This window comes from Sandarakinorhabdus sp. (assembly GCF_040398665.1).
GTDB lineage: Bacteria > Pseudomonadota > Alphaproteobacteria > Sphingomonadales > Sphingomonadaceae > Sandarakinorhabdus.
In genome coordinates this window covers 114,631-166,045 of record NZ_JBBATQ010000001.1, presented here as the reverse complement: position 1 = coordinate 166,045, position 51,415 = coordinate 114,631, and the positions used below count along the sequence as shown (strand labels likewise).

The window sequence follows — 51,415 nt, the reverse complement described above, 5'->3', positions numbered from 1 at the left end:
TGCCAGCGCGAGCGGCGAACCGCGGGTTCCGATCTTGAAGCTCATGCGACGCTGATGGCGCGGGCATTGCCGATTGGCAAGACCGGCCCTAACTGAGACCGATGTCTGCACCGCTTGTTCTTGGGCCACTTGTTCTCGGAATCGAATCCAGTTGCGACGAAACCGCCGTGGCCCTGGTGCGCGCCGACCGCCGCATATTGGCACAGCGCATCGCCAGCCAGGATGAGGCGCACCGGCCGTTCGGCGGCGTGGTGCCGGAACTTGCGGCGCGCGCCCATGCCGATCGGTTGGCGCCGATGATCGAAGCCGTGTTGGCCGAAGCCGGCATCGCATTGAACGATGTGGATGCCATTGCCGGCACCGCCGGGCCGGGCCTGATCGGCGGCGTGATGGTCGGGCTGGTCACCGCCAAGGCGCTGGCTTACGCGGCCAACAAACCGCTGATTGCCGTCAATCATCTGGAGGGCCACGCCCTGTCGCCCCGGCTGGCCGAGGCCTCGCTGGCGTTTCCCTATCTGCTGCTGCTGGTGTCGGGCGGCCATTGCCAGTTGCTGGGGGTGGAAGGCGTCGGCCGTTATCGCCGGTTGGCCACCACCATCGATGATGCGGTGGGAGAGGCGTTCGACAAATCCGCCAAGGTCTTGGGCCTGGGCTTTCCCGGCGGGCCGGCGCTGGAGCGGACAGCGCGTGGCGGCAACCCGGCGCGCTTTGCCCTGCCGCGGCCGCTGGTCGGCAGCGTTGATCCGCATTTTTCCTTCGCCGGCCTGAAATCGGCGGTGCTGCGCGCCCGCGCCGGCATTGCCGAAGCGTCCACACAGGACATATCCGATCTGGCCGCGAGTTTTCAGCAGGCCGCCACCGATTGCCTGGTCGATCGCACGGCGCGGGCGATTCTCGCGTTTCCGCAGGCGACGGCGCTGGTGGTGGCCGGCGGCGTGGCGGCCAACCAGACGATCCGCGGCGCGCTGTCCACGCTGGCCGGCGCGCATGGCCTGCCGTTCGTCGCGCCGCCGCTGTGGCTGTGCACCGACAATGCGGCGATGATCGCCTGGGCCGGGCAGGAACGGCTGGCGCTGGGCGACATCGATGATCTCCACGCCCCCGCCCGCCCGCGCTGGCCGCTTGATCCGCACGCCGAAGCGGCGCGCGGCGCAGGGGTGAAGGCGTGACGACCTTTGCTGTGATCGGGGCGGGGGCCTGGGGGACGGCGCTGGCCAGCACGCTGGCCGGCAATGGCCCGGTGACATTGTGGGCACGCGAAGCCGAAGTGATCGACACGATCAACGAAGCCCGCGAAAACCGCCTGTTCCTGCCCGGCATCACCCTGCCGGCCGGCATCGCCGCCACCGCCAATCTCGCCGATCTGGCCACGTGCGACATGGCGCTGATCGTCGTGCCGGCACAGCATCTGCGTGGCGTGCTGGCCAGTGCCGCCATCCCGCCAGCCACACCGCTGGTGCTGTGCGCCAAGGGGATTGAGGCCGGCAGCCTCAAATTGATGGTGGAGGTGGCGCGTGATCTGGTGGCCAATCCGCTCGCCGTGCTGTCAGGCCCCAGCTTTGCCGCCGAAGTGGCGCGGGGCCTGCCCTGCGCCATCACGCTCGCCTGTGCGGACGCCGCCACGGGGGCGGCGTTGGTGGCGGCGATGGCCCGGCCGCAATTCCGGCTGTACCAATCCGACGATGTGGTCGGTGCCGAAATCGGCGGCGCGGTGAAGAATGTGCTCGCCATCGCCTGCGGGGTGGTGGAGGGCGCCGGCCTTGGCCTCAACGCGCGCGCCGCGATGATCGCGCGCGGCTTTGCCGAAATGACACGCTTCGGCGTGGCGCGCGGCGCGCGGGCCGAAACCCTGGCGGGCCTGTCGGGGCTGGGCGATCTCGTGCTCACCTGCTCATCGGAAAACAGCCGCAATTTCCGGTTGGGTGTTGGCTTGGGGCAAGGCCGCCCGCTCGCCGATCTGCTCGCCGGGCCGGCCGTGGCCGAAGGCGCGGCGACTGCGCCGGTGCTCGTCGAGGCCGCCAGCGCCGCTGGTGTCGAAATGCCGATTGCCGCCGCCGTCGCCGCGTTGCTCGCCGGCGCACCGGTGCGCGACACGATCAGCGCGTTGCTGGCGCGGCCATTGAAGGCCGAATAACGCTGCACTTGTAAACCCAAGCTGCATGGGTTATTCGGCTTGAAGGTTACAGTGCATCGGGCGCATGGCCTGCGCTTCATCATTTACACGCAGGATCATGAGCCAGCCCATGTGCACGTGCGCGGCGCAAACGGTGAAGCGCGCATCAATCTGCTGGATGGGCGCCTGATGACCAATTTCGGGCTGTCCGCACCCGATTTGCGGCGGGCGGTGGCGGAAGTCGCGCTCGAAAGACTGCGTTTGCTGGCGGAATGGGAGAGGATTCATGGCTGATGAGCTGACCGATACCGAAATTGCAGCCGCCACGGCCGCGGGACTGGCAGAGCTTGACGTGCTGCCGCGTGCCGCATCTGCCCGCTATGATGCCGGCAGTGGCCGCGTCATGGTGGAACTGGCCAATGGGTGCCTGTTCGCCTTTCCGGCGCGCCTGGTACAGGATCTGGCCGGGGCCAGTGATGCCGATCTGGCGGTGATTGACATCGGACCGCACGGCCTCGGCCTGTCCTGGCCTGCCATCGATGCGGATATCTGGCTGCCTGCACTGGTCAACGGCGTGTTTGGCACAAGGCGCTGGATGGCCGGCGAAATGGGGCGCAAGGGCGGTGCGGTCCGCTCTCCGGCCAAGACGGCCGCTGCGCGCAGCAACGGCAGCAAGGGCGGCAGACCACGCAAATCGGCTGCCTGACCGTTCAGAAATCCACCGCAATCCCGCCCTTTTCCCAATCGCCGTACCGCACCGGATCGGGGCCGCCGCGGCCGCCCACTTCCTTGTCGGTGGGCGGGGGCGGCGGGGGTATCGGGGGGGCGGCTGGCGGCTGGTCGGGCTGATCGGGGGCGGGTTGCTTGTCCATGCCGGGAGGTTGCCATTGCGGCCCGGCTGCTGGCAATGGGGTGAAGCGAAGCAGGGGTGTATGATGTTCGACAACAAGGTGATTGCCATCACCGGCGCCGGCAGCGGCATCGGCCGGGCATTGGCGCTCAATCTGGCAGAGCGCGGCGCGGTGCTGGCGCTGTCCGACAAGGACGCCGACGGCCTGGCGGAGACCAGGCGCCTGCTTGGCAATCGCCCGGCCAGCATCACCACGCTGGACGTAACCGATACCGCCGCATTGAACGGCTGGATTTCGGCGGCGGTGAGCGATTTCGGCAGGCTGGATGGCATCATCAACAATGCCGGCCTGTCGGTGGTCGCGCCCTTTGCCGATTGCCCGGCCGAAGATTTTGATCGGGTGATGGCGGTGAACTTCACCGGCGTGGTGGCCGGCTGCCGCGCCGCGCTGCCGCATGTGCGCAGCGCCGCTGCCAAGGATGGCGTCGGCTGGATCGTCAACATCTCGTCGGTGTTCGGCATGATGGGCTACCCCACGCAAAGCGCCTACAACGCCAGCAAGTTTGCGGTGCGCGGCCTCACCGAAGCCATGGCGCTGGAACTGGCCATCACCGATCCCAATGTGGCGGTGATCCGTGTCCACCCCGGCGGCATCAAGACCAATGTCGCCAGGAACAGCAAGCGCATCGCATTGCTGCCCGGCCAGGACCCGGACAGCGATTTCGCCGCCGAATTCGAAAAGGCGGCGCGCACCACGCCGGAACAGGCGGCGCAAACCATCGTCGATGGCATGGTGCGCCGCCGTACCCGCGTGCTGATCGGCCCGGATGCGCGGTTCATCGACTGGATGGTGCGGCTGTTCCCGGAATCGCATTTCCGCCGGATCGGCAATTTTCTCGGTGGCCGCCGGCGTTGATCGCTTCGCCGGGGGGCAGGGGTGGGCAATGGCCCGCACTTCGGGCAAGGGGCGGGCGATGAACAATCGCAATCCCCCACCCCTTGTCCCTGTCAACGGCCGTATCGATTCCGGCGTTCCGGCCCGTCGCACTGCGCTGCGCATGTGCCAGGCCGTGCTCGATCGTGGCCAAAGCTTTGATGCGGCCGCCAACATGGCCGACGATCTGCCGTTGCCGCAGGATCGCGCGCTGGCGCGGACGCTGGCGCTCACCGTGCTGCGCTGGCTGCCCGATCTTGATGCCCTGATCGACAGCGCCACGCCGCGCCCGCTGCCGCCCGATGCCCGTGCGCGCCACGCGCTGCGGGTCGCGCTGGCCGGCTGGCTGAAGCTGAACACCCCGCCGCATGCCGTGGTCGCCACCGCGCTGCCGCTGGTGGAAGGCGGCCCGCGCCGGTTGGTGCATGGTGTGCTGGGCAGCCTGATCCGCCGCCCGGCCACGCTGCCCGATCGGCCGCAGCTGCCCGCGCCATTCGATATACGATGGGCGCATGATTGGGGGGCGGAGATGGCCGACGCGGCCGCGGCCGCCATGGCCGAGGAGCCGGCGACCGATCTCACCCTGAAGGACGCCGGCCAGACCGCGCATTGGGCCGAAGCGCTGGGCGGCATCAGCCTCGCACCCGGCCATGTCCGCACGCCCTTGAAGGGCAGCGTCACCGGCTGGCCGGGCTTTGCCGAGGGCGCCTGGTGGGTGCAGGATTTTGCCGCCAGCCTGCCCGCCCGGCTGTTGCCGGCGCAGGCCGGGGATCGGGTGCTCGATCTGTGCGCCGCGCCCGGCGGCAAGACGTTGCAACTGGCGGCGCGCGGCTGCCTGGTCACCGCGCTCGACATGGCGGAACAGCGGCTGGACCGGGTGCGCGAGAATCTGGCGCGCACCGGCCTTGATGCCACGCTGGTCGTGGCCGATGCCCTGCGCTGGCAGCCGGAAACCCTGTTCGATCATATACTGATCGACGCGCCCTGTTCGGCCACCGGCATTTTCCGGCGCCACCCGGATGTGCTGCACCTGAAGGGCGATGCCGACATGGCGCCGATCACCCTGTTGCAGGCCGCGATGCTGCGCCGGGCGGTGCAATGGCTGAAACCCGGCGGCCGGCTGGTCTATGCCACCTGCAGCCTCGATCCGCGCGAAGGCGAACGCATTGCCGAGCGGGTGGTGGCCGGTGCGCCGCGCGACTTGATTACGGCCGATGAATTGCCGGCGGGGCTGATTCCCACCGCCGATGGCTGGGTGCGCACCTTGCCTGGCCAGGTCGTGGGCGGGCTCGATGGCTTTTTCATCGCCCGTTTCAGGCGCATATCAGATTAGACTGCTTTCCGACCAATTTGGATCATTGTCTTCGCCCCTTCGGGCGATCCATTCGGGGCGGCGTCCCTCGTCGGTTGCAATGCAAAGCGCACCGCGCCCGCCTCGCTCCCAGAGATTCCTTGGGCCCTGAACCAAATTCGCCGCCGCGCCGATAACCCGACTTGATCGGAAAATGTTCAATGAATTGGAAAGGGCGCCGCCGTTGCCCGGCGGCGCCCTTTCACAAAAGCTCCGTTGTTGGGGCTTACTTCAAATATTGCGCGATATATTTGTTCATTTCGAACATGGTGCACTCGTCCTTGCCAAAGATCGCCTTCAGCTTGTCGTCAGCAACAATGACGCGCTTGTCCGTCGGCTTCTGCAGGTCGTGCTTGCGGATATAGTCCCACATCTTTGCGACAACCTGGCCACGCGGCAGGGGTTCGCTGCCGACAACTGCAGCCAACGGGCCCTGCGGCGTCAAAGGCTTCATCAGCGCGTCGATCTTCTTGCCCGCGGGCTTGGCTTCTTTCGCCATGTCTATCCCCTTCACCGTTGCTGGCCGTTACTGCGGCCATGATATCAGTTGACCCTGATTCCGCTTTCTAAGCGGCCTTCCCCCTGCTGGTGCAAGCCCAAAAATCGCGCAGGACGCAGGTAGTGCTGCCAATACGCAACTTGCGTGACAAAGTTGCAACCATTTCGAACATTAAAAGCGCCGCAGCAGCCGAACCTGCCACCAGCGCGGCGGGTTGAGCGTCGCCAGCCCGGCAACCGCCCCATCGACCAGCGTGCGATCAAGGCAGTTGCGGCATTCCAGGCTGACCAGCCAGCCGCCGCCGGGGATGTCCAGTTGCAAGGCGCCCGCGACCTGCCAGCCGGCCGGTGCAAATCCACCGGGCGCGCCCGGCACGCTGCCGGCCGCCACCGCCATGGCGCTGCGATAGTCCAGGGTCAGCCGCGGCACCAGATTGGCGCCGGCGCCAACCAGCACCTGTGTCCAGGCGGCGGACAGGCTGGCGGTCACATCCGGCGTGAACAGCGGCCGTGACGGCACGCCGGCCGGCACCGTGCCCGATACGGCCTCGCGCCAACGGGCGCGCTGCACGGTCAAAGTGCCGGACACGTCAAGCTGGCGCAGCGGCCGTGCCTGCGCACTCACGTCGATACCGGCGTTGGTCAGGTCTTGCCGCTGCCCCCCCGCCATCGCCACGCCGACCGCCATGGCCAGCGGATCGATGCCGAGCAGCGGCGAGGCCAGCGCCCTGGTCCGCGCCGCAAAGCCACTGGCGGTCAATTGCAGTCGGCCTTCCCTGCCGATCCTGATGCCGGCTTCATGGTGCCAGCCGGTTTCGGCCGGCAAGGCCGCCAGCTCCGCAGTGCTGCGCGCCAGCAGATTCCAGCCGGGCAGTCGCGCCGTGCGGGCAGAGCGCGCAAAGATCAGCGCGTCGCCCTGTTGCCAGCCCAGCGCCAGTTCCGGCGTCCAGAACCGTTGCTGCTGTCGATCGGCGCCGGCGACACGCAGGCAAGGCGCACAACCGGCGCGGCGATCCTGCACGGTCAGGTCCAGCCGTTCATCGGTCCAGCGCACGCCGGCATCCAGGGTCAGCCGACCGCCGGCCAGCGCCAGATGCGCGGCGGCCGCGGCGTGGCGGACATCGCGGGTCTGGCCGATGGCGCGATCGGCCAGCACGATGCCGGCATCGGTATCGGCCTGATCCCGCGCCAGATCCTCGCTGCGCAATCCGGCAGCGAGTGTGACGGTGAGGGCACCCCGTTCAAACCCGGCCGACAGATCGACCTGCCGGCCGGCGGACGTGCCGTGCGCGATCAGGCCATAACCGCCGCTGGCCAGCCCGGTCGGCTGCGACATGGTGCCCGCGCGGCGGCCATCGCGCAGATCGAGGCCGAGCCGATCGATCTGCCGGGTCAGGCCGGCGCTGAGCCGCAGGGAGGCGCGCGGCGGCGTCCACGCCAGTTCGGCGGCCACCAAGGTCAGATCGGCGCGCTGGCCCAGCGCCTGGCCCGCCAGATCGGCGCTGATCGGCCCCCAGCCAGGGTCGGCTTGCGCGCCGCGGTCGGAACTGCGCCGGCCAGTGCTGGCAAAACGCCCGCCACAGCGGGTCGGCGCGATCGGATCACAGGCGAACGAGGGCAGGTTGCCGGCCGCGCTGCGTTGATAAAAGGCGTCGAGCCGCACGGCCAGATCGGCCGCCGGATCGAGATCGAGGCTGGCCAGCAGACCGCCGCGCTGGCCGCGATTCAGCCGTTCGCCGGTGCGATTATTCTGCAACCAGCCCAGATCATGGTGCAGCACGCCGCCGATGCCGAGGCGTGCGCCGCCCGCCAGCGGCAGATCGAGGCGGCCGAGCGCGCGCCGGCTGCCAAAGGCACCGGCCGCAACTTCGCCGGCCCCCGACAGCCGCGCCGCCGGCCGCCGCAACGTCAGCGCCGCCACCCCCGCAGCACCCGCCGGGCCAGCATCGAGCCCCGATGGCGGCGCCGCCAGCAACGCTTGCATGTCGGGCAGCGCCAGATCGATCGGCAATGGGCCGGGCAGCAGGATGCCGTTCACCGACACGCCCGGTCGCGCGCGGCCATGCTGCACCGCCAGCAACATGGTGCCATTGCCCGGCGCCGCGCTGGCGATCAGCCCCGGTGCACGGCGCAGACCGTCAGCAAGCGTTTCCAGGCTTTGTTGATCGCGGGTCTGCCCATCGGCCCACCACAGGCTGGACAGCGTGTCGGGCGCGGGCGGGCTCTGCTGTTCGGCTGATGGGGTCGGTTCAGGCCCCGGTTCCGGCGCACCCGTTTGTGCCATCGCCCCACCGGCGGCCACCAACAGGGCGGCCGGGCCGATCATGCCGAACATCCATCCGGACATCACCGGCCGGCGCGATCAGCGCGGACCGTCACGGCCGGTTGGTTGGCCACCCAGCGGGCCGCCGGCGGCACCGACGGCGCCGATGTTGCCGAACAATTCTTCGAAGAAGCCTTCGTTGCGGCCCAGGGTCGGCGTGATGTCGTTCACCGGGTTGATGTTGGCGATCTTTTCCATGCCGCGCCGTTCCACCTTGGATACATTGCCGTCGGCGTCGAAATTGATGATCAGGATCTGCTGTTCCAGCGTCTTGGGCGCGATGAAGGCATATTGGCCGGTGAGACGGCTGACATAATACCAGCTGCCCGTATCGAACTGCGCGGCGAAGGTCGGCCGGCCCAGCGTGCGGGAAACGGATTCGCGATTGTCCACCCCCGGCAGGATCGAGGTGAACAGCGTTTCATCGATCAGATAGCCTTGCGATGCCTTGATGCGCGAACAGCCGCTGGTGGCCAGCGCTGCGGCGATCAACAGAACAGAGGGGATCAGCGTCTTCATTCATGGCTCCACACCGATGGCCGGCCGTGCCCCCACTGCGACAAACCCGTGCCCATCGCCCAATATGCCAGCCGGGGCGATTATGCTAGGCGGTTTGGCCATGTCGCTTTTTGCCAGCCTGAAACGTCTTGTCGCCGGATCGCCGGAACCGGTGGACCAGCTTTATGATGCGGTCGTGCGCGCGGCGCGGCAGCCCGGCTGGTATGTCGAAGGCGCGGTGCCCGACACGATGGACGGGCGGTTCGATGCGCTGGTGCTGGTGCTGGCCTTGCTGATGCTGCGGCTGGAACAGGAAACCGCGGACAATCCCCGCCACCCGGCCGCGCGTCTGTCGGCCGATCTCGCCGATCGCTTCATCACCGACATGGAAGGCAATCTGCGTCAGGATGGCATCGGCGATCAGGCGGTGCCCAAGCATATGGGCCGCATGATGGCGGCGCTGGGCGGGCGGCTGGGCGCGTACCGCACCGCCGGCCTTGACGCCGGCGCCATGGCCGACGCGCTGCAGCGCAATCTGTATCGCGGCGCCGATGTGCCTGCGCCCGCGCTGGCGTGGACACTGGCCGAAGCCCGCCGGATCGCCGCGCAGCTCACCCAAAGCGACTTTGGCCGGCTCTGCGCCGGCACTCTTGACCTGAACCATTGAGTGACAGGATGACCGATACGCCCGAATTCAGCCACAGCCTGAAGCTGACCGACATTGGCGCCGCCACCAAGCGCCTGATGCTGGAAGCCGACGCGGCGCAGCGGGCGGCGCTGGCGGCGCGCTTTGGCCTGATCGACCTCGATGTGCTGAATGCCGCGCTGGAGGTGAAGCGCGATGCCGCCGGCATCGGCGTGACGGGCCAGGTGCATGGCCGGGGCAGCCAGCCGTGCGTGGCCAGCGGCGAACCGGTGCCGTTCCTGATCACCGAGTCCATCAATCTGCGGCTGGTGTTCGACGTGCCGGGCGGCGGCGAGATCGAGCTTGCCACCGCGGATCTGGATGTCGAACCGCTGATCGGCGATGTGGTGGACGTGGGCGAGATCGCCGCGCAGGCCTTTGCGCTCGGCCTCGATCCCTATCCGCGCAGCGCGGTGAAGGTGCCCGGCCTGATCAGCGAAGCGGAAGCGGTGATCGCGCGCAGCCCGTTTGCGGTGCTGAAAAAGAGCTGAGTTTCAAATATATCGTAGCGGTTTCAACGCCCTCCCCGTTGCGGGGAGGGCGAGAGACGAGCCGAAGGCGAGGCCCGTGGGGGTTGCGCCTGACGTCACCAAAGGCGGCAACCCCCACCCCGCTCGGCTGGCGCCGAGTCGCCCTCCCCGCAAGGGGGAGGGAGTTTCGGGCGCTTGTGCGGGATGCGATCGGAACGGGCCGATCAGAACGGTACGTCGTCGTCCAGATCATCGTCGAACGCGCCCGGCCGCTTGCCGGCGCCCGCAGAGCCGCCACCGCCGAAGCCGCCACCCGCTGGCGCGCCGCCGCCATAGCCGCCACCGCCATAATCATCGCTGCCCCGGCTGCTGCTGCCGCCGCCGCCCATGCCGCCGCCGCCATCACGGCCACCGATCAGCGACAGTTCGCCCTTGAACGGGCCGATGACGATTTCGGTGGTGTAGCGATCAGCGCCGTTCTGGTCCTGCCATTTGCGGGTGCTGATGCTGCCTTCGATATAGACCTCGCTGCCCTTGCGCAGATATTGCTGGGCGACCTTGCCGATATTCTCGTTGCGAATGACGATATTGTGCCATTCGGTCTTTTCCTTGCGCTCGCCGCTGGCCTTGTCGCGCCAGGTTTCGGATGTGGCCATGGTGAATTGCGTCACCGATCCGCCGTTGGCGAAGCTCTTGGTCTCCGGGTCCTTGCCCAGCCGTCCCACCAGAATCACCTTGTTCACGCCGGCCATTGTCGTCTCCTTGTCTTGGGCAAAGCCTAGCGCCGTGGCCGCAGCGAAGCAATGTGGTGGCCGCCAGGTTGGTTGTTCTGCCCTTGCATCTCCTGTGGATTTCGCGGCAGGTTCGCGGCGTGGCTTTGGCGGGAGTCCGCATGTCCGACACGATTGAGGCGGTTGGCGAAGCAGCCGGAGCCCTCGCCACCGCCGGCCTTGCCGCGCAGGCGCTGGATCATCCGTCACCGCCCCATGGCGCGCATCCGGCCACGTGCGCCAATTGCGGGGCGGCGCTGGCCGGCCCGTTTTGCGCCCAGTGCGGGCAGCGCGCCCATCTGCACCGCACGGTGGGCGCGGTGTTCCACGAATTCCTGCACGGCATCACCCATTTCGACGGCAAGGCCTGGAAGACACTGCCGATGCTGCTGTTCCGCCCTGGCAAGCTGACGCGCACCTACATCGAAGGCCACCGCGCCCGCTATATCGCGCCAGTGCCACTGTTCCTGCTGGTGGTGTTCACCATGTTCTTCGTGCTGTCGTTCGTGAAGCTGCCGACCGACGCGATGGAGATCAACGCCGCCGCCACGCCGGCCCAGCGCAGCGCGAAGATCAAGGTGGAGCTTTCCAGGATCGACGCCGAGATCGCCGCCGCCGCGGCAGCCGGAAAGCGCGACGCGTTGGCCCGGCTGAAAAGCACGCGCGCCGGGCTTGTTTCGGTGGCGAACGTGGCCGCCAAACCCGATGCGTCGGCCGGCGACCTGATGGAACGTGTCGGCGCGGAAATCGTCGCCGCCAACGAACGCGGCGAAGCGGTGGTCCGTTTTGGTGACCCCGAGATCGATGCGAAGGCAAAGGCCGCGTTGCAGAACCCGAAGCTGTTCCTCTACAAATTGCAAAGCAAGGCTTACAAGCTCAGCTTCCTGCTGGTGCCGTTGTCGATGCCGTGGCTGTGGCTGGCGTTTTTCTGGCGACGCGGCATTGGCATGTATGATCATGCGATCTTCGCGCTCTATTCGATCAGTTTCACCAGCCTGATGTTCGTGGTTGGCAGCCTGGCGCTCACCGCCGGCATCACCAGCGGCGCGTTCTGGTCGGTGCTGGCCTTGGCGCCGGCCGTGCACATGTTCGCGCAGTTGCGCGGCGCCTATGCGATCGGCTGGTTCGGCGCGGCGTGGCGCACACTCTACCTGTCGGTCGCCGCCATCCTCAGCCTTTCGGTCTATCTGGTCATCCTGATCCTGCTCGGCGTGCTGGATTGATCATTCGGCGCTGCCGGGCGCGGGCAGCAGATTGCCGGTCAGCTCGGCGGCGGTTGGCAGCATCGGCACCTGGGCCACGGGCACCAGTTCGGCCAGCTCGTCCAGCCCGGTGGCCGCCCCCATGTCCTTGAACCGGCGGGCTCTGGCCATCACCCTGGAATCGGCCTGGCCAACCAGCTTGTTCCAATTGCCGACCGCGCCTTCCAGCGATTTCTGCACCGCAGCAAAATTGCCGCCCATGATGCGCAGCGAATCATAAAGATCGCGGCCCAGCTTGGCGATCTCGGCCGCTTCCTTGGCCAGCCGCGCCTGATCGCGCAGCGCCCCCACCGTGCGCGCCACCGCCACCAGATTGACCGGCCCGGCCAGCACCACCTGCCGTTTGAAGAAATCGTTCATCAGCCCGCGATCCTGTTCCAGCGCGGCGCCCAGGAAATTCTCGCCCGGCACGAACAGCACGACAAATTCCACCGCGCCGCCAACCGCCTTGGCATAATCCTTCTTCGCCAGACCGTCGGCGTGGGTGCGCACCGCCCGCGCGTGGGCCGCCAGAAAGGTCTGCCGCGCGGCCAGATCGTCGCATTCCGCCGCGCTGACATAGGCATCGATCGAACATTTCACATCGATCACCAGCACACGGCCGCCGGGCAGGTTGATCTTGAAATCCGGCCGCTGCTTGCCGTCCTCGCCGTCCACCGACCATTGGGTTTCGAAATCGATGCCTTCCACAAGGCCAGCGGCTTCCAGCACATTGCGGCACTGTTCCTCGCCCCAGCGCCCGGCCACCTTGCCGGATGATCGCAGCGCGGTTTCCAGCTTGGCGGCGGCGCCGCTCACCCGTTCCTGGCCCTGCACGACATTGGCGATCTGCGCCTTCAGGCTGCCATAGGCTTCGGTGCGCGCCGCCTCCACTTCGCCAAGCCGGGTTTCATATTTGACCAGCGTGTCCTTCACCGGCGCGATCAATTCGGCGAGCTGGTTGCGATTGGCTTCGAGGCCGGCGCCGGCGGCCTCGCGCTGGCGCAGCATCAGTTGTTCGGCACTGTCGGCCAATTTGGCCTGCGCTGTTTCAAGCGCCTTGCCGGCCAGTGTCGCAAATGTTTCCTGCAAGCGCGCCAGTTCGGCGGCATGGGCACGCTCGCGCTCGGCCTGCCCGGCCTTCAGCCCGGCCAGTTCGCCGGCAAGCGCCTCGCGGGCCTGCTCGGCACCTTCCAGTGCGGCGACGCGCTTCTGCTGCATGTCGATCTCGACAGCGGCCCGGCCGATTTTCTCGCGCTGTTCGGCAGCATCATGGCGCAGCGCGGCCAGCGGCCGCTGGCCCAGCCACCAGCCGACAAACAGCGCCGCCAGCAGCGCGACAGCAGCAATCAGCAGTTCAGTCATGGCGCACCTGCGGTTTCGGAGAACGATTGCGGAACATAGCCGCCGCCACCGGCAAGCTCAAGCGCGGTCGGGAAGCCGCGCGATCACCAGCGCCACCACCACCAGCGCCGCGCCGGCCAGTTCCCATGGCCCCGGCACTTCGCCAAAGCGGATGGCGCCGACACCGGCGCTGATCGCCGGTTGCACCAGCAGCGACAGGCCGATCACCAGCGGCGGCAGATGCCGCACCGCATAGACGATCAGGCCCTGGCCGATCACCTGGCTGCCGATCGCCAGCCCCAGCACCGGCGTCCAATCCTGTGGCCAGAAAGCGCTGGCGCCGCCTCCAGCCGGGGACGAATCGAAGAACATGGCCAATGGCGCGAGGCAGACCGCGCCGGCAAAGGTCGCCAGCGCCAGCGCCGGCAGGGCGGCCACCACGCCGCGCACCTTTTCGATGGCCACCAGATAGATGGTGTAGAACAGGGCGGCGGCCAGGCACAGAAGATCGCCGGCCAGATGCTGCGGCGACAGTTCGGCGCTGCGCCCGAGCAGCAGCGCCATGCCGGCCGCCGCCACACCCAGCGCCAGGGCTTGCGGCCGGCCCAGACGTTGTCGCAGTGCCACCAGCCCATAGAGCGGCAACAGGAAGGTCGCGGCATTGGCCAGCAGGGTCGAATTGGCGAGCGTGGTGCGCATGATGCCCAGGTGCCACACCGCCAGATCGCCAGCGAAGGCGAAGCCGGCCAATCCGGCCAGCCACAGGCTGCCCGGGCCCGGCAAGGCCACGCTGCCTTTTCCGCCGACCACCCGCGCCAGGATCAGCAGCAGCGGTGCCGCCAGTGCCATCCGCCAGAAGGCCGAAGCCATCGGCCCGACATCGGCCAGCCGCACCAGCAGCGGCCCGAACGCCAGGCACGCCGATCCGGTGACCATTGCCGGGAATGCCCAGCGAGCCGGTGCGACAGAAGGGGCGGGCGGGATCACGCGGGCTCGCTTAGGCGCTTTGCCGGCGCGCGCAAAGGTTTGCGCGCGGCAGCGCATCCCGCTGTCCGAAAAAGACCGCATCGCAGTGCCGATTGCGCATGACCGATCCTGCGAGCCGCGAGAGGCCCATTCTGGCGAATGGCTCACGCCAGCCGGGCGGTTTTCTGGCCGGCGGGTGAGGGGCGTGCCGGGTCGCGCAACATTGACAGTTTCGGGCGTGGGCCGCATAAGACGACCAGATTTGTCCACTTTGCTTGAGGCTGCCTGAACCTCGTGATCCGACTCACCAATCTTGCCGATTATGCCGTCGTCGTGATGGCTGCGGCGGCGCGTGAGCCGGAGATGAAGTTTTCGGCAGCGCGGGTTGCGGAGCTGACCGGCATTCCGGCGCCGACCGTGGCGAAACTGATGGGCACGCTGGCGCGCGGCGGCCTGTTGAGCGCGTCGCGGGGCGTGGCCGGCGGCTTCATGCTGGCGCGGACAGCCGATGCCATCAGCGTTGCGGAAATTGTCGAAGCGGTCGATGGCCCGATCGCCCTGACCAGCTGCGCCGGCAATGATGTGCATGATTGCGCCATGGAAGGCCATTGCGCCATCCGGGGCCATTGGCCGCCGATCAACCGGGCGGTGCGCGGCGCGCTTGCCGCGGTGACACTGGCCCAACTTGTGCTGCCCCCCATTTCGGAGGCACCGGTGCCCGTCGCACCGCAGGCCGCGTTGGCCGACTGACCATCAAGAGTGTTCTGATCATGTCTGAAGATGCCACTGCCGACAGCCTCACCGCTGTCATCGATGCACCCGCACCGGTGCAGGATGCCCCTGTTCAAGACGCTGCTGCTCGCGCGGCGGTCGAGGATCTGGCGTCTTACAAATGGGGCTTCACCTCGGACGTCGAATCGGAAATGGCGCCCAAGGGCCTGAATGAAGACACGGTGCGCTATATCTCCGCCAAGAAGGGCGAGCCCGAATGGCTGCTCGATTGGCGGCTGAAGGCGTTCGCGCGCTGGCAGACGATGGAAAGCCCGGATTGGGCCAAGCTGAACATCGCGCCGATCGATTACCAGGACGCGTACTACTACGCCGCGCCCAAGGCCAAGCCGACCCTGGCGTCGCTTGATGAACTCGATCCCGAAATCCGCCGGGCCTATGAAAAGCTCGGCATTCCGATCGAGGAGCAGAAGATGCTGGCCGGCGTCGAAGGCGCACGCCGCATCGCGGTCGATGCGGTGTTCGACAGCGTGTCGGTCGCCACCACCTTCCGCGCCGAACTGGAAAAGGCCGGCGTCATCTTCCGTTCGATCAGCGAGGCGGTGAAGGAATTTCCCGATCTGGTGAAGACGTGGCTGGGCAGTGTGGTGCCGGTGCAGGACAATTATTTTGCCTGCCTGAACTGTGCGGTCTTTTCTGATGGCACGTTCGTGTACATCCCGCTGGGCGTGCGCTGCCCGATGGAGCTGAGCACCTATTTCCGCATCAACGCCGCCAACACCGGCCAGTTCGAACGCACTTTGATCATCGCCGACAAGGGCAGCTATGTCTCCTATCTGGAAGGCTGCACCGCGCCGATGCGCGATGAGAATCAGTTGCACGCTGCGGTGGTGGAACTGGTCGCGCTCGATGATGCCGAGATCAAGTACAGCACGGTGCAGAACTGGTATCCCGGCGATGCCGAGGGCAAGGGCGGCATCTATAATTTCGTCACCAAGCGCGCCAACTGCCTGGGGAAGAACAGCAAGGTGAGCTGGACGCAGGTCGAAACCGGCAGCGCCATCACCTGGAAATATCCGTCGTGCGTGCTGTCGGGCGAAAACAGCGTCGGCGAATTCTATTCGGTGGCGGTCACCAACAATTGCCAGCAGGCCGATACCGGCACCAAGATGATCCACCTTGGCAAGGGCTCGCGCTCCACGATTGTGTCCAAGGGCATCACCGCCGGGCGCAGCAATGGCACTTATCGCGGCCTGGTGCGCATCGCCGCCACGGCCGAAGGCGCGCGCAACCACACCCAGTGCGATTCGCTGCTGCTGGGCAGCAACTGTGGCGCCCACACCGTGCCCTATATCGAAGTGCGCAACCCGTCGGCGACGCTGGAGCATGAGGCGACCACGTCGAAGATCAGCGACGATCAGCTCTTCTATGCCCAGTCGCGCGGGCTCGATACCGAGGCGGCGGTCGGCCTGATCGTCAACGGCTTCTGCCGCGAGGTGTTGCAGCAACTGCCGATGGAATTCGCGGTCGAGGCGCAGAAATTGCTGGGCCTCAGCCTGGAAGGCAGCGTCGGATGAGGCTGGCGCTTGCCTGCATCCCGCTGCTGCTCGCCGCCTGCGATACGGCGGCGCCGCGTGTCGATCCCAAGGGCCAGATCCTGCGCGCCGAGCTTGACCGGATGACGCGGGCATATACCGCCTGCGTCGACAAGAATGTGGCTGCTGCCGACGTGTCGAATGACCCGGCTGGCAGCATTGCCATCGCAGCGGTGAAGGCCTGCAAGCCGCTGCGGGGTGCGCTGAAGTTGAAGGTCGCTTCGTTCGACCGCTTCGGCCATCCGCAGCACAGTGCCGACCAGGCCGACATCGTCGCCGAAGCCAGTGTCGGCGTGATCGAGAAAGATTTGCGCGAACAGGCGGTGGTCACCATCGTCAAGCGTCAGAATATGGACCGTTGAACATGCTCGTCATCGACAATCTCTGCGCCGAAATCGACGGCAAGCAAATCCTGAAGGGCCTGAGCCTGACGGTCGAGGCCGGCAGCGTGCACGCCATCATGGGGCCGAATGGCGCCGGCAAATCCACCCTGTCCTATGTGCTGGCCGGCCGTGATGGCTATGAGGTGACCGGCGGCAGCGTGACGTTCCGTGGCCAGGATCTGCTCAGCCTGGCCCCGCACGAACGCGCGACGGCCGGCATGTTCCTGGGCCTGCAATATCCGGTGGAAATCCCCGGCGTGTCCAACCTGCTGTTCCTGCGCACGGCCTTGAACGCGCAGCGCACATTGCGCGGCGAACCCGAAGCCTCGGGCGCCGAGTTCATGAAGCTGGCCAAGGCCGCCGCCGAACAACTCGGCCTGCCGTTCGACATGATGAAACGCGCCGTGAACCAGGGCTTTTCCGGCGGCGAGAAGAAGCGCAACGAAATGGTGCAGATGCACATCCTGCAGCCCTGGTTCGCGGTGCTGGATGAAACCGATTCGGGCCTCGACATCGATGCGCTGCGGGTGGTTTCGGATGGCATCAACGCCCTGCGCGGGCCGGACCGCGCCGCGCTGCTGATCACCCATTATCAGCGCCTGCTGGATTATGTCGTGCCCGATCAGATCCATGTGCTGATGGATGGCCGCATCGTGCAGTCGGGCGGCCCGGAACTGGCGCACAAGCTGGAGGCGGAAGGCTATTCCGCGATCGCGGCATGAGTGCCCTTCCGACCCGCAAGGATGAGGCCTGGCGCTACAGCGATCTCGTTGCGGTCGCCCGCCACTGGCCGGTTGCGGTCGAAACGATCGACGTGCCGGCCGGCGCGACGCACAGCGACATCATCCGCGCGGCGGACGAGGGCATTCGTCACCTGGCCATCACCATCGGCGCCGGCGGGGCCTGCCGGCTGACCATCCTCGACGCTGGCCGCAGCTATGGCCGCATCGCGATCGACGTGACGCTGCACGACGGCGCGGATTTCCAACTGGGCGCCATCCTGATCGGCCGCGGTGAACAGAAGATCGAACTGGTGACCACCGTCCGCCATATCGGCGTCGCGGCCACCAGCCGCCAGATCGTGCGCGCCGTGGCTGGCGGCACCGCGACCACCTCCTATCTGGGCCAGGTCGCCGTGGCGCGCACCGGGCAGAAGACCGACGCCAGCCAGTCGTTCAAGGCGCTGCTGCTCAATCGCGGCGCGACCGCCAATGCCAAGCCGGAGCTGGAAATCTTCGCCGACGATGTGAAATGCGCCCACGGCGCCACGGTCGGCGAGATTGATGCGGGCGCGCTCTTCTACCTGACCAGTCGCGGCGTGCCGCCGGTGCAAGCCCGCGCGCTGCTGACGCGGGCCTTCCTGTCCGATGCGCTCGATGGCCTCGATGAGGCCACCACCGAGGCGCTGGATGCCGAAATCACGGCTATTCTTGAGGCGTCATCATGACGGTCGCCCAAACGTCTTCCCTCCCGCTCGCGGGAGGGGTCGACTCGCCGCAGGCGAGCGGGGGTGGGTTCGCGCTGGCAAGCCCCACCCCCGGCCCCTCCCGCGAGCGGGCGGGGCGCAGCTTGCTCGATTTGAAAGCAGATTTCCCCGGCATGGTGGGTGACTGGGCCTATCTCGATACCGCCGCCACCGCGCAGAAGCCGCAGGTCGTGATCGATGCCATCGCGCGCTGCTATGGCCCGGATTATGCCACCGTGCATCGCGGTGTTTACGAACGCTCCGCCACCATGACGCTGCGCTTTGAAGCGGCGCGCGCCACCGTCGCCCGCTTCATCGGCGCGGCCACCGACGAGATCGTGTTCGTGCGCGGCGCCACCGAAGGCATCAATCTGGTCGCGCAAAGCTGGGGCCAGCGCCTGAACGCCGGCGATCGCATCCTGATTTCCGCGCTGGAACATCACAGCAATATCGTGCCCTGGCAGATGCTGCGGGATCGCACCGGGATCATCATCGATTTGGCGCCGCTCACCGCTGATGGCCGCATCGACGAAGCTGCGTTGATTGCCATGATCCGGCCGGAAACGCGGCTGGTCGCCATCGCGCATGTGTCGAATGTGCTCGGCGGCGTGGCCGATGTGCGCCGCCTTGCCGATGCCGCCCATGCCGCGGGGGCCTTGCTGCTGGTCGATGGCTGCCAGGCCGCGCCGCGGCTGGCGCTTGATGTGGCGGCGCTGGATTGCGATTTTTACGTGATGTCCGGCCACAAGCTTTATGGCCCGACGGGCATCGGCGTGTTGTGGGCGCGCGCCGAGATTCTGGATTCGATGCCGCCGTGGCAAGGCGGCGGCGCGATGATCGAAACCGTGACCTTCGAAGCCACCAGCTATGCGCCGCCGCCCGGCCGCTTCGAAGCCGGCACCCCGCATATCGAAGGCGTGATCGGCCTGGCCGCCGCCATCGATTATGTGACCGGCATCGGCATCGAGCGCATCCACGCCCATGAAGCCGCACTGGTCAAACAGGCGCGCGCGGCCTTGTCGGGCCTCAACTCCATCCACCTGCTCGGCCCGGAAGACAGCGCCGGCATCCTCAGCTTCACCATGGCGGGGGTGCATCCGCACGACATCGGCACCATATTGGATGACGCCGGCGTCGCCATTCGCGCCGGCCATCATTGTGCGCAACCGTTGATGGGCGTTCTGGGCGTGCCCGCCACCGCCCGCGCCAGTTTCGGCCTGTACAACAGTGCCGAAGATGTCGACCGGCTGGTTGCCGGCCTCACCCGCGTCACCCGCATCTTTGGGATCACGAAATGACCGAACGTCGCTTTGCCGTGGAAGAAGTCACCGAAGCCGCCCCCGTGCCCAAGGCGCCGCCGCTGCGGGCCGTTGCCGAGGCGGAGGCGGCCGCCGCACCGCGCCAGCCCGATTATCTCGACGGCTTCCTGAACCCGCAGCCCGAACCGGCCGAAGCCCCGGTTGGCGGTATCGTGGAAGACGTGGTCGCTGCACTGCGCCAGATCCACGATCCCGAAATCCCGGTGAACATCTATGATCTCGGCCTGATCTATGGCGTGGAGGTCGACAACGGCCATGCCGTGGTGACGATGACATTGACCACGCCGAGCTGCCCGGTTGCCGAATCGATGCCCGGCGAGGTCGAAATCCGCGTCTGTGCCGTGCCCGGCATCCAGAGCTGCGATGTGAACCTGGTGTGGGATCCGGCCTGGGATCCCGGCAAGATGACTGACGAAGCCAAGCTCGAAATGGGAATGTTGTGATGGAAACCACCACGCCCGAGCGCGTCAGCGCGACCACTGCTGCCATCCGCCGCCCACGCCCCGCCCCGGTGATCGTCACCGACGGCGCATCGGATCGCATCGCCGCCATCCTGGCCGGCGCGCCGGCCGATGCCATCGGTGTGCGCCTGTCCACCCCGCGCCGCGGCTGTTCGGGCCTGGCCTATGATCTGGCCTATATCACCGCCGCCAAGCCCGGCGACGAGCGCATCGACACGCCGGGCGGCACCTTGTTCATCGATGGCGCCAGCCTGATGTATCTGATCGGCAGCACCATGGACTGGCGCGAGGATGATTTCTCTGCCGGCTTCGTGTTCAACAACCCCAATGCCAAGGGGGCGTGCGGCTGCGGCGAGAGTTTCACCGTTTAGAATGCGTTGCTCTGATTCCCTCCCCCTTGCGGGGAGGGCGACTCAGCTCCAGCCGAGCGGGGTGGGGGAACCCCGCCTGTTGTCACCAAGGGCGCAACCCCCACCCCGCTCGCGCCAAGGGGCGCGAGTCGCCCTCCCCGCAAGGGGGAGGGAGTTGGGTGCTTCACAACAGTAGCGTACACTTTCCTGCCAAGCACATTGCCTGAGACGCCGGCCCGCGCCATGCTGTCCGCATGCGCACCCTTCTCCCGCTCCTCGCCCTGCTCGCAACCCCGGCCCTCGCCAAGCCCGATGCCGATACCCGCGCCTGGCTCGCCCGCACCGCGGAACTGAGCAGTGATGCGATGGAGGGCCGCGATGCCGGCAGCCCCGGCCATGCGCGCGGCATCGATCTGGTCGAAACCTGGTTCAAGGCCGCCCGGCTGCAACCCGCTGGCGAGAATGGCAGCTTCCGCCAGACGGTGCCGCTGCACGAAGTGCGGGTCACCAGCGCCGATATGCGCGTCGTCGCCCTGGATGGCAGCGCCGCGTCGTTGAAATTCCTGCACGATGTCACGCCGCGCCCGGCCACCGATCTGCCGGCCACCTTGTCCGGCGCGATGCGATTTGCCGGCTATTGCAGCAAGGCCGAAGCCGGCCCCGAACTGAGCGGCAAGATCGCCGTCTGCTACGGCACCCGCCGCTCTGGCCGCGCCGCAGCGGCGGAGCGGCTGGCAGCGGTGACAGCGGCGGGTGCCATCGCGCTGCTGACCATTGATGATGGGGCCTTCACCATCGAACCGCCACGCTGGCCGGATGCCTATGCGCGCAGCGTGGCGCATGAGGGCACGGCGCTGCCAACCGGCCTGCCGCAGTTCCGGGTGAATGGTGCGGCGCTCAGCCTGCTGATCGCCGGGTCGCAGCGGCTGGCCGCCGCCATCCTCACCGATGCCGGCCTGCACCGCGATCTGGAAAGCTTCGATATCCCCGGTCGCTTTGAAGCCAGGCTGACGACGGCGCAGCGCAGCTTCACCAGCCAGCAATTGATCGGCCTGCTGCCGGGCACCGATCCGGCCAGGGCGAGCGAATTTCTGCTGCTTGGCGCGCACATCGATGGCTATGGCTTTGGCGAGCCGGTCAATGGCGATGGGCTGTACAACGGCACGCTGGATGATGCCGGCTATGTCGCGCTGCTCAGCCAGTTGGCGACGCGGCGCAAGGGCAAGGGTTTTGCCCGGCCGCTGCTGTTCGCGGCGTGGACGGCGGAGGAAAAGGGCCTGCTCGGCGCGCGCTGGTGGCTGAAGCAGCCAACCGTGCCGAAGGCGCAGATCGCCGGCGTGATCAACCTCGATCAATTGCGCCCGCTGTTCCCGCTGAAGGCGCTGACCCTGCACGGTCTGGGCCAGAACACGCTGGCCGATACCGCCAAATCGGTGGCGGAAGGCCTGAAGATCGAAATCCGCCCCGATCGCGAACCCGAACGCAATCTGATCCGCCGCGTCGATTCATGGCCGTTCATGGAAGCCGGCATCCCGGCGGTGAACTTCATCTTCGCCTACAACCCGCGGACTGAAGAAGAACGCATCTACCGCGACTGGTACAACCGCCGTTACCACCGCCCGCAGGACGACATCAGCACGCCGATGGACTTGCAAGCCGCACAGGATTTCAACCTTTTCTATTACACGCTGGTGGAAACGGCCGCGAATGCGGCGGCGCGGCCGGTGATGAAGGCGGGCCAGTGATCGGCGCGTTCTGACGTCACTCGTTCAACCCGGCAGGCCGCCCGTCTGGCGCAGCGCTTCGCCGGTGGCCAGTGCCGCCGACAGGGCGAGGTTCATCGATCGCACGCCGCTGCGCATCGGCAGGCGCACGCGGGCGTCGCAGGCGGCGGCGATGTCGGTGGGGACGCCAGCGCTTTCCTTGCCGAACAGCAGGATATCGTCGGGCATGTATTGGAAATCATAGGCCGATTGGCTGGCCTTGGTGGTGAACAGGATCAGGCGGCTTGTGCCGATGCTGGCGCGGAACGCCGCGAAATCCCGGTGCCGCGCGATGCTGACATGATCGATATAATCCATCGCGACGCGGCGGACGCGGGCATCATCCCACACGAAGCCCAGCGGCTCGATCAGATCGACCGGCGTGCCGAGGCAGGCGCCCAGCCGCAGGACGGCGCCGACATTGCCGGCGATCTCCGGTTCGAACAGGGCGATGCGCATCAGCCGGCTTATTCCCCGGGACGGTAGCTCCGCTCCGTGTGGCCCTGCAACTGCGCGTCGGTGAAATAGACCGGGCGCAGATCATGCGTCGCATAACGCACCGCCTGATCGAGGAAATGCGGCGACGTCACCTCGCCGCGGAGGCCGCCGGCATGCACCGCCCGCGCCTCTGGCCCATCCTTGCCGAAGCGCACCACCGCCACGAACGAATTGCCCGAATCGCCATACCAGCGCTTCGTGCCTTCGCGCGGCCGGGCGGCAAAGCTCGGCAGGCTGCCCCAATTGCCGCTGGAAAAACCGACCGGCACCGAAGCCAGCCGATCATCATAGCTTTGCGCGATGTTTGCGGTCAGCCGCTGATAGCGGTTGATCTGCCCCCACGGCACATCCCAGCCGCCGAATTCGCGCGCCAGCCGATCGACCGCCGCGGTCAACCCTGCCAATTTCTCTGCCCCGCTGGTCTTCCCGGCCAGATAGGGCACGATCGCCACCTCTGCCGCCTTCGCGGCCGGGCCATGCACCTTCACCATTTCCGCGCCCCAGAAATTGGCCAGCGACGTCGCCACCGACGCCTCGCCGCTGCGATAATCCCAGGCCTTCAGCGCCGCCACCGGCGCCGCCAGCCGCGCCTTCAGGGCATCACCGGCCGGCAGGGCTTCCCACGCCGCCACCACAGCGGGCAGCGTATCGGCAAAGCCGGTGAGATAAGTGTCATAGGCGGTCGTCGTCAGGCTGGAGAGGTCAAACTTGCGATCCCCCGAAAGCAGGCGCAGCGCATTGGGTCCGCGCGGATTCTCTCCGGCACTGTCCATATAGGGCGCAAAATCAGCCTGTTTCTTGCTGTCCGGCCCCGCCGCCGTCCACGGCCAGTTGTTCACATTGAACACAAAGCCGCTCTTCGGGTTGGCCACGCTCGGCAACTGATCGAGGCTGTGCTCGCCCTGCCAGTCCGTTGCCGGGTCGCTGCCGTCCACCGGCTTCGTCCAGTCGAACTTCGGCGCGCGCACCGGCACGAACTGCGGATGGAGATAGGCGATCTCGCCCTTGTCGCTGGCAAACAGCGTCGCGTTCGAGCTGTTTGCGTGCCGCTCCGCCACCTTCAGATAGCTCGCCAGATCACTGGTCTTGGTGCGCAGGAAGCTCTGCTCCAGCGCCTTCACCGGCCGGTGCATCAACTGCACGGCAATCCACTTGCCATTTTCGCCGCGCACCACCGGGCCCTGGTGGGACCGCCAGGTGGTGAAGCTGCGCACCGCCCGGCTGCCATCGGCGGCGCGATACGGCACATCGATGCGCTTTTCGATCAGCGGCCGCCATTGGCTGCCGAACATATAGGCAAATTTGCCGCCGCGCTTTTCCACCGTCAGCGCATATTCATCGACATTGTCCACGCCCGACGTGGTGTGCATCCAGCCGACATGGCGGTTGAAGCCCTGATAGACGAAAAACTGCCCCCAGGTGCTGGCGCCATAGACATCAAGGCCCTGGCCGCTTTCCACCTTGGCTTCGGATCGGAAATAGAAGCTGGTGTGCGGATTGATCAGCAGCAGCGCATCGCCCGATGTGCTGCGCGTCGGCCCCAGTGCCATGCCGTTGGAACCGCCCGGCTCCTCCAGTTGACGCCCGGCCTCGATATCGGTCTGCGCCACCTTTTGCCCGGTGTAGAAGCCCTGCAACTGCGGCAGGCTGATGCTCTCGATATCGCCGCCGATGCTGCCTTCGGAAAAGCTCAGCGCCATCCACGGCTCGAAATGCGTGATCACCCGCGGTTTCACATCGGGGTGGGTGGCCAGATAATAGTTCAATCCATCCGCCCACGCCGCACTCACCGCCTTCAACCAGCCGGGCGCGGCGGCATATTGCGCCTTCAGTTCAGCGGGATCGATGAACAATTTCATGCGCAGATCGCGCCAGATCGCGGCTTCGCCCTCTGTTTCGGCCAGCCGGCCCTGCGCATTGATGAAATTCGTCTCCACCCGGTTGAAGTCATCCTCCGCCTGGGCATAGATCATGCCGAACACCGCATCGGCGTCGGTCTTGCCCTTGATGTGCGGGATGCCGAAATCATCGCGGGTGATGGTGACAGCGGCCTTGCGCTGCTCCCATCGGTCGGTTTCCGGCGAGGCCAGGGCCGGGGCAGCGAGGAATGTGGTGAGGAGGAGCGCGCGCAGGATCATGGCGCAACGCTACTCAGCCGATCCGTCTTCGGCAAGAGCGCAAGGCCGCCCGCGCTCACCAAGGCTGCGCCGGCCAGATACCAGCCGACCGCGCCGATGCCGTAACTGCTGGCCAGCGCCTGGCCGATGACCGGCGTGAGGCCGCCGCCGATGATGCCGCCCATGTTGAAGGCGACGCTGGCCCCGGTGTAGCGCACCCGCGCCGGGAACAGGCCGGGCAGGAAGGCGCCGAGCGGGCCGTAGACAAAGCCCATCACGAACAGCCCGAGCGCGAGGAAGGCGAACACGCCCACCGCACCGGCCTGCATCAGCGGCCCCATCGCGGCGCCGACGCCGATGCTGGCGATGCTGCCCCACAACAGCACCGCCCGTGCGCTGGTGCGATCGGACAGCCAGCCGGCCACCAAGATGCCGCCCGCCAGAAACAGGATGGCGCCCAGTTGCAGTTGCAGGAATTCGCCGCGGCTGTAGCCCAGCGCGGTGGTGCCATAGCCGAGCGCAAAGGCGGTGCAGATGTAGAAGATCGCAAAGCAGGTGACGGCCGCCGCGATGCCGCACAAGGTGGCGCGGCCGTGGTGGCGGATCAGCTCGGCCAGCGGCACATTTGGCGGCTTTTCATGCCGTGTCATCGCGGCGAAGGCCGGGGTTTCCAATATGTTCAGCCGCACCCACAGCCCGATGCCGACCAGCAGGATCGATCCGGCAAACGGCAGCCGCCAGCCCCATTCGCGAAAACTGCCGTCATCCAGCCACAGGCCCAGCGCGAGGAACAGGCCATTGGCGGCGATGAAGCCGACCGGCGCGCCCAATTGCGGGAACATGCCATAACGGCCGCGCCAACCCGGCGGGGCATTTTCCACCGCCAGCAGCGCCGCGCCGCCCCACTCGCCGCCCAAACCAAAGCCCTGGCCAAAGCGCAACAGGCACAACAGCACCGGCGCGGCCACGCCGATGACGGCATAGCCCGGCAGGAAGGTGATGGCGAAGGTCGAACCCCCCATCAGCACCAGCGAGGCGACCAACGTCGATTTGCGGCCCAGCCGGTCGCCATAATGGCCGAACACCAGCGCGCCGATCGGCCGGGCGACGAAGGCCACGGCAAAGCTGGCGAAGGACAGCAGCAGTTGCAGATCGGGGTTGTCGGACGGGAAGAACAGCGGCCCGAACACCAGCGCGGCGGCCGTGGCGTAGATGTAGAAATCATAGAATTCGACCGCGGTGCCGACCAGGCTGGCGGTGAGGATGCGGGCGGAGGAGGGCTGGTTCACCATGAGAAACGCGTCATCCTGAACTTGTTTCAGGATCCATGGGACGCGTGCCCCATAAAGCCGGCTTTGCGGGGCACGCGTCCCATGGATGTTGAAACAGGTTCAGCATGACTTGTGCCTTTTTGCGGCTGGCTCTCCCGCTCACAGCCACGGCGCTTTCGCATCCAGCGCCAGCATCGCTTCGGGCGTGTTGCGTTGGCTGACGATCGCCCACTGCGCGCCCTTCACCATCACTTCGGGCACCAGTGGCCGCGAGTTGTAGGTGCTGGCCATGGTGGCGCCATAGGCCCCCGCGGTCATGAAGGCGACCAGATCACCCGACCCGACATCCTCCATTTCGCGGTCGGTGGCGAAAGTGTCGCCGGTCTCGCAGATCGGGCCGACCACGGTGGCGACGGTGCGCGTCGCCTTGTGCCGTACCGCCAGAATGTCGTGCCAGGCATTGTACAGCGACGGCCGCAGCAGATCGTTCATCGCGGCATCGACCACGATGAAATGCCGCGACGCGCCTTCCTTGGTCAGGATCACTTCGGACACCAGCACACCGGCATTGCCGACGATCATGCGCCCCGGTTCAAACATCAGCCGCCACGGCCAGCCGGCGGTGGCGCGTGCCACCATTGTGGCATAATCGCCGGGGCTGGGCGGCGGCGGCAGATCACGATTGTAGGGCACACCCAGCCCGCCGCCGACATCGATGCGCTTGATGACATGGCCGGCCGCCTCCAGCGCGCGCGCCAGCTCGCCCAGCTTGCGGATCGTGTCTTCCACCGGGCCAAGATCGGTCAACTGGCTGCCGATATGCGCGGCCAGCCCGACAGGGCGCAGATTGGGATGCGCGGCGGCCTGGGCAAAGGCCGCCGGCAGCCGCTCCCACGGGATGCCGAACTTGGCATCGGCACCGCCGGTGGAGATTTTGGCGTTGGTCTTGGGATCGACCGCCGGGTTGATGCGGATGGCGATTTCCACGATCGCGTTCTGATTGGCCGCCACCTGCGCCAGCATGTCGATTTCGGCTTCGGATTCGACGTTGAACTGCAGGATGCCGGCCGCGATGCCGGCGGCCAGTTCGGCGCGGGTCTTGCCGACGCCGGAAAACACGATGCGCGATGCCGGAATGCCGGCGGCCAGCGCGCGCGCCAGTTCACCGCTCGACACGACATCGGCACCGGCACCCAGCCGCGCCACCGTCGCCAGCACCGCCAGATTGGGGTTGGATTTCACCGCAAACGCCACCAGCGGATCACCTGAACCAAGGCCGGCCACGGCATCGCGGAACACGGTGAAATGGCGTTCGATGGTGGCGCTGCTGTAGCAATAGAAGGGCGTGCCGACGTCGGCAGCCAGCACTTCAAGGCTGACATCCTCGGCATGCATCACGCCTTCACGAAATTGGAAATGGTCCATCTTCGGTCTTCAATCTTCGCGGGGGGGCGGCAGGTTGAACGGATCATTGCCGCGTTCGGGCAGGGCGCCCTGATTGTCATCCACCCGCTGCGGCACCGCCTGCGGATCGATCTTCAGCATTTCCTGCGGGGTGGCAGCGCGCACCTGGGTGGCGGCGCGTTGCGGGGCGGCGCGGCCAGCACGAGGCTCCAACGCGCCCTGCTTGCCGCAGGCCGCAAGCAGCAACAGTGCAGCGAAGGCAGCGCTGCGCCTCACAGACGCCCTCGGGCGGCGGCAATCGCGGCGCGCACATTCGCCGGCGCGGTGCCGCCGAAACTGGTGCGGCTGGCGACGCTGGCTTCGACGCTCAGCACGTCGCGCACGGCCGGCGTGATGCGGGCATCGATGGCGCGCAGCTCGGCATCGGTCAGGCCATTCAGATCGCTGCCCTTGGCTTCGGCCGCCTTCACGCATTTGCCGGTGATCTCGTGCGCTTCGCGGAACGGCACATTGGCGACGCGGACCAGCCAATCGGCGAGATCGGTGGCGGTGGAGAAACCGCTGTTGGCCGCCGCGCGCATCTTCGCCTTGTTGAAGGTCAGCGTCTGCACCATGCCGGTCATGCTGGCCAGGCACAGGCCAAGATCGTCGTGGGCGGCAAACACCGTCACCTTGTCGTCCTGCATGTCCTTGGAATAGGCCAATGGCAGGCCCTTCATCACCACGCTCAGGCGGGTGAAGGCGGCGAGGAACGCCCCCGATTTGGCGCGCACCAGCTCGGCGGCATCCGGGTTGCGCTTTTGCGGCATGATGCTGCTGCCGGTGGACCAGGCATCGGGCAGCGTCACGAAACCATAGGGCTGGCTGGCCCAGATGATGATTTCCTCGGCCAGGCGCGACAGGTGCAGGCCGGTCATGTGGGTCGCGGCCAGATATTCCAGCGCGAAATCCCGGTCCGACACTGAATCTAGGCTGTTGCGCGTCGGGCCGCTGAAGCCCAGCGCCTTTGCCGTCATCTGCCGATCAATCGGGAAGCTGGTGCCGGCCAGCGCCGCGGCGCCCAGCGGGCTTTCGTTCATGCGCACACCCGCATCAGCAAAGCGGCTGCGATCGCGGCCGAGCATTTCGACATAGGCGAGCAGATGGTGGCCCAGCGTCACCGGCTGCGCCACCTGCAAATGGGTGAAGCCGGGCATGATCGTATCGGCATGTTCGTCGGCGCGGGCGAGCAGCGCGGCGATCAGGCTTTTCAGCGCGGCATCGGCTTCGGCGCAGGCGGCCTTCACCCACAGGCGGAAATCCACCGCCACCTGATCGTTGCGGCTGCGCGCGGTGTGCAGCCGGCCCGCGGCGGGGCCGATGATCTCGCGCAGGCGGGTTTCGACATGGAGGTGGATATCCTCCAGCGCCAGATTCTCGACCAGCTTGCCGGCTTCATATTCGGCGGCGATCTGCTGAAGCCCCTTGTCGATGGCGGCGACATCGGCGGCGGAAACGATGCCCTGCTTGCCCAGCATCGCGACATGCGCGCGGCTGCCGGCGATATCCTGGCGCCACAGGCGCTTGTCCACGCCGATGGAGGCGTTGATTTCCTGCATGATCGCCGACGGGCCGGCGCCGAACCGGCCGCCCCACAGGCTGTTTGCCGCGCCGTCACCGCCTGCGGGCGGGGCCAGATCATTGCCATTGCTCATGGTCGCCGCCGATAGGCCATTGCCGCCAGCGCCGCAACCGGCGGCGACGGCGCCGCCCAGTGCGGCCAGTTTCAGTGTGTCGCGGCGCGAGATCGTCATGGCAGTTCCCCCCCTGATGCTGGTGCCGCTGCCAGTGCCACAGCCGCTTGCCGCCTGCCACTGCGCTGTTTATCGGAAACTTGGTGATGTGAAGGAACCGACGATGCGCAAGATGATGCTGATGGCCGCCATGTTGACGCTGGCGGCTTGCGACAAGGCCGAAACCCCCAAGGCTGAAGCGCCCGCGGCTGCCAAGCCCGCCGCCCCTGCGCAGGCCGCCATCAACACCATCGATCGCAGCCACGCCGGCGAACCCGGCCCGGCGGCAGTTGTTTGGGAAATGAAGGGCGGCGCCAAGCAGAGCCTGGCCGATCACAAGGGCATGAAGATGCTGGTCAATCTGTGGGCCACCTGGTGCGCACCGTGCATCGCCGAAATGCCGGCGCTCGACAAATTGGCCGGTGAAGTGCCGGTGATGGTGCTGCCGATTTCGCAGGACATGGAAGGCTGGCAGGCAGTCGACAAATTCTGGGGCAAGAAGTTCAAGAATATCGACAGTGGGCTGGATCAGCCGGGGAGTTTTGCGGAGGCGGTGAAGGCGCGCGGGCTGCCGGTGACGATCCTCTATGACGAGCAGGGCCGCGAGGTGTGGCGCGTGGCGGGGACGCTGGATTGGGAGTCGGCCGAGGTGCGCAAGGCCATCACCGGCTGAGGTCGCCTCACCAGGCGAAACGCGGCTTGCCTTTCACATTTTCATACACGGTCCGACCGCCGACGATGGTGGCCAACACGGCAATGCTGGCGATGCGGTCTGGTGCCACCTGCGCCGGATCATCGGCCAGCATCACGAAATCCGCCCGCTTGCCGGGTGTGATCGATCCGCGCTCAGCCTCTTCGAATTGCAGATAGGCGCTGCCCATGGTGAAGGCATGCAGCGCCTCGTCCGGGGTCAGCCGCTGGTCCGGCCCATAGATCTTGCCGTTGCTCGCCGCCTGCCTGGTGACCAGGCTCTGGATGCGCTCCAGCACCTTGGGCGGGCTCACCGGGTGGTCGGATGTGCCGCCGATGCACACGCCGGCGTTGATCGCGTGACGGTTGGGTTCGATCCAGTCAAAACGCTGGGCGCCGAACGCCTCCAGCTTGGCGCCGTGGTTGAGGATATAGGAGTGCGGCGCCAGGCACACATCCAGCGCCTTGGCGCGGGCGATAATGCCGGGGTTGGTGATGCTGGCATGTTCGATGCGCATCCGGGCGTCGCGGCGCGGCAACTCGGCCGCCACCGTACCAAACGCCGCCAGCACCCGGTCGATCTCGCGGTCGCCATTGGCGTGTACCGCCACCTGCAGGCCAGCGGACTGGGATTTGCGCACCAATGCCAGCAGCCCGGCCGGCTGCAACTTGGGCTCCAGCCCGAAATAATGCGGATCCGTGGCATAAGGTTCGTACAGCAGCGCCGTCTGGCCACTCAGCGAGTTGCCGGCAAAAATCTTGATGGTGCGCATGGTCAGCCCCGGCACTGCCCATTCCGGCTTGGCGCGATTGGCGATCAACCAATCGATCTGGTCGGCGGCCAGCATGGCATAGATCGTCACCGGCAGGCCTTCGCCCAGCAGCGTGCGATACAGCGCCGCCTTATCCGGTCCGATCCCGGCATCGGCAATGCCGGTCAGCCCGTAAGACAGGAAGTTGCGGAATTCCTGGCGATAGCCCTCGGTCTTCACGGCCTCTGGCGTGGAGCGTGATGAAGGCCCAAGCCCCATCACCCGGCCAAACGGCGATTGCGCCGCTTCCAGCACCCGGCCAGTGAAGGCGCCGCTGGCATGGCGTTCAAATTGGCCGCCGGCTGGGTCTGGCGTGGTGCGGGTCACGCCGGCCTCGGCAAAGGCGGCGCTGTTGGCCACCAGGCGGTGCCCGCTGCTATGCATGATGATCACCGGATGGTTCGGTGCTGCCGCGTCAAGCTCGGTCATGGTCGGATGGCCGCCCAGGATATCGTCGCCATAGCCCCGGCCCAGGATCAGCGCGCCGGCCGGCAACAGCGCGGCCTTTGCCTTGATCCGGGCAAAGAATTCTGCCTTGTTGTGAATCCCACCCTCGGCTGACACATCCAGCGTGCCATAGGGCGACATCTCGTCGATCGCTGGGCGCGGATGCATATGGGTATCAATGAAGCCGGGCAGTAGCGTGTGGCCCTCGGCATCGAAGCGCCGAGTCGCCGCGCCCTGCCATTGGGCCATCTCGGCGGTGGTGCCAACGGCAAGGATGCGGCCGTCGCGCACCGCCACCGCCTGCGCTGTCGGCTGCCTGGCATCCATGGTCTTGATCCGGGCATTGGTGATGATCAGATCGGCCGGCATAGGGGCAGGTTGAGCTGCTGCTGGTGCCGCCATCAGGATCGCCGCCAAGCCTATTACCAAACCGATCATCACCCGCCTCCAAGCCACTCTTGAGGACGCGTAGCAGCGCCGTCAGACGCTTTTGTGACGGTGGGATAGTGGCTGACCGCATGCGCGGCCGGCGGCTAAGCCGCCGAGTCCGCTGGGTGGGTTGAAGGAAAGGAAGGAAGAGCGTGGCTGAGCCACGCCGTCGGACGAGTCAAAAAGGGCGGCCTGTTGGGGCCGCCCTTTTCGCTCGCCGTCCGCATTTCGCCGGGTCTGCGCGCGGCACGCGCGCAGCCGGCTCAATGGTTCATCGCGTCAAAAAAGTCCTTGTTGTTCACCGAATCCTTCATCTTATCGAGCAGGAATTCGATCGCATCCGTCGAGCCCATCTGCATCAGAATCCGGCGCAGCACCCACATCTTGGCCAGCGTCGCCTTGTCCACCAGCAATTCTTCCTTGCGGGTGCCGCTCTTGCCGATGTCGATGGCCGGGAACACGCGTTTGTCGGCGATCTTGCGGTCGAGGACGATTTCGCTGTTGCCGGTGCCCTTGAACTCTTCGAAAATCACTTCATCCATGCGGCTGCCGGTGTCGATCAGCGCGGTGGAGATGATGGTGAGGCTGCCACCTTCCTCGATGTTGCGCGCCGCGCCGAAGAAGCGCTTCGGGCGCTGCAGGGCGTTGGCATCGACACCGCCGGTCAGCACCTTGCCGGAGCTTGGCACCACCGTGTTGTAGGCGCGGCCCAGGCGGGTGATATTGTCCAGCAGGATCACCACGTCTTGCTTGTGCTCGACCAGGCGCTTGGCCTTTTCGATCACCATTTCGGCTATCTGCACGTGGCGGGTGGCCGGTTCGTCGAAGGTGGAGGAGATCACCTCGCCCTTCACCGTGCGTTGCATGTCGGTGACTTCTTCCGGGCGCTCGTCGATCAGCAGCACGATCAGGAACACTTCGGGATGGTTCGCCGAGATGCTGCGGGCGATATTCTGCATCATCATCGTCTTGCCGACGCGCGGCGGCGCGACGATCAGGCAGCGCTGCCCCTTGCCCAGCGGCGAGACGATATCGATGACCCGGCCGGTCTTGTCCTTCACCGTGGGGTCGGAGATGTCGAGATTGAGCTTTTCATTGGGATACAGCGGGGTCAGATTGTCGAAATTCACCCGGTGGCGCACGGCTTCGGGATCATCGAAATTGATGTTGGTCACGCGAGTCAGCGCGAAATAGCGCTCGCCGTTCTGGGGCCCCTTGATCTCGCCTTCCACCGTGTCGCCGGTGCGCAGGCCGAAACGGCGCAGGATCTGCGGATTGACATAGATATCATCCGGCCCGGCGAGATAATTGGATTGTGCCGAGCGCAGGAAGCCGAAGCCATCGGGCATCACCTCGATGGTGCCGCTGCCCATCACTTCGGTGCCGGCTTCGGCGGCGGCCTTCAGGATGCCGAAAATGATATCCTGCTTGCGCATGGTGGAGGCGTTTTCGACGCCCATTTCTTCCGCCATGGCAACCAGTTCGGCCGGCGGAGTCTTCTTGAGTTCTTGCAGGTGCATATGTGCACTTCCCTTGGCACGGGCGCTTGGCGGCCGGCAGTGGTGATCAGGGTGGAAGGCCGTTGTCGCACACCAGGACGGGCGCGAGCCTTGCCATTGCCGTAGAGCGCGGCTGCGGCATCGTCAAGCAGGTGCGCGCCTCACCGCTTCTTCACGAACTCCGCGCGCAGCACCAGGCCCTTGATGCCATCATATTTGCAGTCAATTTCCTGCGGGTCGCCGGTCAGCCGGATCGATTTGATCAGCGTGCCGCGGCGCAACGTCTGGCCGGCGCCCTTGACGTCGAGATCCTTGATCAGCGTCACCTGATCGCCATCGGCCAGCAGATTGCCGACGGCATCGCGCACTTCGACCGTGTCGCTGGGCGCGGCGGCGGCCTTCGCGGCGCTGGCTGGCAGCCATTCGCCGCTGGCGTCGTCATAAACATAATCTTCGTCGCTGGTGGGCATCAGGCGATCCTTGGCGGCGGCCCGCTGGCGGTGTTAGCAGGGGTGCGCAACAATTTCGGAGCCGTGCAATGCCAGTGGAAGCCCTGGGCGCCTATGACAAGGACAATATCTTTGCCCGCATCCTGCGCGGCGAAATCCCGTGCAAGCGCGTGCATGAAACGCCCCACGCGCTGGCCTTTCACGACATCAACCCGCAGGCGCCGGTGCATGTGCTGGTGATCCCCAAGGGGCCTTATCGCAGCTGGGCGGATTTTTCCGCAGGCGCGAGCGAAGCGGAGATTGTCGGCTTTGTGCGGGCGGTGGGTGAAGTGGCGAAGCTGCTGGATCTGGAGGCGCCGGGCTATCGCCTGCTGGCCAATGCCGGGCTGGATGCGCATCAGGAGGTGCCGCATCTCCATGTGCATCTGTTCGGCGGGCGGCCGTTGGGGCCGATGCTGGTGCGGTAGCACTTCCCTCTCCCCTTGCGGGAGAGGGCGACCCGGCGCAGCCGAGCGGGGTGAGGGGGTGCTCGGGTGGCCGCGCGGGCAACCCCTCACCCCGGGCCGCCTTCGGCGTCTCTCGCCCTCTCCCGCAAGGGGAGAGGGGTCAGGTGTGCGCCTCACCCATGCGGCGGATGGCGGCGACTTTGCCGTGCAGCGGCGTCCAGTCGTCGCGATCGGCGATCGCGGCCCAAATGGTTTCGACCTCGTCGACCAACATGGTGCACGGCGCGTCGTCGGCCCAGTAATCGTGGGTGGGCGCATCGGTAGCGAAATCGGGGAGCAACTGGATCACGTCGGTAAAGGCGTCGTGCGCATAATGATGATCGGCCGGTGACGGCCCACGCCGCGCGCCGCCGCGCCAATCGAAGAAGAAAAGGTCCGGGTCCATCTGGGTCGCCACCAGCGCGGTCTGGATGGCATCTACCAGCGCCTCGTCGCGCTCCGCCCCCAGCCGCTGCACGCCCAGCCGGCCGAGCACCGCATCGTTCAACGCGGCGCGATAGCGTATCGGATAGGTTTCCAGCGGGCCCTTCAGTTCAGCGATTTCGGCGATCGGGCGCAGCGCATTGGCCAGTTGATAGACATTCCATTGCAGCGCCTCGGCTTGCCGGCCGAAGGCATAGAGGCCGCTGTGATCGAAATAGGCCGCGGTGAAGCCGGCGTCCCAGGCCGGGGCAAAGCGCCAGGGGCCGTAATCGAAACTTTCGCCGGTGATGTTGATATTGTCGGTGTTGAGCACGCCGTGGACGAAGCCGGCGGCCATATACTGCGCCGCCAGCCGCGCAGACCCCTGCACGGCATGATCGATCAGCGCCGCCACCGGGGTCGGGCCGCTGGCCTGTGGGGCCAGGTTGGCCAGGCAATAATCGACCAACCGCGTCAGCCCCTCGCGGTTCTGGTGAAAGGCCTGGCGCTGGAAACTGCCATAGCGGATGTGGCTGTGGTTCAGGCGCACCAGCACCGCTGCGCGGGTTGGCGAGGGTTCATCGTTGCGCATCAGACGCTCGCCGGTTTCGATCACGCTGAAGGTGCGGCTGGTGTTCACCCCCAGCGCTTCGAGCATTTCGGTGGCGAGGATTTCGCGCACCGCGCCCTTCAGCGTCAGGCGGCCATCGCCGGCGCGGCTCCAGGGCGTGGTGCCGCTGCCCTTGGTGCCCAGGTCCATCAGCCGGCCGGCATCATCGCGCATCTGTGCAAACAGGAAACCGCGGCCGTCGCCGAGATCGGGATTGTAGGTGCGGAACTGGTGGCCGTGATAGCGCAGCGCCAGCGGCTGCGGCAGGCTGCCGGGCAGGGGCGTGAAGCGGCCGAAATGCGCCAGCCACTGCCCGTCGCTGAGGCCCGCCAGGCCCACACTGGCGGCGGCGCGATCGTTGCGGAAACGCAGCATGGTTTGCGGGAAGGCCGCCGCTTCGACCGGATCGAAGAAATCGGCCCCAAGCGACAGGATGGCGGTTTCAGGCTGAACGTCGATCATGCCTGCAACTTATGGGCACAGCCGCGCGGTCAATCCACCACGTAATTGCAGGCGGCGCGGACGAACCGCACGGTTTCCCGCTCGATACGGTCGGCTTCTTCGGGAGTCGGTGCGCAAAGCCACAGATCGATGGCATCGCCGACGACATGGTGGGTGAAGCTGGCGGCGAGATCGACCTCCACGCCGGTGATCCCGCGTTTGGCCACGGCCGCCTGCATCTGCAGATTGATCCAGGCCACGGTGGCGGTCTTGGCGGCGTGGTAGAAGGGTTCGGCATCGGGATTGCTGGCCATGGCGGCTTTCGGGCCGGTGCAATCGGCGCAATCGCGATCCATGCCTTCCCACATCAGATTGTCGCGGCAGAATCGCAGCACGCGCGGGATGATGATGCCGGGTTCCAGATCTTCAAGGGCATAGCCGGCTTCCATCGCGGCGATCATCATTTCGCCGTGGCGGCGGCCAAGCTCTTCGAGAAGCGCCTTTTTCGAGCCGAAATGATAGAAGATGGAACCTTCCGACACGTCGGCTTCGCGGGCGATGTCGGCGGTGCCGGTGTTGGCAAAGCCCTGGCGCGAAAACAGCATATGGGCGGCAGCCAGCACGCGCGCCCTGGTTTCGCCGGGATCATAGCGCCGCGCCCGCATGTCGGGCGCGCGGGGTGCGGGGGCAGCCGCCGCGTTGCGGCCAGCCGAGCGGCCAGACGATGGACGTGATTCAAAAGCGCGCGTTGCCACGATCGTTGTTCTTCCTTACCCCCACGGTAATGGCTTCCTATAGCGCGGCAGTTGAGTCAGAGTCAAAACCATGGCGTCCGCTGTTGTCTCGTCTCGATTGATGCCGGCCGCCGGCTGGCAGCCCGGCCATGTCTGGTCGCCAGACAATGTGCGCCTGTGCTGGCATGATCATCTGGCACCAACCGTGCCGGATGGGCGCCCTGCTCTGCTGTGCCTGCCGGGCCTGACCCGCAATGCCAGCGATTTTGGCCATCTTGGCGACCGTTTGGGCGCCGATTGGCGCATCATCGCCGTCGATCTGCGCGGGCGCGGCGAATCGGGCTGGGCGCGTGATTCGCTGTCCTATGTCTCGCTCACCTATCTGCGCGATCTGTCGCTGCTGATCGAAGCGGCCGGGGTGCAGCGCTTCGTGGCGCTCGGCTCGTCGCTGGGCGGCCTGCTGGCGCTGCGGCTGACGACGGCGCACCGCGCGGCGATGGCCGGCGTGATCCTGAACGACATCGGCCCCACCATCGAGGCCGAGGGTCTGGCGCGGCTGCGCGCCAATGTCGGGCGCAGCGGCAACTGGCCGACGTGGGTGCACGCGGCGCGTGATCTGGGCGCGCGCAACGCCGCCGTCTACCCCGATTGGGGGCTGCATGACTGGCTGGCCTTTGCCAAGCGGCTGTGCCGGATCAGCGCGCAGGGGCGCATCATCCTCGATCATGATCCGCGCATCGCCGAACCGTTCCGTTTGCCGCATGGCGATGCCGGCGCCGATGATTGGGCGGCGTTCGACAGCCTGGCCGGGATGCCGGTGCTGTCGATCCGCGCCGAACGATCCGATGTGCTGTCGGCCGCGACGCAAAGCCAGATGGCGCGGCGGCTGCCGGGCCTGCGCTGTGTGACGGTGCCGGGCGTCGGCCACCCGCCGACGCTGGCCGAACCGGCCGTGGCGGCGGCGTTGAGCGCATTTCTGGATGGAATCGCATGAAACAGGGGAGATCGACATGATTCGCAAGGTTTGGAAACTCGCGCGCCGCCCGGTCGGGGATATCGCCGACAGCGATCTGGAACTGGTGAGCGAAACCCTGCCCGATCTGGCCGATGGGCAGATCCTGCTGGCGGTGATCTACATCAGCCTCGATCCCACCAACCGCATCTGGATGAGCGACATGGAGCAGTACATGCCCCCCGTCGCCATCGGGGCGCCAATGCGCGCCGGCGTGTGCGGGCGGGTGATCGCCAGCCGCAAACCGGGCATCGCGGAGGGCCAGATCATGGCCGGCCTGGGCGAATGGGCCGATCATATCGTGTCGGACGGCAGCTTCCTGTCGCCGCTGCCCGAACTGCCCGGTGTGCCGCTGGCCGCCACCTATGGCACGCTGGCGCTGGTCGGCCCCACGGCCTATTTCGGCCTGCTCGATATCGGCCAGCCCAAGCCGGGAGAGACGCTGGTGGTGTCAGCGGCGGCGGGCGGGGTCGGGCAGATCGTCGGCCAGATCGGCAAGATCAAGGGGTGCCGCGTGATCGGCATCGCGGGCGGCAAGGCCAAATGCGATTATGTGGTGAACGAACTCGGCTTCGATGCGGCCATTGATTACAAGGCCGAAGATGTCGGCGCAGCGCTGGACCGGCTGGCACCGGGCGGCATCGACATCAATTTCGAACAGGTCGGTGGGCCGATCATGGTCGAGGTGCTTCGCCGCATGAAATTGTTCGGCCGGGTGCCGCTGTGCGGCATGATCTCCACCTACAATGATGTGAACCCCACCGAAGAACCCGGTTTCTGGACGATGATCCTGATGCGCCGGCTGGCCATCCGCGGTTTCATCGTCACCGATTTCGCACCGCGTTTTGGCGAAAGCGGCGCGGCGCTGGCAGGGTGGATGCTGGGCGGGCAGTTGAAGACAAGGCAGGATATCAGGCCGGGCCTGGAAAACGCGGTTGGTGCAGTGCGCGAGCTTTATACCGGCGGCAATTTCGGCAAGCTGCTGATCGAGGTGAGCGCGCCTTGAGAAACGCCTTCCCGGTTGCGGGGGGGCGTTGTGCCGCCGCCGCCTACCCCGAAAACGGCAGCAGGGCCTCCAGCGCTGCCGCGGCGTCGCCCCGCAGCCGCGCCCGAAACGCGTCCTCCACGATGCACGCCTGCTGTTCCAGGCCGTAGCGGGTGAACGGCTTGCCCGGCACGATGGCATAGCGATAGCGCGCCCACGGTGGCCGGCGCAGCGCCAGATGCCCGCCCTGCTGGTACTGCCACGCATGCACCAGTTCATGGATGAAATGCGCCTGATACCCCGGTGAGGCGTCGGCATAATCTTCACGCCAGTTCGGCCCGTTCGGGTGGCACCAGATATGGCCATCGGGTGCCATCGTTACCCACCAGGGCTGCAGCGCCCACCATTTGGCGCGGCGCACCGTCACAAGCGCCGTATCCAGCGCCGTGCCGAACACGCTGGCGGCCAGCGCCATTTCACCGGCGGTCAGGGCGCGCACCTGCGGCACCGAGTCATCCTGATTGGCCATCATCGGGCACGTTAATCGCATCGCCGCCGTCTTGCAGCCCCGGATTTGCTTCCTATATCGCCCCCATAGGAATTGCTTGACGTGAACACGCCGGGGCACCGGCCACATTATCAACCAGGGACGATCCTGCCGCGCTGCCCATGTGGGGTGCATGGGGCCGGGCCCACGAACCAAGAAGGAAGCGCCGATCATGGCAAAGGTTATCGGGATCGATCTGGGCACCACCAACAGCTGTGTGGCCGTGATGGAAGGCTCCGCCCCGCGGGTCATCGAGAATGCCGAAGGCGCGCGCACCACGCCGAGCCAAGTGGCCTTCACCAAGGATGGGGAGCGTCTCGTCGGCCAGCCGGCCAAGCGCCAGGCGGTGACCAACCCGTCCAACACCGTGTTTGCCGTGAAGCGCCTGATCGGCCGCCGCTTCGATGATCCGTTGACCGCCAAGGATGCCGGCCTGGTGCCTTACGAGATCGCCCGCGGCACCAATGGCGATGCCTGGGTGCGTGCCGGCGGCGAGGATTACAGCCCGTCGCAGATTTCCGCCTTCATCCTGCAGAAGATGAAGGAAACCGCCGAGGCCTATCTCGGCGAAACCGTGACGCAGGCGGTGATCACCGTCCCGGCCTATTTCAACGATGCCCAGCGCCAGGCCACCAAGGATGCCGGCAAGATCGCCGGCCTCGAAGTGCTGCGCATCATCAACGAGCCGACCGCGGCCGCGCTGGCCTATGGCCTCGACAAGAAGAATGATGCCCGCACCGTGGCCGTCTATGATCTTGGTGGCGGCACCTTCGATATCTCCATCCTCGAACTGGGCGATGGCGTGTTTGAAGTGAAGTCAACGTCGGGCGACACCTTCCTGGGCGGCGAAGATTTCGACGCCAAGCTGGTGGAATTCCTGTCGGCCGATTTCAAGAAGGCCGAAGGCATCGATCTGACCAAGGACAAATTGGCCCTGCAGCGCCTGAAGGAAGCCGCGGAAAAGGCCAAGATCGAGCTGTCATCTTCGGCGGCGACCGAAGTCAACCTGCCGTTCATCACCGCCGATCAGAACGGCCCGAAGCATCTGGTGAAATCGATCACCCGCACCGATCTGGAAAAGCTGGTGCTCGATCTGATCGAGCGCACCCGCAAGCCGTGCCTGGATGCCATCAAGGAAGCCGGCGTGAAGCCGGGCGATCTGGATGAAGTGATCCTGGTCGGCGGCATGACCCGCATGCCGCGCGTACGCCAGTTCGTGAAGGACTTGTTCGGCAAGGAGCCCAACACCAGCGTCAACCCGGATGAAGTGGTCGCCATGGGCGCCGCCATCCAGGCCGGCGTGCTGCAGGGCGACGTGAAGGACGTGCTGCTGCTCGATGTCACCCCGCTGAGCCTCGGCATCGAGACGCTGGGCGGCGTGTTCACCCGCATGATCGATCGCAATACCACCATCCCGACCAAGAAGAGCCAGGTCTATTCGACGGCGGACGACAACCAGTCGGCGGTGACCATCCGCGTGTTCCAGGGCGAACGCGAAATGGCGGCGGACAACAAGATGCTGGGCCAGTTCGATCTGGTCGGTATCCCGTCCGCGCCGCGCGGCGTGCCGCAGATCGAAGTCACCTTCGACATCGACGCCAACGGGCTCGTGTCCGTCAATGCCAAGGACAAGGGCACCGGCAAGGAACAGCAGATCCGCATCCAGCCGTCGGGCGGCTTGTCCCCGGCGGATATCGACAAGATGGTGCGCGATGCCGAAGCCTTTGCCGATGAAGACAAGAAGCGCCGCGCCGCCGCCGAAGCCCGCAACCAGGCCGACAGCCTGGTGCATTCGACCGAGCGGCAGTTGGCCGAACATGGCGACAAGCTGGCCGCCGACGTGAAGACCAGCATCGAAACCGCCATTGCCGATGTGAAATCGGTGATGGATTCGGGCGATGCCGAGACGATCAACACCCGCGTGCAATCGCTGGGCCAGGTCGCCATGAAGCTGGGCGAAGCGATCTATCAGGCCGAACAGGCCGCCGCCGCCAGCCCTGCCGGGGATGCCCCCAAGGCCGACGATGTGGTCGACGCCGAGTTCACTGACGTGGACGAAGGCAAGAAGTAAATGCGATCCCTCCCCCTCGGGGGAGGGGTTGGTTACGCGCTTCGAGCGAGGCGCGCGAATGCAGCACAGTCTCCCCTCCCGCTCGCGGGAGGGGTTGGGGGTGGGATCGGGGATCGGGACGGGAAGTTGGTGCCGGGCGGCACGAGCCCACCCCCAGCCCCTCCCGCAAGCGGTAGGGGAGCCGTAAATGGCAACCGAAATCGATTTTTATGAGCTGCTCGAAGTGGCGCGCGGTGCCGACGAAGCGGCGCTGAAATCCGCCTATCGCCGGCTCGCCATGAAATATCACCCGGATCGCAATCCGGGCGATGCAGTGGCCGAGCAGCGATTCAAGGCGATCAGCGAAGCCTATGATGTGCTGAAGGACCCGCAGAAGCGGTCGGCCTATGACCGTTTCGGGCATGCCGCGTTCCGCCAGGGTGGCGGCGGTGGCGGCGGCGGCGCGCAGGATTTTGGCGGCTTTGCCGATATCTTCGAAAGCGTGTTCGGCGAATTCATGGGCGGCGGCGGCCAGCGTGGCGGCCGGCGCGGCGGGCCGGCGCGGGGTTCCGATCTGCGCTATGATCTGGAAATGACGCTGGAAGAGGCGTTCAACGGCCGCCAGGCGACGCTGACCATCGATGTTGCGGCCAGTTGCGAACCGTGCGGCGGCCAGGGCGCCAAGCCCGGCACATCGGCGCGCGCCTGCACCACCTGCGGAGGCAACGGCCGGGTCGCCATGCGCCAGGGGCTGTTCATGGTGGAGCGCACCTGCCCGGCCTGCCACGGCCAGGGCCAGATCATCGCCGATCCATGCGCCAGCTGCGGCGGTGCCGGCCGGGTGGAAAAGCAGAAAACGCTGAATGTGAACGTGCCCAAGGGTGTCGATGATGGCACCCGCATCCGGGTGGCGAACGAGGGCGAAGCCGGCGCGCGCGGCGGTCCGGCGGGCGATCTGTATATTTTCGTGCATCTGAGGGCGCATGATATCTTCAAGCGCGACGGCACCACCCTGTTCGCGATCGCGCCGCTGTCGATCACCACGGCGGCGCTGGGTGGCGACATCGATGTGCCGGCGCTGGATCGCGAAAAGACCGTGATCAAGGTGCCCGCCGGCACCCAGACCGGCAAGCAGTTCCGCGTGCGCGGCAAGGGCATGCCGGCCTTGAACAGCGGTGGCTATGGCGATCTGGTCATCCAGGTCGAGGTGGAAACCCCGGTGAAGCTGACCAAGCGCCAGCGCGAGCTGCTGGAAGAATTCCAGACGATCGAAACCAGCGAAGGCGGGCGCAACACGCCGAAAGCGCAAGGGTTTTTCGACAAGCTGAAAGACGCCTGGAACGAATTGACGGAGTAACCCCTCTCCCCCCAAGGCTTTCTGGGCGGGAGAGGGCGAGAGACGCCGTGGGCGGCCCGGGGTGAGGGGGTGCCCACGCGGCGACAATTGCAACCCCTCACCCCGCTCGGCTGCGCCGAGTCGCCCTCTCCCGCAGGGGGAGAGGGGTTACGCGCACCCCCCACTTGCGCTAATCGCCGGCCATGGACCCGACCCGCCTCCACAACCGCCGCATCCTCGTCACCGGCGCCGCCCGCGGGCTGGGCCTCGCCATTGCGCAGCGCTGCGTGGCCGAAGGCGCACAGGTCATGCTGGCCGATGTGCTGCCCGAAGGCGAGGCGCGGGCGGCCGAACTGGGCGCGGCGTTCGTGCATTGCGACGTCACCAACCGGGATGCGATCGCCGCCGCCATTGCGGCGACCGTCGCGCGCTTTGGCGGGCTGGACGGCCTGGTCAACAATGCCGGCATCGCGCCCAAGGGCGACATTTTCAGCGAAACGCCCGACCAGTTCGAACGCGTCATCACCACCAATCTGACCGCGGCCTTTCATGCCACCCAACTGGCGGTGCCGCACATGATCGCGGCCGGGGGCGGCGTCGTCGTCAACATGTCCAGCGTCAACGCGCTGCTCACCATCCCGGCGTTGCTGGCCTATAATGTCGCCAAGGGCGGGCTCAACCAGCTCACCCGCAACACCGCCGTCGCGCTGGCGCCCCACAACATCCGCGTGGTCGGCATCGGGCCGGGCACCATCCTGACCGAATTGGCGAAAAACGCCGTGATGGCCGATGCTGCGGCGCGTGACCAGATCCTGTCGCGCACGCCGTTGGGCCGCGCCGGGGAACCGGACGAGATCGCCGCCATCGCGGCCTTTCTGCTGAGTGACGAGGCCAGTTACATTACCGGCGAGACGCTCTATGCCGACGGCGGCCGGCTTGCCCTCAATTACACCGTGCCTGTTGGAGATGATTCGTGATCGATGCCGAATGGTGGGACTATGACGACGCCGAGGAGATGGCCGAAGCGGTCGCCGGCGACATTGCCTATATCATCGGCCAGGCGCTGGAAGCCCGTGGCCGCGCCATCGTCGCCTTCCCCGGCGGCAGCACGTCGGTGGCGGCGCTGAAGAAGCTTGCCGCCATGCCGATCGAATGGGCGGATGTGACGATCATCCCGACCGATGATCGGCTGGTGCCTGTCACCGATCCGCTGTCCAACGCCGGCATGCTGGCGAAGATCTTCCTGCCGAAAAAGGCGCGTGTTGTGCCGCTGACGGCGGGCGAGAAGGATCCGGTGATGGCCGGCCGCGCGGCGGATGAACGGCTCGCCGATCTTGAGTTCCCGCTGGACGTCGCCTGGCTCGGCGTCGGCGAAGATGGCCACACCGCATCGATCTTTCCCGGCCCGGATTTCGATGCCGCCATCGCTGGCCCCAAGGCGCGCCGCGCCATCGGCGTGCGCCCCGATCCGCTGCCGGCCGAAGCCCCGGTGGCGCGCGTCACGCTGACCGGGCCGACGTTGGCGACCGCGCGCGTCGTCACGCTGGTGCTCAGCGGCAAGGCCAAGCGCAAGACGGTGGAACAGGCGATCAAGCAAGGCGCCTCCAGCACGCTGCCGATCGGTCGCCTGCTCGCCGAACTGGACATGGACATCGATATCCACTGGTGCCCCTGAGCCATGCGCCGGCTGCTGCCGTTGCTGGCGCTGCTGTTGATCGGTGCAGCGCCGCCGCCGGCAATCAGCCTGCCGGTGGATGCGCCGATCCTGGCCAGCATCAACGGGCAGACGGTCGCCCTGTCGGTGGCCACCGGCGGTGTCGATCGCATCACGCTCAATCCTGACACGGTGGCGCGGCTGGGCATCAAGCCGGGCGGGCTGTTCGGCAAGGCGGATGTGAAGATCGGGCGGAGCCGGGTGCTGAGCGGGCGCAACGCCACCGGCAAGATTGCGCTGGCCGGCGTGCGCTTCAACCAGCGCGTGTTCTGGTTTTCAGGCGCTGCGTCCTTGCCGCAACAGGGCAGCATCGGGCCACAGGCGCTGCCGCAGGGCGTGGTGATCGTGCAATTGCAGCCCGGCACAAGCCCGGCCTTTGCCTTGCCGCTCTATGGCGAAATCAACAGCGGCAGCTATGGCGTCGTGCGGGGGCGGGGCTATGGCTTTGGCCTGTCGCTGGATGTGCGGGGGCGCACGCGGTTGCCGCTGGCGTCGGCTGCGGTCGGTGCCGATCTGGCAGCGGCCCTGGGCGGCCGGCTGGTCGGCGAGCCATGGCAGGAGGCGATTTTTCTCGGCATCCGCCGGCCGGTGCGGCGGCTCGTGCTCGATTCGCCGCTGGTCATCGGGCCGTTTCGTTTCACCGAGATTTCGGTGCGCGTGACGGACCGGCGCGACGGCACCGCGCAATTGGCGGATGGCCAGCAGGCGATCAGCGATGCCGACGATGATCCGGCCGAGATCGTCGTGCGCGCCGGCAGCGGCAAGCAGCGCCAGGCGATCTATGTGCTCACGCTGTCGCGCAACCAGCTTGAGGCGCAGGGCTGCACCAGCGTCATTTACGACAAGACTGGCGGGCAAATGCGCCTGGCCTGCTGAGGTCTTTTTTCTGTCATGCAGGGCGGCTAGGCGTAAGACATGATGCGATCAATCCTCCTGCCGATGGTGATGCTGCTGATGGCTGCCGCTCCGCCTCCCAAAGCCGTTGCAGTGCCGCCGCCGGGGCCGCCGATCATCATCGCGCATCGCGGCGCCAGTGCGGAACGGCCCGAACACACGCTGGCCGCCTATGAACGCGCCATCGAACAGGGCGCGGATTTCATCGAGCCCGATCTGGTGCCGACGAAGGACCATCAGTTGGTCGCCCGCCACGAGAACGAGATTTCCGGCACCACCGATGTGGCCAGCCGGCCGGAATTTGCCGCCCGCAAGGCGACGAAAACCATCGACGGCGAAACCATGACCGGCTGGTTCACCGAGGATTTCACCCTGGCCGAATTGAAGACGCTGCGGGCCAGGGAGCGCCTGCCGCAACTGCGCCCGGCCAACACGGCCTACGACGGCCAGTATGAAATCCCGACCTTCGCCGAAATCATCGCGCTGGCCAAGGCGGGCTCGGCCCGCACCGGGCGCACGATCGGCATCTATCCCGAAACCAAGCACCCCAGCTATTTCCGCACGCTGGGCCTGCCCATCGAGCCGGTGCTGCTGAAGCAATTGGCAGCAGCGGGCTGGACCACCGCGGCGGCGCCGGTGTTCATCCAGAGCTTTGAAATCGACAATCTCAAGGCCTTGCACACGCAGACCGGCGTCCGCCTGATCCAGTTGATGGCACCGGCCGGCATATCGGCGGATGGCCATGATTATGCCGCACTGGCAACGCCGGCGGGCTTGCAGGGCGTGGCCAGCTACGCCTTTGGCATCGGCCCGGAAAAGACGATGATCATCGCGCGCGATGCGGCCGGCAAACTGGCTGCGCCAACCAATCTGGTGGCGGACGCGCATGCCGCCGGCTTGCAGGTCCACCCCTGGACGTTCCGGCCGGAAAATTTCTTCGTGCCGGCCGATCTGAAGGCCGGCAACGATCCGCGCGGCCGCGGTGATGTCGAGGCGGAAATCCGGGTGTTTCTGGCCACCGGCATCGATGGCCTGTTCAGCGATTCGACCGCGGCGGCGGTCAGGGCGCTGGCTCCAGCGGCTCTGCCATCTGGGGCCAATCCAGCACGAAATTGATGTGCGCCGCCGCGATCGGCTTGTCGCGGCCCCCCCTGCCTTCAGACTCTTGCCACACCTGCGCCTGCACATTCACCACGCGGCGGCCCAGCCGGGTGATGCTGGCGGTGGCGCGGCTGGCCGTGGCGGCGCCCTCGCGCATGTAATCCACCGTCACCGTCACCGGCCGCACACGCGGCAGCGCTTCACCTTCGGGCTGGGCGGCGATCACGGTCAACAGCCCGGCCAGTTCGAGCAGGCCGGCAATCGCGCCGCCGTGCAGCCGGCCGGGGGAGCCGATCAGCGTCTCGTCGAACGGCATGATCAGATGCAGTTCTTCGCCAACGCGCTCGAACGACAGATCGAGCAGCGCCGCATAGGGCAGCATGTCGAGCCGGCCGGCGGGGCCCTTCAGGGCGGCAGCAAGGATCGGGCTGGTCATCCCTGCCACCCCGGTGCCAGTTTCGAGGCGGCAAACATGAAGGTGCCCGCGACATGCGCGATCGGATCGGCCGGGTCGCCATCATGGGCAAGGCCGCGCACGAAGGCGATCTGGCGCGTCATCCGGTAACATTCGCCGCGCGCCGTCACCGTGGCTTCGGCACGCGGGGACCGGACATAATCGGTGCGCAGATCGAGCGTGGCGTGCGGTTCGAACGCGCCGCGCGCCAGCATCGATGCCATGCCCACCGCCGTGTCCATCAGCGTGAAGATCGGGCCGGACGCCCATATGCCATGATCGGGATCGACCAGCAGTTGCGGCGCGAACGGCAATTGCAGCTCCACCCAGCGATCGCCAGCGGTGATGAAGCGCAGCCCCAGCCTTTTGTTGTGCGGCACCCGGCCGATGAACGGCCCCATGAACTGGCCGACCTGATCGGCGAAGCTGGTCATGCGCGCCGGCTTTCCGGGGCGCCGTCGGCGGCGCGCGCCAGCGCCTCGATGCGGCCGATCATGGAAGCAAGGCCTTGCGTGCGGTTCGACGAAAGATGCTTGGCGAGGCCCAGCCCGTCCAGCCGCGACTTGATCGCCGCCGCGTCAATCTCTGCGGGCCGGCGGCCATCGGCCAGCATCAGCACCAGTGCCACCAGGCCCTTGACGATGGCGGCATCGCTGTCGGCGGCAAAGCGCAGCACATCGCCATCGCGGCTGGGATGCAGCCACACCTGGCTGGCGCAGCCGCGCACCTTGGTGGCGTCGGTTTTCAGGGCCGGGTCCATCGCCGGCAGGGCCTGGCCCAGTGCGATGATCAGCCGGTAGCGGTCGTCCCAGTCGTCGAAGGCGTCGAACTCAGCCTCGACATCAGCAAAATCGGTGATGGCCATGGCCGCGGTTCTTGCGGCGCAAGACCGGGCCGGTCAACCCCGGGGCCGCATGGGCTCAGAGATCGACACCCGCCGCGATGGCTTCCAGTTTGCGGATTCGCTCCTTCAGGTCGGCCAGATCGATGCGCTGGCTGATCGCCGGCAGATCCTCGCCGGTGGTGCGCGGCCGGGCATCGAGTTCGCGGGTTTTCAGCTTCAGCCAGCCGGCCCAGCTCCAGGCGGCCAGGCTGCCCAGCATGGCAAGGCCGATCAGGGCCGCACCGGACAGGATCAGCAGATATTCGGCGGAAGGCACTGGCGGGGGCATCTGTGTCTCCTTTCCTTGGCTTCAGGTTCGAGCCGGGGGGTCATTTGTCCTTGAGCGAGTCGATTTCTTCGGCAAGTCGCTTGGCCGGATCAGTGGCGAGCCGCTCCAGCACGCGCAGCCGTTCGTTCAGTCGCGCGACCTCGGCCTGCAGCCGCAGATTTTCGGAACCATCGCCGGCACTGGCCTGCAACGTCTTGCGCTGGTCCTTCCGGCTCATGCGGCCAGAAAACACTCGGCCAATGGTGACGATCAGCACGATCATCACCACCATTTCAAACGGGTTCATTGCGGTATCCTTTGCTGGCCCGGCGGGGCCGGTGGGATCAGTTCAATTGCTTGGTGCGCAGTTCTTCGATTTCGGCGGCGAGCATCGTCGGCTTGTCGGTGGCGATGCGTTCCAGCACCGCCATGCGATCCTTGATGCTGCCCAGTTCGGCGCGCAGCTGGGCGTTTTCCTGGCTGATCAGCCGGATGCGTTCCATCGCTTCGCCGCCGCCGTTGGGATAGAGCGGCTTGCCCCAGCTGTTTTCCAGCGGATAGCCGTTCTTGATCTTCATCCAGGTGGTGACCACCCAGCCGATGACGCCGGCAACACCGACGGTGGCGATCACCGGGCCGAACTGGTTGGCGATGATCGCAAGATTTTCCGGATTCACGGCCATCGAACTCAGCCTTTCAGTTCAATTGTTTGGGCGTGTCGCGCAGCGCTTCGATCTGTGACGAGAGGCCCTCGTTGCGATCGGTGACGATGCGGTTGAGCACGGCGACACGTTCTTCCAGCGTGGCGACACGGCTGGCATATTGCGCGGCCTGTTCGGCGGTGGCCGACGCGGTGAGCTGCAGCTGCTTTTCCTTCAGATCGGCCCAGCGCCGGAAGCCGGTGAGCAGGATGCCGAAGATCGGGATGGAAACGCCCAGGATCGGGATCAGGGCAAAAATGGCGTTTTCGCTCATGGTGGGGTCCCTCAACGCAGATTTTCGATTTCGGCGGTCAGCCGGGCCGGGGCATCGGTGGCGATGCGTTCCAGCACCGACAGCCGTTCTTCCAGCCGGCCGATCTTGCCGCGCAGCAGATCATTTTCCTGGGCGAGCAACTGGTTCTGGCGGGCCAGCTCGGGGTTTTCCTTGTGCACCTTGCCGCCCCATTCGCCTTCCAGCGGATAACCGTGGCGGGCGCGGATCTGGGTGGTGATGATCCAGGCAACAAAGCTCATCGCGACGATGGCAAGGACGAATGTCGGGCCTCCGAATTCCATGGCGTATCTCCCCGGTGCGTGTGTTTCAGCGCAGCTTTTCGATTTCGTCAGCCAGTTGTCGGCTGTCACTGGTGACGTGGAACTCCAGATCACGCAGGCGGCGATCGGCATCGCGGAACTGGGCGTTCACATCGCGCAGGGTGCGCTTGGGCGCCACCCGCACATCGCGCCAGAATTCCACGCGCTCGGGGCTCTGGTCATACAAGGTGTTCGGCTTGGCATTGGCGATCCAGCCGATGGCCAGATAGGCCAGGATGGTCGATCCCCCGCCAACGATGGTGCCGACGGCAAAACCGATGCGGACGATGGTGACATCCCAGCCGAAATAATCGGCGATGCCGGCACAAACGCCCATGATCTTGCCATTGCGTTTGTCGAGATAGAATTGGGTGCGGCTGGCAGACATGATGGTCTTCCCTGTTGGCCAGGGCGCGGACGAGCGCGGTCCCGGCGGCCTGTGGTTCAGCGGATCGAATTGGCGATCAGCCCGATGAGCAGATAGATCAGCACCGGCGAGCCGACGCCGCACACCGCAGCGAGCACGAAGGCAATGCGGACCAGCGTGACATCCCAGCCGAAATAATCGGCGATGCCGGCGCACACGCCCATGATCTTGCCGGCGGACTTGTTGAGGAGAAATTGGCGGCTCATGTGGGCCTCCTTTCGGCCAGGTGATCGGTTGGAACCGGATCAGCGCAACTGCCGGCGTTGTTCCGACAGATCGGCGATGCGACTGTCTTTCCAGTTGGGGTTTTCCGCAGCGATGATGCGCTCCACGCTTTCGATGCGTTGATCGAGCCGGCGGGCGAGATCGTGCAGCTCATCGAGCAGCGCTTCATCCTGGCTGGAAATACCGGTCTGGCTTTTCCATTTCGTGACATAATGCATGATCAGCCAAGGCAGGCCGATGATCGGCGTGCCGACCGCGACGCACAGGGCAATGACTTCGGTGATTTCCATCGGATCAACCTTCCGTCTTGCCGATGCGCGCCTTCATGGCGGCCAGTTCGGCATCGACTTCATCGTTGGTCTGCAACGACGCGAATTCGTCGGCCAGGCTGCGCACATCGGCGGGGCCGCCCAGGCCCAGCGCATCGGCGCGGCCTTCGGCCATGTCGGCGCGGCGTTCGAGCACTTCGAAGCGGCTGAACGCCTCTTCGACGCGCGGCCCGCGGATCATCTCGCGCAGCTTGGAGCGCTGGGTGGCGCTTTCGATGCGGTTGAACAGCGCGTTCTGGCGTGACCGGGCTTCGCGCAGCTTGCTTTCCAGCTTGGCGATGTCGGCCTCGTTCAGGGCCAGCGTTTCATTGAGCAGATCGACCTCGGCCTGGGTGGTGTCGATGAAGGCCTTGGCCTTGTTCTTCTCCGTCAGCGCGGCCTTGGCGAGATCTTCGCGGTTCTTGGACAGCGCCAGCTCGGCCTTGTCCTGCCAATCCTGCACGGCCTGGCTCGCCTTGATCATCGCGCGCTTCATTTCCTTCTGATCGGCGATGGTGCGGGCGGCGGCGGCGCGAACTTCCACCAGGGTTTCCTCCATCTCCATGATGATCATGCGGATCATCTTGGCCGGGTCTTCAGCCCGGTCGAGCAGGTCGGTCACATTGGCTGCGATGATATCGCGGGTTCGCGAAAAAATGCCCATTGGTCTGATCTCCAGAAATTCGAACTTGGCGGCGCTCAAAGTGGCCGGGGCCGGTTCCGTTGCGAAGGGGCGGTGCGCTGGAAGAATCCCGGGAACTTGGGCCCCGACCATCGCCGCGTTCGTCACGCCACGATATCGCCGTTTGCAGCCGCCGTCACCATGGCCGGGCCAGTGGCGGCGCCGATGAAGGTGAAGCCGATCACGACAGTGGCCAGCAGGGCGATGAGGTTGCGGCCGAAGTTGGGGATATTGATGGTCATTTCTGGTCTCCTTGGCTTGGTTGTCGCGGCTTGTGCCGCTCATGCCAGATGTATTGCAGGGGTCGTGCCAAGTGGATTTCCCGCGACAAGTGCTTGATAAGATTGGCACTGACCTGTATGTTGGCAAATAGTTTCGCGCAGGATTTGCCAAGAGTTGGGAAAATATGCCAACTCTGTGGAATGGCTGCTCCTGCACAGATGATCGGTTCCTCGTTCAGCTTCCTCGATGCGGTCGAGAAGGCGTCGGCGGCGGCTGCGCTCAACCGTCCGGTGCTGGTGATCGGGGAGCGCGGCACCGGCAAGGAGCTGATCGCCGATCGTCTGCACCGCCTGTCCCCGCGCTGGTCGCAGACGCTGGTGTCCTTGAATTGCGCAGCGCTGCCGGAAAATCTGATCGATGCCGAATTGTTCGGTTACGAGGCCGGCGCCTTCACCGGCGCGCAGCGCGCGCGCGCCGGGCGCTTCGAGGATGCCGATGGCGGCACCTTGTTTCTGGACGAGATCGGCACGCTGTCCAGCCAGGCGCAGGAGCGGCTGTTGCGCGTGGTCGAATATGGCGAGCTGTCGCGGCTGGGATCGAACAAGCTGATCAGTGTCGATGTGCGGCTGGTCGGCGCCACCAACGAGGATCTGCCGGCGATGGTCGAGCAGGGCCGGTTCCGCGCCGATCTGCTCGACCGGCTGAGTTTTGAAGTCATCACCTTGCCGCCGCTTCGCGAACGCGCCGAGGATATCGACATCTTGGCCATGCATTTCGCGCGCCGCATGGCCGCTGAACTGGGCTGGCCGCGCTTTCCGGGCTT

Annotated in this window: 61 protein-coding genes (1 of these 61 cut by a window edge); 29 read left to right on the top strand and 32 right to left on the bottom strand. The window is 66.3% G+C overall.

What is annotated here, in order from left to right; genetic code table 11:
- Positions 1-101 precede the first annotated feature (101 nt).
- Genes tsaD through ABWP22_RS00760 form a run of 4 tightly spaced genes read left to right on the top strand, consistent with a single transcriptional unit; the run spans position 102 to position 2,819 of the window.
- Positions 102-1,169, top strand: a complete 1,068-nt coding sequence (gene tsaD / locus ABWP22_RS00775; protein WP_353198018.1) for a tRNA (adenosine(37)-N6)-threonylcarbamoyltransferase complex transferase subunit TsaD — start codon at positions 102-104, stop codon at positions 1,167-1,169.
- Positions 1,166-2,134, top strand: coding sequence for an NAD(P)H-dependent glycerol-3-phosphate dehydrogenase (locus ABWP22_RS00770; RefSeq protein WP_353198017.1), 969 nt, complete (start codon positions 1,166-1,168; stop codon positions 2,132-2,134). Before tsaD ends, ABWP22_RS00770 begins: the two co-directional genes overlap by 4 nt.
- Before the next feature lie 39 nt (positions 2,135-2,173).
- Positions 2,174-2,407: a DUF4160 domain-containing protein gene (locus tag ABWP22_RS00765; protein WP_353198016.1), complete on the top strand. Its 234-nt coding sequence runs from the start codon at positions 2,174-2,176 to the stop codon at positions 2,405-2,407.
- Positions 2,400-2,819, top strand: coding sequence for a DUF2442 domain-containing protein (locus ABWP22_RS00760; RefSeq protein WP_353198015.1), 420 nt, complete (start codon positions 2,400-2,402; stop codon positions 2,817-2,819). Before ABWP22_RS00765 ends, ABWP22_RS00760 begins: the two co-directional genes overlap by 8 nt.
- Positions 2,820-2,823: 4 nt before the next feature.
- Here the strand turns inward: ABWP22_RS00760 and ABWP22_RS00755 are convergent, their stop codons facing one another.
- Positions 2,824-2,985, bottom strand: coding sequence for a DUF1674 domain-containing protein (locus tag ABWP22_RS00755; protein WP_353198014.1), 162 nt, complete (start codon positions 2,983-2,985; stop codon positions 2,824-2,826).
- Between the two features lie 60 nt (positions 2,986-3,045).
- On the opposite strand from ABWP22_RS00755, the gene ABWP22_RS00750 reads away from it, so the two are divergent.
- Both ABWP22_RS00750 and ABWP22_RS00745 read left to right on the top strand, forming a co-directional pair.
- Entirely contained in the window at positions 3,046-3,879 is an 834-nt protein-coding gene (locus ABWP22_RS00750; protein WP_353198013.1) for an SDR family NAD(P)-dependent oxidoreductase, read from the top strand.
- 58 nt (positions 3,880-3,937) lie between these two features.
- Positions 3,938-5,230 carry an RsmB/NOP family class I SAM-dependent RNA methyltransferase gene (locus tag ABWP22_RS00745; protein WP_353198407.1) on the top strand — a complete coding sequence of 431 codons (1,293 nt, stop codon included), beginning with the start codon at positions 3,938-3,940 and terminating at the stop codon, positions 5,228-5,230.
- 244 nt (positions 5,231-5,474) lie between these two features.
- Here ABWP22_RS00745 and ABWP22_RS00740 read toward each other — a convergent pair whose 3' ends face one another.
- The 3 genes from ABWP22_RS00740 to ABWP22_RS00730 all read right to left on the bottom strand — a co-directional run bounded on the left by ABWP22_RS00740 (position 5,475) and on the right by ABWP22_RS00730 (position 8,588).
- Positions 5,475-5,747 carry an SWIB/MDM2 domain-containing protein gene (locus ABWP22_RS00740; protein ID WP_353198012.1) on the bottom strand — a complete coding sequence of 91 codons (273 nt, stop codon included), beginning with the start codon at positions 5,745-5,747 and terminating at the stop codon, positions 5,475-5,477.
- 171 nt (positions 5,748-5,918) lie between these two features.
- Positions 5,919-8,072: a TonB-dependent receptor domain-containing protein gene (locus ABWP22_RS00735; protein ID WP_353198011.1), complete on the bottom strand. Its 2,154-nt coding sequence runs from the start codon at positions 8,070-8,072 to the stop codon at positions 5,919-5,921.
- 36 nt (positions 8,073-8,108) lie between these two features.
- Entirely contained in the window at positions 8,109-8,588 is a 480-nt protein-coding gene (locus ABWP22_RS00730; RefSeq protein ID WP_353198010.1) for an outer membrane protein assembly factor BamE, read from the bottom strand.
- 100 nt (positions 8,589-8,688) lie between these two features.
- On the opposite strand from ABWP22_RS00730, the gene ABWP22_RS00725 reads away from it, so the two are divergent.
- Both ABWP22_RS00725 and ABWP22_RS00720 read left to right on the top strand, forming a co-directional pair.
- Entirely contained in the window at positions 8,689-9,234 is a 546-nt protein-coding gene (locus ABWP22_RS00725) for a ubiquinol-cytochrome C chaperone family protein (protein ID WP_353198009.1), read from the top strand.
- A gap of 8 nt (positions 9,235-9,242) precedes the next feature.
- The gene (locus ABWP22_RS00720) at positions 9,243-9,743 is read left to right on the top strand and encodes a YceD family protein (RefSeq protein ID WP_353198008.1); all 501 of its coding nucleotides are present in this window, start codon (positions 9,243-9,245) and stop codon (positions 9,741-9,743) included.
- 203 nt (positions 9,744-9,946) lie between these two features.
- Here ABWP22_RS00720 and ssb read toward each other — a convergent pair whose 3' ends face one another.
- Positions 9,947-10,474 (bottom strand): single-stranded DNA-binding protein, encoded by a 528-nt coding sequence (ssb, locus tag ABWP22_RS00715; protein WP_353198007.1) that lies wholly within the window; start codon positions 10,472-10,474, stop codon positions 9,947-9,949.
- Between the two features lie 140 nt (positions 10,475-10,614).
- Between ssb and ABWP22_RS00710 the strand changes: the two genes are divergently transcribed.
- Positions 10,615-11,715 (top strand): DUF3667 domain-containing protein, encoded by a 1,101-nt coding sequence (locus ABWP22_RS00710; RefSeq protein WP_353198006.1) that lies wholly within the window; start codon positions 10,615-10,617, stop codon positions 11,713-11,715.
- Here ABWP22_RS00710 and ABWP22_RS00705 read toward each other — a convergent pair whose 3' ends face one another.
- Entirely contained in the window at positions 11,716-13,098 is a 1,383-nt protein-coding gene (locus tag ABWP22_RS00705) for a DNA recombination protein RmuC (protein ID WP_353198005.1), read from the bottom strand.
- Positions 13,099-13,155: 57 nt separating this feature from the next.
- Positions 13,156-14,064 carry a DMT family transporter gene (locus ABWP22_RS00700; protein WP_353198004.1) on the bottom strand — a complete coding sequence of 303 codons (909 nt, stop codon included), beginning with the start codon at positions 14,062-14,064 and terminating at the stop codon, positions 13,156-13,158.
- Between the two features lie 273 nt (positions 14,065-14,337).
- Between ABWP22_RS00700 and ABWP22_RS00695 the strand changes: the two genes are divergently transcribed.
- The 9 genes from ABWP22_RS00695 to ABWP22_RS00655 all read left to right on the top strand — a co-directional run bounded on the left by ABWP22_RS00695 (position 14,338) and on the right by ABWP22_RS00655 (position 22,090).
- Positions 14,338-14,793, top strand: coding sequence for an SUF system Fe-S cluster assembly regulator (locus tag ABWP22_RS00695; RefSeq protein WP_353198003.1), 456 nt, complete (start codon positions 14,338-14,340; stop codon positions 14,791-14,793).
- A 20-nt stretch (positions 14,794-14,813) separates the two neighbouring features.
- A complete protein-coding gene (sufB, locus tag ABWP22_RS00690; RefSeq protein WP_353198002.1) occupies positions 14,814-16,349 on the top strand; it encodes a Fe-S cluster assembly protein SufB in 1,536 nt (511 codons plus the stop codon).
- Complete coding sequence (locus ABWP22_RS00685) at positions 16,346-16,729, top strand: hypothetical protein (protein WP_353198001.1); 384 nt, start codon at positions 16,346-16,348, stop codon at positions 16,727-16,729. The genes sufB and ABWP22_RS00685 overlap by 4 nt, the downstream gene beginning before the upstream one ends.
- A 2-nt stretch (positions 16,730-16,731) precedes the next feature.
- Positions 16,732-17,472 carry a Fe-S cluster assembly ATPase SufC gene (gene sufC / locus ABWP22_RS00680; RefSeq protein ID WP_353198000.1) on the top strand — a complete coding sequence of 247 codons (741 nt, stop codon included), beginning with the start codon at positions 16,732-16,734 and terminating at the stop codon, positions 17,470-17,472.
- The gene (locus ABWP22_RS00675) at positions 17,469-18,197 is read left to right on the top strand and encodes a SufD family Fe-S cluster assembly protein (protein WP_353197999.1); all 729 of its coding nucleotides are present in this window, start codon (positions 17,469-17,471) and stop codon (positions 18,195-18,197) included. The genes sufC and ABWP22_RS00675 overlap by 4 nt, the downstream gene beginning before the upstream one ends.
- Positions 18,198-18,349: 152 nt before the next feature.
- Positions 18,350-19,513: a cysteine desulfurase gene (locus ABWP22_RS00670; RefSeq protein ID WP_353198406.1), complete on the top strand. Its 1,164-nt coding sequence runs from the start codon at positions 18,350-18,352 to the stop codon at positions 19,511-19,513.
- A complete protein-coding gene (locus ABWP22_RS00665) occupies positions 19,510-19,977 on the top strand; it encodes an iron-sulfur cluster assembly protein (protein ID WP_353197998.1) in 468 nt (155 codons plus the stop codon). Before ABWP22_RS00670 ends, ABWP22_RS00665 begins: the two co-directional genes overlap by 4 nt.
- The gene (locus ABWP22_RS00660; RefSeq protein ID WP_353197997.1) at positions 19,977-20,366 is read left to right on the top strand and encodes a HesB/IscA family protein; all 390 of its coding nucleotides are present in this window, start codon (positions 19,977-19,979) and stop codon (positions 20,364-20,366) included. Before ABWP22_RS00665 ends, ABWP22_RS00660 begins: the two co-directional genes overlap by 1 nt.
- Before the next feature lie 233 nt (positions 20,367-20,599).
- Positions 20,600-22,090, top strand: a complete 1,491-nt coding sequence (locus ABWP22_RS00655; protein WP_353197996.1) for a M28 family peptidase — start codon at positions 20,600-20,602, stop codon at positions 22,088-22,090.
- 24 nt (positions 22,091-22,114) lie between these two features.
- Here ABWP22_RS00655 and ABWP22_RS00650 read toward each other — a convergent pair whose 3' ends face one another.
- The 6 genes from ABWP22_RS00650 to argH all read right to left on the bottom strand — a co-directional run bounded on the left by ABWP22_RS00650 (position 22,115) and on the right by argH (position 29,092).
- Positions 22,115-22,567 (bottom strand): tRNA (cytidine(34)-2'-O)-methyltransferase, encoded by a 453-nt coding sequence (locus tag ABWP22_RS00650; protein WP_353197995.1) that lies wholly within the window; start codon positions 22,565-22,567, stop codon positions 22,115-22,117.
- 8 nt (positions 22,568-22,575) lie between these two features.
- On the bottom strand, positions 22,576-24,744 hold the full coding sequence (locus ABWP22_RS00645) for a penicillin acylase family protein (protein WP_353197994.1): 2,169 nt from the start codon (positions 24,742-24,744) through the stop codon (positions 22,576-22,578).
- Positions 24,741-26,015 (bottom strand): MFS transporter, encoded by a 1,275-nt coding sequence (locus ABWP22_RS00640; RefSeq protein WP_353197993.1) that lies wholly within the window; start codon positions 26,013-26,015, stop codon positions 24,741-24,743. Before ABWP22_RS00640 ends, ABWP22_RS00645 begins: the two co-directional genes overlap by 4 nt.
- A gap of 138 nt (positions 26,016-26,153) precedes the next feature.
- On the bottom strand, positions 26,154-27,419 hold the full coding sequence (gene lysA / locus ABWP22_RS00635; RefSeq protein WP_353197992.1) for a diaminopimelate decarboxylase: 1,266 nt from the start codon (positions 27,417-27,419) through the stop codon (positions 26,154-26,156).
- A 9-nt stretch (positions 27,420-27,428) separates the two neighbouring features.
- The gene (locus tag ABWP22_RS00630) at positions 27,429-27,674 is read right to left on the bottom strand and encodes a hypothetical protein (RefSeq protein WP_353197991.1); all 246 of its coding nucleotides are present in this window, start codon (positions 27,672-27,674) and stop codon (positions 27,429-27,431) included.
- Complete coding sequence (argH, locus tag ABWP22_RS00625) at positions 27,671-29,092, bottom strand: argininosuccinate lyase (protein ID WP_353198405.1); 1,422 nt, start codon at positions 29,090-29,092, stop codon at positions 27,671-27,673. Before argH ends, ABWP22_RS00630 begins: the two co-directional genes overlap by 4 nt.
- Positions 29,093-29,189: 97 nt before the next feature.
- Here argH and ABWP22_RS00620 point away from each other — a divergent pair, with 97 nt between their 5' ends.
- The gene (locus ABWP22_RS00620) at positions 29,190-29,843 is read left to right on the top strand and encodes a TlpA family protein disulfide reductase (RefSeq protein WP_353197990.1); all 654 of its coding nucleotides are present in this window, start codon (positions 29,190-29,192) and stop codon (positions 29,841-29,843) included.
- A 7-nt stretch (positions 29,844-29,850) separates the two neighbouring features.
- Here ABWP22_RS00620 and ABWP22_RS00615 read toward each other — a convergent pair whose 3' ends face one another.
- The 3 genes from ABWP22_RS00615 to ABWP22_RS00605 all read right to left on the bottom strand — a co-directional run bounded on the left by ABWP22_RS00615 (position 29,851) and on the right by ABWP22_RS00605 (position 33,517).
- Positions 29,851-31,488, bottom strand: a complete 1,638-nt coding sequence (locus ABWP22_RS00615; RefSeq protein ID WP_353197989.1) for an amidohydrolase — start codon at positions 31,486-31,488, stop codon at positions 29,851-29,853.
- 323 nt (positions 31,489-31,811) lie between these two features.
- Positions 31,812-33,068 (bottom strand): transcription termination factor Rho, encoded by a 1,257-nt coding sequence (rho, locus tag ABWP22_RS00610; RefSeq protein ID WP_353197988.1) that lies wholly within the window; start codon positions 33,066-33,068, stop codon positions 31,812-31,814.
- A gap of 140 nt (positions 33,069-33,208) precedes the next feature.
- Entirely contained in the window at positions 33,209-33,517 is a 309-nt protein-coding gene (locus ABWP22_RS00605) for an alkylphosphonate utilization protein (protein ID WP_353197987.1), read from the bottom strand.
- 68 nt (positions 33,518-33,585) lie between these two features.
- Here ABWP22_RS00605 and ABWP22_RS00600 point away from each other — a divergent pair, with 68 nt between their 5' ends.
- Positions 33,586-33,963, top strand: a complete 378-nt coding sequence (locus ABWP22_RS00600) for a histidine triad nucleotide-binding protein (protein ID WP_353197986.1) — start codon at positions 33,586-33,588, stop codon at positions 33,961-33,963.
- 139 nt (positions 33,964-34,102) lie between these two features.
- On the opposite strand, the gene ABWP22_RS00595 is transcribed toward ABWP22_RS00600, so the two are convergent.
- Both ABWP22_RS00595 and ABWP22_RS00590 read right to left on the bottom strand, forming a co-directional pair.
- On the bottom strand, positions 34,103-35,476 hold the full coding sequence (locus tag ABWP22_RS00595; protein ID WP_353197985.1) for a protein adenylyltransferase SelO family protein: 1,374 nt from the start codon (positions 35,474-35,476) through the stop codon (positions 34,103-34,105).
- Positions 35,477-35,505: 29 nt separating this feature from the next.
- On the bottom strand, positions 35,506-36,210 hold the full coding sequence (locus tag ABWP22_RS00590) for a TetR/AcrR family transcriptional regulator (RefSeq protein WP_353197984.1): 705 nt from the start codon (positions 36,208-36,210) through the stop codon (positions 35,506-35,508).
- Between the two features lie 70 nt (positions 36,211-36,280).
- Between ABWP22_RS00590 and ABWP22_RS00585 the strand changes: the two genes are divergently transcribed.
- Positions 36,281-37,183, top strand: coding sequence for an alpha/beta fold hydrolase (locus tag ABWP22_RS00585; RefSeq protein WP_353197983.1), 903 nt, complete (start codon positions 36,281-36,283; stop codon positions 37,181-37,183).
- Positions 37,184-37,199: 16 nt separating this feature from the next.
- Positions 37,200-38,207 (top strand): NADP-dependent oxidoreductase, encoded by a 1,008-nt coding sequence (locus ABWP22_RS00580; protein WP_353197982.1) that lies wholly within the window; start codon positions 37,200-37,202, stop codon positions 38,205-38,207.
- A gap of 43 nt (positions 38,208-38,250) precedes the next feature.
- Here ABWP22_RS00580 and ABWP22_RS00575 read toward each other — a convergent pair whose 3' ends face one another.
- Positions 38,251-38,718, bottom strand: a complete 468-nt coding sequence (locus ABWP22_RS00575; RefSeq protein ID WP_353197981.1) for a vgr related protein — start codon at positions 38,716-38,718, stop codon at positions 38,251-38,253.
- A 187-nt stretch (positions 38,719-38,905) separates the two neighbouring features.
- On the opposite strand from ABWP22_RS00575, the gene dnaK reads away from it, so the two are divergent.
- From dnaK to ABWP22_RS00545, 6 genes are all read left to right on the top strand, one after another.
- On the top strand, positions 38,906-40,804 hold the full coding sequence (gene dnaK / locus ABWP22_RS00570; RefSeq protein ID WP_353197980.1) for a molecular chaperone DnaK: 1,899 nt from the start codon (positions 38,906-38,908) through the stop codon (positions 40,802-40,804).
- A gap of 187 nt (positions 40,805-40,991) precedes the next feature.
- Positions 40,992-42,140, top strand: coding sequence for a molecular chaperone DnaJ (gene dnaJ / locus ABWP22_RS00565; RefSeq protein WP_353197979.1), 1,149 nt, complete (start codon positions 40,992-40,994; stop codon positions 42,138-42,140).
- Between the two features lie 182 nt (positions 42,141-42,322).
- Positions 42,323-43,096: an SDR family NAD(P)-dependent oxidoreductase gene (locus ABWP22_RS00560; protein ID WP_353197978.1), complete on the top strand. Its 774-nt coding sequence runs from the start codon at positions 42,323-42,325 to the stop codon at positions 43,094-43,096.
- The gene (gene pgl / locus ABWP22_RS00555) at positions 43,093-43,794 is read left to right on the top strand and encodes a 6-phosphogluconolactonase (RefSeq protein ID WP_353197977.1); all 702 of its coding nucleotides are present in this window, start codon (positions 43,093-43,095) and stop codon (positions 43,792-43,794) included. Before ABWP22_RS00560 ends, pgl begins: the two co-directional genes overlap by 4 nt.
- Before the next feature lie 3 nt (positions 43,795-43,797).
- Entirely contained in the window at positions 43,798-44,709 is a 912-nt protein-coding gene (locus ABWP22_RS00550; RefSeq protein ID WP_353197976.1) for a hypothetical protein, read from the top strand.
- A gap of 39 nt (positions 44,710-44,748) precedes the next feature.
- Positions 44,749-45,843, top strand: a complete 1,095-nt coding sequence (locus tag ABWP22_RS00545) for a glycerophosphodiester phosphodiesterase (RefSeq protein WP_353197975.1) — start codon at positions 44,749-44,751, stop codon at positions 45,841-45,843.
- Here the strand turns inward: ABWP22_RS00545 and ABWP22_RS00540 are convergent.
- The 13 genes from ABWP22_RS00540 to ABWP22_RS00480 all read right to left on the bottom strand — a co-directional run bounded on the left by ABWP22_RS00540 (position 45,788) and on the right by ABWP22_RS00480 (position 50,612).
- Positions 45,788-46,264 (bottom strand): PaaI family thioesterase, encoded by a 477-nt coding sequence (locus ABWP22_RS00540; RefSeq protein WP_353197974.1) that lies wholly within the window; start codon positions 46,262-46,264, stop codon positions 45,788-45,790. The two genes, ABWP22_RS00545 and ABWP22_RS00540, sit on opposite strands and share 56 nt — an antisense overlap.
- A complete protein-coding gene (locus ABWP22_RS00535) occupies positions 46,261-46,716 on the bottom strand; it encodes a PaaI family thioesterase (protein ID WP_353197973.1) in 456 nt (151 codons plus the stop codon). Before ABWP22_RS00535 ends, ABWP22_RS00540 begins: the two co-directional genes overlap by 4 nt.
- On the bottom strand, positions 46,713-47,147 hold the full coding sequence (locus ABWP22_RS00530; protein WP_353197972.1) for a SufE family protein: 435 nt from the start codon (positions 47,145-47,147) through the stop codon (positions 46,713-46,715). Before ABWP22_RS00530 ends, ABWP22_RS00535 begins: the two co-directional genes overlap by 4 nt.
- A gap of 55 nt (positions 47,148-47,202) precedes the next feature.
- Complete coding sequence (locus ABWP22_RS00525) at positions 47,203-47,454, bottom strand: hypothetical protein (RefSeq protein ID WP_353197971.1); 252 nt, start codon at positions 47,452-47,454, stop codon at positions 47,203-47,205.
- Between the two features lie 40 nt (positions 47,455-47,494).
- Positions 47,495-47,740 (bottom strand): hypothetical protein, encoded by a 246-nt coding sequence (locus tag ABWP22_RS00520; RefSeq protein ID WP_353197970.1) that lies wholly within the window; start codon positions 47,738-47,740, stop codon positions 47,495-47,497.
- Positions 47,741-47,777: 37 nt separating this feature from the next.
- Entirely contained in the window at positions 47,778-48,116 is a 339-nt protein-coding gene (locus ABWP22_RS00515) for a hypothetical protein (RefSeq protein ID WP_353197969.1), read from the bottom strand.
- A 13-nt stretch (positions 48,117-48,129) separates the two neighbouring features.
- On the bottom strand, positions 48,130-48,408 hold the full coding sequence (locus ABWP22_RS00510) for a hypothetical protein (RefSeq protein ID WP_353197968.1): 279 nt from the start codon (positions 48,406-48,408) through the stop codon (positions 48,130-48,132).
- An 11-nt stretch (positions 48,409-48,419) separates the two neighbouring features.
- Entirely contained in the window at positions 48,420-48,710 is a 291-nt protein-coding gene (locus ABWP22_RS00505) for a hypothetical protein (protein WP_353197967.1), read from the bottom strand.
- Between the two features lie 25 nt (positions 48,711-48,735).
- Positions 48,736-49,116, bottom strand: a complete 381-nt coding sequence (pspC, locus tag ABWP22_RS00500; RefSeq protein WP_353197966.1) for an envelope stress response membrane protein PspC — start codon at positions 49,114-49,116, stop codon at positions 48,736-48,738.
- Between the two features lie 56 nt (positions 49,117-49,172).
- Positions 49,173-49,361 (bottom strand): PspC domain-containing protein, encoded by a 189-nt coding sequence (locus tag ABWP22_RS00495; RefSeq protein WP_353197965.1) that lies wholly within the window; start codon positions 49,359-49,361, stop codon positions 49,173-49,175.
- A 39-nt stretch (positions 49,362-49,400) separates the two neighbouring features.
- Positions 49,401-49,670: an envelope stress response membrane protein PspB gene (pspB, locus tag ABWP22_RS00490; protein ID WP_353197964.1), complete on the bottom strand. Its 270-nt coding sequence runs from the start codon at positions 49,668-49,670 to the stop codon at positions 49,401-49,403.
- Between the two features lie 4 nt (positions 49,671-49,674).
- On the bottom strand, positions 49,675-50,352 hold the full coding sequence (gene pspA, locus ABWP22_RS00485; RefSeq protein WP_353197963.1) for a phage shock protein PspA: 678 nt from the start codon (positions 50,350-50,352) through the stop codon (positions 49,675-49,677).
- Positions 50,353-50,474: 122 nt separating this feature from the next.
- The gene (locus ABWP22_RS00480) at positions 50,475-50,612 is read right to left on the bottom strand and encodes a hypothetical protein (RefSeq protein ID WP_353197962.1); all 138 of its coding nucleotides are present in this window, start codon (positions 50,610-50,612) and stop codon (positions 50,475-50,477) included.
- 180 nt (positions 50,613-50,792) lie between these two features.
- Between ABWP22_RS00480 and pspF the strand changes: the two genes are divergently transcribed.
- Positions 50,793-51,415, top strand: the 5' portion of a protein-coding gene (pspF, locus tag ABWP22_RS00475) for a phage shock protein operon transcriptional activator (protein ID WP_353197961.1). Its footprint extends 418 nt past the window's final position; the window shows 623 of its 1,041 coding nt (coding positions 1-623); its start codon is at positions 50,793-50,795; its stop codon lies beyond the right edge, outside the window.

Excerpts from the sequence above, each read along its gene's own strand:
- tsaD (WP_353198018.1), top strand. The coding sequence starts at position 102 with ATGTCTGCACCGCTTGTTCTTGGGCCACTTGTTCTCGGAATCGAATCC.
- ABWP22_RS00760 (WP_353198015.1), top strand. The coding sequence starts at position 2,400 with ATGGCTGATGAGCTGACCGATACCGAAATTGCAGCCGCCACGGCCGCG.
- ABWP22_RS00755 (WP_353198014.1), bottom strand. The coding sequence starts at position 2,985 with ATGGACAAGCAACCCGCCCCCGATCAGCCCGACCAGCCGCCAGCCGCC.
- ABWP22_RS00750 (WP_353198013.1), top strand. The coding sequence starts at position 3,046 with ATGATGTTCGACAACAAGGTGATTGCCATCACCGGCGCCGGCAGCGGC.
- ABWP22_RS00745 (WP_353198407.1), top strand. The coding sequence starts at position 3,938 with ATGAACAATCGCAATCCCCCACCCCTTGTCCCTGTCAACGGCCGTATC.
- ABWP22_RS00740 (WP_353198012.1), bottom strand. The coding sequence starts at position 5,747 with ATGGCGAAAGAAGCCAAGCCCGCGGGCAAGAAGATCGACGCGCTGATG.
- ABWP22_RS00735 (WP_353198011.1), bottom strand. The coding sequence starts at position 8,072 with ATGATCGGCCCGGCCGCCCTGTTGGTGGCCGCCGGTGGGGCGATGGCA.
- ABWP22_RS00730 (WP_353198010.1), bottom strand. The coding sequence starts at position 8,588 with ATGAAGACGCTGATCCCCTCTGTTCTGTTGATCGCCGCAGCGCTGGCC.
- ABWP22_RS00725 (WP_353198009.1), top strand. The coding sequence starts at position 8,689 with ATGTCGCTTTTTGCCAGCCTGAAACGTCTTGTCGCCGGATCGCCGGAA.
- ABWP22_RS00720 (WP_353198008.1), top strand. The coding sequence starts at position 9,243 with ATGACCGATACGCCCGAATTCAGCCACAGCCTGAAGCTGACCGACATT.
- ssb (WP_353198007.1), bottom strand. The coding sequence starts at position 10,474 with ATGGCCGGCGTGAACAAGGTGATTCTGGTGGGACGGCTGGGCAAGGAC.
- ABWP22_RS00710 (WP_353198006.1), top strand. The coding sequence starts at position 10,615 with ATGTCCGACACGATTGAGGCGGTTGGCGAAGCAGCCGGAGCCCTCGCC.
- ABWP22_RS00705 (WP_353198005.1), bottom strand. The coding sequence starts at position 13,098 with ATGACTGAACTGCTGATTGCTGCTGTCGCGCTGCTGGCGGCGCTGTTT.
- sufB (WP_353198002.1), top strand. The coding sequence starts at position 14,814 with ATGTCTGAAGATGCCACTGCCGACAGCCTCACCGCTGTCATCGATGCA.
- ABWP22_RS00685 (WP_353198001.1), top strand. The coding sequence starts at position 16,346 with ATGAGGCTGGCGCTTGCCTGCATCCCGCTGCTGCTCGCCGCCTGCGAT.
- sufC (WP_353198000.1), top strand. The coding sequence starts at position 16,732 with ATGCTCGTCATCGACAATCTCTGCGCCGAAATCGACGGCAAGCAAATC.
- ABWP22_RS00675 (WP_353197999.1), top strand. The coding sequence starts at position 17,469 with ATGAGTGCCCTTCCGACCCGCAAGGATGAGGCCTGGCGCTACAGCGAT.
- ABWP22_RS00670 (WP_353198406.1), top strand. The coding sequence starts at position 18,350 with ATGGTGGGTGACTGGGCCTATCTCGATACCGCCGCCACCGCGCAGAAG.
- ABWP22_RS00665 (WP_353197998.1), top strand. The coding sequence starts at position 19,510 with ATGACCGAACGTCGCTTTGCCGTGGAAGAAGTCACCGAAGCCGCCCCC.
- ABWP22_RS00660 (WP_353197997.1), top strand. The coding sequence starts at position 19,977 with ATGGAAACCACCACGCCCGAGCGCGTCAGCGCGACCACTGCTGCCATC.
- ABWP22_RS00655 (WP_353197996.1), top strand. The coding sequence starts at position 20,600 with ATGCGCACCCTTCTCCCGCTCCTCGCCCTGCTCGCAACCCCGGCCCTC.
- ABWP22_RS00650 (WP_353197995.1), bottom strand. The coding sequence starts at position 22,567 with ATGCGCATCGCCCTGTTCGAACCGGAGATCGCCGGCAATGTCGGCGCC.
- ABWP22_RS00645 (WP_353197994.1), bottom strand. The coding sequence starts at position 24,744 with ATGATCCTGCGCGCGCTCCTCCTCACCACATTCCTCGCTGCCCCGGCC.
- ABWP22_RS00640 (WP_353197993.1), bottom strand. The coding sequence starts at position 26,015 with ATGGTGAACCAGCCCTCCTCCGCCCGCATCCTCACCGCCAGCCTGGTC.
- lysA (WP_353197992.1), bottom strand. The coding sequence starts at position 27,419 with ATGGACCATTTCCAATTTCGTGAAGGCGTGATGCATGCCGAGGATGTC.
- argH (WP_353198405.1), bottom strand. The coding sequence starts at position 29,092 with ATGAGCAATGGCAATGATCTGGCCCCGCCCGCAGGCGGTGACGGCGCG.
- ABWP22_RS00620 (WP_353197990.1), top strand. The coding sequence starts at position 29,190 with ATGGCAGTTCCCCCCCTGATGCTGGTGCCGCTGCCAGTGCCACAGCCG.
- ABWP22_RS00615 (WP_353197989.1), bottom strand. The coding sequence starts at position 31,488 with ATGCCGGCCGATCTGATCATCACCAATGCCCGGATCAAGACCATGGAT.
- rho (WP_353197988.1), bottom strand. The coding sequence starts at position 33,068 with ATGCACCTGCAAGAACTCAAGAAGACTCCGCCGGCCGAACTGGTTGCC.
- ABWP22_RS00605 (WP_353197987.1), bottom strand. The coding sequence starts at position 33,517 with ATGCCCACCAGCGACGAAGATTATGTTTATGACGACGCCAGCGGCGAA.
- ABWP22_RS00600 (WP_353197986.1), top strand. The coding sequence starts at position 33,586 with ATGCCAGTGGAAGCCCTGGGCGCCTATGACAAGGACAATATCTTTGCC.
- ABWP22_RS00595 (WP_353197985.1), bottom strand. The coding sequence starts at position 35,476 with ATGATCGACGTTCAGCCTGAAACCGCCATCCTGTCGCTTGGGGCCGAT.
- ABWP22_RS00585 (WP_353197983.1), top strand. The coding sequence starts at position 36,281 with ATGGCGTCCGCTGTTGTCTCGTCTCGATTGATGCCGGCCGCCGGCTGG.
- ABWP22_RS00580 (WP_353197982.1), top strand. The coding sequence starts at position 37,200 with ATGATTCGCAAGGTTTGGAAACTCGCGCGCCGCCCGGTCGGGGATATC.
- ABWP22_RS00575 (WP_353197981.1), bottom strand. The coding sequence starts at position 38,718 with ATGATGGCCAATCAGGATGACTCGGTGCCGCAGGTGCGCGCCCTGACC.
- dnaK (WP_353197980.1), top strand. The coding sequence starts at position 38,906 with ATGGCAAAGGTTATCGGGATCGATCTGGGCACCACCAACAGCTGTGTG.
- dnaJ (WP_353197979.1), top strand. The coding sequence starts at position 40,992 with ATGGCAACCGAAATCGATTTTTATGAGCTGCTCGAAGTGGCGCGCGGT.
- ABWP22_RS00560 (WP_353197978.1), top strand. The coding sequence starts at position 42,323 with ATGGACCCGACCCGCCTCCACAACCGCCGCATCCTCGTCACCGGCGCC.
- ABWP22_RS00550 (WP_353197976.1), top strand. The coding sequence starts at position 43,798 with ATGCGCCGGCTGCTGCCGTTGCTGGCGCTGCTGTTGATCGGTGCAGCG.
- ABWP22_RS00545 (WP_353197975.1), top strand. The coding sequence starts at position 44,749 with ATGATGCGATCAATCCTCCTGCCGATGGTGATGCTGCTGATGGCTGCC.
- ABWP22_RS00540 (WP_353197974.1), bottom strand. The coding sequence starts at position 46,264 with ATGACCAGCCCGATCCTTGCTGCCGCCCTGAAGGGCCCCGCCGGCCGG.
- ABWP22_RS00535 (WP_353197973.1), bottom strand. The coding sequence starts at position 46,716 with ATGACCAGCTTCGCCGATCAGGTCGGCCAGTTCATGGGGCCGTTCATC.
- ABWP22_RS00530 (WP_353197972.1), bottom strand. The coding sequence starts at position 47,147 with ATGGCCATCACCGATTTTGCTGATGTCGAGGCTGAGTTCGACGCCTTC.
- ABWP22_RS00525 (WP_353197971.1), bottom strand. The coding sequence starts at position 47,454 with ATGCCCCCGCCAGTGCCTTCCGCCGAATATCTGCTGATCCTGTCCGGT.
- ABWP22_RS00520 (WP_353197970.1), bottom strand. The coding sequence starts at position 47,740 with ATGAACCCGTTTGAAATGGTGGTGATGATCGTGCTGATCGTCACCATT.
- ABWP22_RS00515 (WP_353197969.1), bottom strand. The coding sequence starts at position 48,116 with ATGGCCGTGAATCCGGAAAATCTTGCGATCATCGCCAACCAGTTCGGC.
- ABWP22_RS00510 (WP_353197968.1), bottom strand. The coding sequence starts at position 48,408 with ATGAGCGAAAACGCCATTTTTGCCCTGATCCCGATCCTGGGCGTTTCC.
- ABWP22_RS00505 (WP_353197967.1), bottom strand. The coding sequence starts at position 48,710 with ATGGAATTCGGAGGCCCGACATTCGTCCTTGCCATCGTCGCGATGAGC.
- pspC (WP_353197966.1), bottom strand. The coding sequence starts at position 49,116 with ATGTCTGCCAGCCGCACCCAATTCTATCTCGACAAACGCAATGGCAAG.
- ABWP22_RS00495 (WP_353197965.1), bottom strand. The coding sequence starts at position 49,361 with ATGAGCCGCCAATTTCTCCTCAACAAGTCCGCCGGCAAGATCATGGGC.
- pspB (WP_353197964.1), bottom strand. The coding sequence starts at position 49,670 with ATGGAAATCACCGAAGTCATTGCCCTGTGCGTCGCGGTCGGCACGCCG.
- pspA (WP_353197963.1), bottom strand. The coding sequence starts at position 50,352 with ATGGGCATTTTTTCGCGAACCCGCGATATCATCGCAGCCAATGTGACC.
- ABWP22_RS00480 (WP_353197962.1), bottom strand. The coding sequence starts at position 50,612 with ATGACCATCAATATCCCCAACTTCGGCCGCAACCTCATCGCCCTGCTG.